Here is a 57,671-nt window from a genome sequence, read left to right on the forward strand (position 1 = left end):
TGCAATACAGCGTGAGTCTGTTCAGCAATCGTGCCTCGAACAATATTCCCGGTCAGCGGATCGAGTGGCGGCAGGCCACAGGTATAAAGCATCGAACCCGAGCGAATCAGCAAAGAGGTCGGTGTATTCAAACGCCTGAGCGCGTCAGATAAAAACGGTACTTCGATTATTTCTTTCATGGAGGCATCCATTATTGATACAGGCGGGCCCTACGCTCACGTTCAATCGACGCGACGTAGTGTTGGATATACATGCAGATAACGAAGTAGATGACACCGACAAACAGATAGAGCTCCTTGTAGAACCCTTGCCAGTTTTCGTCATAAAGGCTTGATCTTGCCGATCCAAGCAAATCGAAAAGTCCGATGATCATCAACAGCGAGCTGTTCTTCACAAACGCGATGGCGATGTTGGCAATCGGTTGCAGCGAATAGGCGATGACTTGCGGCAAGATCACGTAGGCATGACTGCCCCAATAGCCGAACCCCAAACTTGCCGACGCTTGGCGCTGACCGACTGGAAGTGCTTGCAGGGCACCGCGCAAGGCTTCGGAAAAGTAAGCGGCGGTAAACAGCGAGAGACCGATACCTGCCCGAAAAAGCTTGTCGAAAATAAGCTCGTCCGGAAGTATCAACGGAATGATGGCAAAGGTCATGAAGACAATGGTGATCGCCGGAACACTGCGAATCAGATCCACATAAAGCCGGCATGGAACAGAGACAAGCGGCATCTGCGACCGACAACCCAACGCCAGCAGTACACCCAGAGGGAACGCGCAAACAAGGCCGGCAATGCTGATCAGCAGGGTGATCGGCAGTCCACCCCAACGCGCACGATCCACTGACTCAAGACCGAACAGTCCGCCACTCATCAATAGATAGCCAATCAACGCGGCCAGTACCCACAGCACAATGGCTGTTGTGTGATGACGGACCCGAAACAAACACCAGAGCGCAACCGCCGCGATCAGTGCAACGAAGGTGATCGGACGCCAAAGCGACTCGGGAGGATAGGCCCCGAACAGGATGAGATTGAGCTTGGTGCCGATGAACGCCCAGCAAGCGCCTCCGTTCTGGTGGCATTGCGCGGCATCGCCGCTGAAGGTTGCATCAAGCAACAACCATTTGAAGATACCAGGGCCAACCAAAACGACGCCCCAAAGAAAAAGTGCGCCGAGCACAATCCGGGTTGGCATGCCCGAACCCAGGCCTTTCAGGCGCTGGATTAGCGTCAAGGGTGCGGGAATCGACACTTGGGCACCATTATTCAGATCACCAGACATAATGTTTCTCCCAAAGACCGATTACCCGCGTCGTAATAATGTTTACCGTGACGTAAACCAGCATGAAAATGCTGATCAATTCGATGGCCTGCCCCGTTTGATTCATGGCGGTATTTCCCGCCGAGACCAGTTCCGGGTATCCCACGGCAACACCGAGCGAACTGTTTTTCATCAGGTTCAGTAGTTCACTGACTACCGCTGGCATCGCGATCCGGAACGCTTGTGGCATCACGATGTAACGCAGCACGCCAAAGTGCGTCAGGCCCAGCGCATAACCTGCTGCAATCTGTCCCTGGGCAATGGACTGCACGGCCCCACGGATCGCTTCGGCTATATAAGTGCCCGTGTACACCGAGAGCCCGATGAACATACTCATGAACTCGGGAGAAAAGTGCCCGCCACCGCCGATTGAAAACTTGCTTGCCGTGGGCCACTCAAATGTCATTTGCCCGGACCACAGGGCATAGGCCGTGGACACAAAAGCAATCAGGCTCAGGAGTATCAGTAAGGCACCCGGATTTCTCAGTGCGCTGCCACCGGTCCCCACGCTTCTCAAGAGAAATGCCACGAGGGTGCAAAAGATCGCGACAATCGCCGTCAATGCAAAGGGGGTCGGCCACGGGAAATTGATCCCGCGATTGCTGATGAATAGGCCCGGTACCGGTTCCAGAGCCTCCCGGACTACCGGTAACCCGTAAGTGAAAACAGCGAACCAGAAGAACAACTGCAGCAGCAGCGGCGTATTGCGGATCGTCGAGACATACACTTTGGCAATTCGTCTGGCCAGGCCAAATTTGGACAACTGGGCCAGCGCCGCCAATACCCCGATCAGCACGGAGAACACAATGGCGCAGAGCGCCACTTTCAACGTGTTTGAAAACCCCGCGAGCAAGGCGTACGCATATGACTTGTCACCGCTGAAAGCAATCATGCTTTCACTGAGGTCGAAGCCGGCGCGAGTCCACAGAAAGCCGAACCCGGTATTGATCCCTTTCTGTGTAAGGCGCTCGTTGATCACGTGCCCGAAATACCAAACCGCAATCACGACAGCCGTGAGTACTACAAGCTGGACCAACACCGTGACAGCCCGGTGTTGGTGTTTAACTGCGCCATCTCTTGCCGACATGACCTTCACCTCTCGTTTCTGATTCGCCATCTATGCGGCGTTTGAGCCATTCACATCACGGATCAGAAAAGCGGGGCGTACAGCAGACCACCGTCCGACCACAGCGAATTCTGGCCACGCTTCATCTGCAAAGGTGTGTTTGCACCCACGTTGCGCTCGAAGATTTCTTTGTAGTTGCCTACCGCGGAGATGACATTGATCACCCAGTCATCCTTGAGACCCAGCCCTGCCCCCACGCCAGGCGTTACACCCAAGAGGCGCCGGATGTCTTCGTTGTTACTGGTGAGCATTTGTTTAACGTTTTCTTTGGTGATGCCCAGTTCTTCTGCAGTAAAGGTTGCGAAGACTGTCCACTTGACGAGGTCCGCAAAGTGCTTGTCATCGCCTCGGACGACGGGCCCCATTGGCGATTTCGAGATCACATCAGGAAGGATGGCGTAGTTTTCAGGGTTGCCCGAGTTGAGCCGGATAACCGCCAACTGCGACACATCGCTGGTGATTACATCGCAGCGGCTTGCGAAAAAGGCCGAGAAAAACTCAGTCCCGCTTTCGATCACCACAGGTTTGAATGTGATCTTCAACTTGTCGAAGAAGTTGCGAACCACATATTCGCTGGTTGTGCCCTGCTGAATGCAGACCGTAGCGCCATCGAGTTCTGCCGCTTTGGTGACGCCCAGTTTTTTGTTGATCAGAAAGCCTTGGCCGTCGAAGAAATCCACCACCGGAAATTGCAGCCCCATCGTGGTATCGCGCGTCAGGGTCCAGGTGCTGTTCCGGGAGAGGACATCCACTTCGCCATTCTGCAGCGCCGTGAAACGTGCCTGATCGGACAGCGGGACAAACTTGACTTTCGGTTTCTCGAAAATCGCCGCGGCAAATGCTTTGCAGAAATCCGCATCGAACCCCTGCCAATCACCCGCGCTGTTGGGCGCACCAAAGCCGACCAGGCCAGGGTGCACACCACAGACAAGCACCCCCCGCTCTCGAATTTTCGACAAGGTATCGGCCTGTACCGGTGCAGAAACTGCCAATGAAAGCCCTAGGGCTGCTGCGGTAGATGCGAAAAGAACTCTTAGACGTGTCATCAGCTTCTCCACTCGGTAGAAAGTATACGATTTCAAGCTATATGACTTTAAGAGCGGCTGTCAAGCCACAAGAATGGCCACACCGGTAATTTGTTTTGAGTTTAGATCTGGTGCGTTGCGAGGTGACTGATCATCGGCGCATGTCGCAATGGCTCAAGCAGCCTATCGGCATTGCGCCGACACCAAACACCGATGATGCCAATCAAAATTCAGTCTTCCAGGTCGGCTTTCTGATCAACGGATTGTTCTGCAACTGCGATGGCATGCTGGAAACTTTCAAGAAATACAGTTTCTGCATGAGTCATTTTTTGCTCACGGTTCCACAACAAGTGAATGTCTACGTCGGAGACACCGTCCCTGGGTGGCAGGCGCCAGAGCATGCCGTTGTAGAGGTCAACATCGAGCAAGTGTTCCGGTAAACAGCCGATACCAAATCCTGCAATCACCAATCTGCGAATTTCTTCAAAGTTTGATGACGAAGCAACGATCCTGCCGGTGAAGCCCTGCTGGTCTCGAAACACGGTAAGTGGCGAAAGATTGCCGCCAATCTGGTCGCTCGTGAAGCTGACAAAATTTTCTCCCTGCAGCTCAGACAGATCGAGGCCCCGCTTTCCGAAAAAACGGTGCCGCTTTCCGCAGAAGAAGGCGTATCGCTGGCGTATCAGGCAACGCTGTTCCAGCTTGGGTTGAGCAATGCGGCATAAACCGACACCGGCAGTGGCGGTCTTCTGCATTAGCGAACTGAGAATGTCGGAGCTGCGTAGAACCTCAATTTCCAACTCCACGCGCGGATGGTTGAGATGAAAAGTCGCGAGAAAATCATCATAGACCGTTGACTGCACCCGGCTGATCGAGAGCAGACGAACCTTTCCCACCACATCATCCTGTGGGCCTTCGATGGCCGAGCCGATGCGCGATACATTGCCATACATCTCTTCGGCAATTCGCAGCACTTCTTCTCCCGCCTCGGTGAGATCGAAGCGTGGTCCCTTACGCGAAATCAAGGCGCACTCCAACTGCTCTTCCAGGCGCTTGAGCGATTGACTGACGGCCGACTGGGTGATGAACAGCCGCGCCGCGGCTCGGCTGATGCTTCCTTCCTGACCAATAGCCAGATAGGTGCGCAACAAGTTCCAGTCCAGACGATCGTTGAGGAAGCGCCGCCCCCCCCATCTCGCTTGCACCAGCTCTTCATTTGAATTTTTGCTGCTCATCTTGATGTCCATTATTAGCACTGCTTAATCAGTGATTAAGAATTAGCAAATTGCTTAATTATTGAGGCTACGAGATAAAGCACACAAGCGCCAGAGGGACAGAGCGTTACTGTGATCCGATGGATCCTTGTCGGAATAATAATTACAGAAGGGCCTTGCATGCGTACTCACTCGAACCAGCCGCGTCGCGCAGCGGCTGCAGCCTTCATCGGCACGACCATCGAATTCTACGACTTCTACATCTATGCCACCGCGGCGGCCCTGATCCTGGGGCAAGTGTTTTTTCCCAGTTCGGACTCCATGCTGAGTACGCTGGCCGCATTCGGTACTTTTGCGGTGGGCTTTATTGCCAGACCCATGGCCGGCATGGTCTTCGGCCATCTGGGCGACCGTCTTGGACGCAAAAAGATGCTGCTGTTCACCATGCTGCTGATGGGGCTGGCAACCACCGCTATCGGTTTGCTGCCCGGCTACGCCAGTATCGGCCTCTGGGCGCCTGTCGGCTTGATCGCGCTACGCATCATCCAAGGCATTTCGGTGGGTGGTGAATGGGGCGGTGCCGTACTGATGGCCAGCGAACACGCCCCGGCCAAGCGCAAGACCTTCTATGCATCCTTCGCCCAATTGGGCAGCCCGGCAGGTTTGCTGATGGCGTTGATCGCCTTCCGTCTGGTGACCTCGCTTTCACCCGAGCAATTTGCCGAGTGGGGCTGGCGTCTGCCCTTCCTGTTCAGTGGCGTGCTGATGATGATTGGCCTGGCGATTCGTTTTGGTGTGCAAGAGTCTCCAGAGTTCAAGGCAATCGCCGACAAGGGCGAAACTGTCCAGTATCCGGTGCTTGAGGTGATTCGTACCTGTTGGCGGCAGATTCTGTTCGCGGCGGCTGCAGTGACCATAGGCTCGGCCGGATTCTTTTTCACCAACACGTTCATGATCACGTATGTCACGCAGTATCAGGGTATTGCGCGTTCGACGATTCTCGACTGCCTGTTCCTGGTCACGGTGATCCAGTTCATCTCCCAACCCTTCAGCGCACTGCTGGCCGAGCGCATCGGTGAGGGTCGCTTCCTGAAGTTGGCCGCCCTGCTGTCAATGCTGGCCCCCTACCCCATGTTCCTGCTGGTCGGCACTCAAAACATCGTGTTGATGACCCTCGGTATTGCCATGGCGGTGGTTGTTCTGTCTGGACTCTATGCGGTGATCGCCGGTTACATGGCCCAGGCGTTTCCAGCGCATTTGCGCTACTCGGGAATTTCCATCGCGTATCAACTGATCTGCGCCATTGCCGGCGGATCCACGCCCATTATCGGCACCCTGTTGGCCAGTCACTATGCCGGCCAGTGGATGCCACTGGCGATCTTCTTCAGTTTGCTGGCTGCCCTGTCGTTGATCGGCGTCTGTGGCCTGGCACGTCTGCGCGGAGAATCCACCGCCACCGCCCCCCAATTTTCGCTTTAACAAGGAGCCCACATGTACACACCTGACAACATTACCCCCACCGAGTGGAAGGCACGTTGCGAGCTGGCGGCACTGTATCGGCTGGTTGCGTATTTTCGCATGACTGACCTGATCGACACGCATATCACCCTACGCATCCCGGGCCCTGAGCACCACTTTCTGATCAACCGCTACGGCGTGATTTTCGATCGCATGAAAGCCAGCGACCTGGTGCGCATCGACCAGCATGGCCAGGTAGTGGGCGGTGCGAACGAGCGTACCCGGGTCAATGCCGCAGGCTTCGTGATCCATTCGGCGATCCACATGGCGCGCCCGGATCTCAATTGCGTGGTGCATACCCACACTGCGGCCGGTATGGCCGTCGCCGCCCAGGAACAAGGTCTGCTGCCGATCAGTCAGCATGCATTGAAGTTCTACGGCAAGTTGGCTTACCACACCTATGAAGGCATCGCGCTGTCGCTGGCCGAGCGCGAACGACTGATCGCCGACCTGGGGCCACACAAGGCCATGATCCTGCGTAACCATGGCCTGCTGGCAGCCGGAGGCAACGTGGCTGAAGCCTTCCACGAAATTCACTTCCTGGAGCGCGCCTGCCAGGCGCAGGTCGCGGCACTGGCCGGTGGCAGCCAGTTGGTCTACCCCAGCGAAGAGGTCTGCCAACATACCGCAGAACAGTTCGGCCGCGACGAAGCCGAGGAAATCATGGGCCTGAGCTGGAACGCTGCCTTGACCCTGATTGAAGATCAGCGCGAGTCCTATTGCTCATGAACACTATCGTATTGCTGTCACGCGACAGCATCTTGCTCGGCCAGCTGCAGGCGGCCTTTGCCCGCCAGGCACCGGATATCCGGGTGGTGCTGGCCGACGACCCGGCCGCCAGCCAGGCGCAAGTCGCGGCGTGCTGGTTTCCGCCGGCCAACAGCTTGGGCGCGCTGCCCAATTTGCAACTGGTGCATTCGGTCGCCGCGGGCGTCGACCACTTGCACACCGATCCAAGCTGCCCGAACTTGCCCGTGTGCCGAGTAGTCGATCCCGCGCACCGCCAAGGCATGACCGAGTATGTACGCTGGGCAGTGATTCACTATCACCGACGATTCGATCAGGTCTTGCAGCAACAGCCTGACCAGCTCTGGCGGCGCCCGGTACAGATTCAGGCCAAGGACTTCAAGGTCGGTGTGATGGGCCTGGGCTCGCTGGGCGCAGCCATTGCCGAAGACCTGGCCAGTGCCGGCTACAGCGTTCGCGGCTGGGCGCGCAGTGTCAAACACATACCCAACGTGGTGTGCCACAGTGGCGATTTGGCGTTCAGCAGCTTTCTAGAAGGTCTCGATCTGCTGATCAACCTACTGCCGTTGACCTCGGCGACCCGAGGCATTCTCTGCACTGAAACCTTCCAGGCACTGGCGCCGGGGGCAGTGATCGTCAACTGCGGTCGCGGCCAGCACGTGCGCATCGACGATCTACAACAGGCCTTGGGTAGCGGTCAGCTACGCGGCGCTGTGCTGGACGTCTTCGAGCATGAACCCCTGCCGGTCGATGATCGCCTGTGGTGCATGCCCGGGGTGATCGTTACCCCGCACATGGCCTCGGCGGCGTCCCACGACTGCATTGCCAGCCAGATCGCCGAAAACACGCGGCGGCTGGCGCGAGGCGCCCCCCTGAACAACCCGGTCGATACGTCCCTGGGCTATTAAGACACGCGACAAGAGGTGAATGATGAAAGTATCCAAGGTCAACGGTGAGCGCCTGTGGGGCAGCCTGATGGACATGGCCAAAGTTGGCGCCACCGAGAGCGGTGGCAACTGTCGCCTGGCCCTTTCCAGGGAAGACCTGGCCGGTCGCGAGTTGTTCATGGGCTGGTGCCGTGAGGCTGGCCTGAGTATCGGGTTCGACGCCATTGGCAACCTTTTCGCCCGCCGTGAAGGCCAGGACAACAGCCTGCCGCCGATCGTCATGGGCAGCCATTTGGACACCCAGCCAAAAGGTGGCCGCTTCGATGGTATCTACGGCGTGCTGAGCGGACTGGAAGTGGTGCGTTGCCTGAATGAACAAGGCATCGAAACCCGCCAGCCCATCGAAATCGCCGTGTGGACCAACGAGGAAGGTGCGCGCTTTACTCCGGCCATGTTCGGCTCGGCGGTGTTCACTGGTATTCTGCCGTTGCAAACGGCATTGGATGCCCGTGATGCCAATGGTATCAGCGTCGCTGAGGCCCTGACCGATATAGGCCAGAGTGGTGAACTTCCTCTGCAGCGTGCCTTCGATTCTTACTTCGAAGCCCATATCGAACAAGGCCCAATCCTGGAAGACAACGGCCTGCCGGTGGGTGTCGTCACTGGCGGCCAGGCAATCTGCTGGCTGGATGTGCAGGTTGGCGGTATCAGTGCCCACGCCGGCACCACACCCATGCCGTTGCGCAAGGATGCCCTGTTCGGCGTCGCGGAAATGGCCAGCGTGCTGGAATCCATCGCTAGAGACTTCGCGCCCAAGGGGCTGGTCACAGTGGGTCAGCTGGAGATAGCCAAGTCATCGCGCAATACCATCCCTGGCCGGATCAACTTTACTGTGGACCTGCGTCACCACGAAGACCAGCAGATTGCCGCAATGGAGCAAGCCGTATACGAGCGCTTGCAAATTGTTGCCGACAAGCGCGGTTTGAGTCTGGCGATCAGTCGTCACTGGCTCAGCCCGGCAACACCTTTCGATGCCGATTGCGTTGCCGCTGTGCGTTCGGCGGTCCAGCTGCTGGGTTACCCCCATCAAGACATCGTCAGCGGTGCCGGGCATGACGCCATCCACCTCGCCGGACATTGCCCGACCACGATGGTCTTCATTCCCTGTGTCGGTGGCCTGAGCCACAACGAAGCCGAAGACGCCTTGCCTGACGATGTCCGCATGGGCTGCGACGTGCTGCTCAATGCGGTACTGCAGCGAGCTCAGCACCTGAGCGACTGATGATGCAAGTAACACCGAACCTCTGAGGTCGCGTCATCCACACGACCTCGGAGGCAGGGCCCGCTTGCGCCTGAAAAACAATAAAACCGATCTCGAGCTACAGCACCACCGTTACTCACACTGCCAACCAATAAATCAATCCACTGAGCCCGACGCTCAACTTGGAGAAAAAAGGCATGAACAGCTCCGCGTGCATCCAGACCGCTACCCCGACGGTCGAACCCAGCGTCAACATGAAAAAAGTCGCCGTCGCCAGTGTCATTGGCACCACGGTGGAATGGTACGACCTGTTTGTTTTCGCCACCGCTTCGGCCCTGGTGTTCAACAAGATTTTCTTCCCGGCGTTCGATGCCTTGATCGGCACCCTCCTGGCGTTCGGCACCTTTGCTTCGGCTTATGGTGCACGCATCGTCGGGGCTGCCTTGTTCGGCCACTATGGCGACAAGCTTGGGCGCAAATCGATGCTGCTGATTTCGCTATTGACCATGGGCGCGGCAACCTTTGCCATCGGTCTGTTACCGGATTACGCCAGCATTGGCATCTGGGCACCGATCCTGCTGTTGACCCTGCGGATCATTCAAGGCCTGGCCCTGGGCGGTGAATGGGGTGGTGCGGTGTTGATGGCCGTCGAGCATGCCCCCGCCAATCAGCGTGGCTTGTATGGCTCATGGGTACAGATCGGCGTGCCGGCCGGTACCATGATTGCCAACCTGGCCTTCCTCGCGATCGCCTGGCTGCTGCCCGCTGAAGACATGCTTGCCTGGGGCTGGCGCATCCCGTTCCTGGCCAGCGCACTGCTGATTGCCGTGGGCCTGTACATCCGCCTCAACATCACCGAGACACCTGCGTTCCACAAGGCTCAAACCAGCGAGCCGCAAATCAAGCTGCCGCTGGCCGAAGTCTTCAGCAAATACTGGAAGCAAGTCCTGCTCGGCGGCGTGGCAACCATGTCGACCGGCGCATCGTTCAACATCATTGTCGCCTTCGGCCTGACCTATGGAACCCAGACCCTGGGCTTCAGCCGCACCATCATGCTCAGCGTGGTACTGGCCTCCTGTGCGCTGTGCATCGTGCTCTTGCCTGCCTTCGGCGCATTGTCTGACCGTTTCGGTCGCAAGCCAGTGATCATCGCCGGCATCGTCGGTGAAGCGCTGGTCGCCTTCCCGATGTTCTGGCTGATGGATACTCGCGAGCTGCCGCTGGTGTTTCTCGGCTATGGCCTGTTGATGACCGCGTTCGCCGCCAACTACGGGCCCATCGCAACCTTCCTCGCCGAACTGTTCGGCACCCGTGTGCGTTACTCCGGCCTATCGGTGGCTTACATGCTTTCCGGGCTGCTGGGCAGCGCGGCCACGCCTATCGTGACCACAGCCCTGCTGGCGATGACCGGCAAAGGCTCGTCAGTGGCCTGGTACCTGATCGGCTCTGCGGTCATCTCCCTGATTGCCCTGTTGCTGCTGACCGAAACCTTCAAGCGCGACTTGAGCGCTGGGCGGGCTGAATAGCACCAAGTGACCCACAACAAAAATAAATCCACCTGCACTTGATCCTGCTGCCATTCACGCACCCTCTGGATTCGTACACCATGGAAAAAACCCTGCACCTTTTTGGCATGAGCGCCGGCGCTTGCCTTTTGACCCTGAGCCAGGTCGCTTCAGCTGATTTCATTAGCGACAGCAAGGCCACACTGGGCCTGCGTAACTTCTACTTCAACAACGACTACCGCGACCGGCCCGGCAGTGCCGGTCAGAGCAAGACCGAGGAATGGGCGCAGGGGCTCATGCTCAATTACACCTCCGGTTTCACCGACGGCACCCTCGGGTTCGGCGTCGATGCGCTGGGGCTGGTGGGGCTGACACTGGACAGCGGCCAAGGCCGCCATCGCGGCAGCTCGATGATCCCGACTGATGGTGATGGCGCTGCCGATGAATGGAGCCGCCTGGGCATGACCGCCAAAGCCCGCTTGAACAAGACCGAAATGCGTTACGGCACGCTGACGCCCAAGCTGCCGATCCTGATAGCGAACGACGGTCGCCTGTTGCCACAGACCTTTGAAGGCGGCCAGATTACCAGCAGCGATCTCGACAAGCTGACCTTGACCGCCGGCCGTCTGGAGCACGCTACCGGGCGTGGCTCCAGTGATAGCACCGGGTTGGCGGTCAGCGGTGGGAGTCAGGAGAGCAACGAGTTTCTCTTCGCCGGTGCCGATTACAAAGCCACCAAAGATCTGACCGCCCAGTATTACCTGGCCAATCTCGAGGATTACTACATCCAGCATTTTTTCGGCCTGCAGCATGTATTGGCAGTGGGCGAAGGCCAGTCGTTGAAGACCGACCTACGCTACTTCGATACATCTTCCGACGGTGCCAACAGCTCAGCCAGCGGACGGGCTGAAGGTTACCGGGTCGGCGGCTATAGCCGAAACGGTGCCGGTGAAATCGACAACCGCACCTGGAGCGCCCTCTTCACCTACAGCCTTGGTGGCCACGCGTTGACCGGCGGTTACCAGAGCGTTTCCGACGGCAGCAACTTCGTCCAGCTCAACCAGGGCTCCCTGGTGGACAAAGGGGCCGGTGGCGCAAGCCTGTATCTGTTCACCGACCGCATGCTCACCAGCTTCAACCGGGCCGGCGAACGTACCTGGTTCGGCCAATACGCCTATGACTTCGTCGCCTCGGGCGTACCGGGTCTTCGCGCGTCGATGGTTTATCTCAAAGGCAGCCAGATCAAGACCACTTCTGGTAGCGATCAGCAGGAATGGGAGCGTGACCTGGCCCTGGATTACGTTATCCAGGACGGCACGTTCGCAGGTCTGGGTTTCGGTTGGCGCTATGGCGTTCTGCACTCCGAAGCCGACGCCAATCAGGACCAGAACCGCTTGTTCGTGAGCTACACCCTGGCATTGTTCTGATGCCACCGGCTCGCCGCCCATGCCGGGTCGGCGGGCCCCTATTCTCAGCGAGGTTCATTCATGAAGCGTATCCAGGCAGCACCCGGCACAATCGGCCCGGTCGGTCCTTACTCCCAGGCGGTGGTCAGCGGCCATCTGGTGTTCACTGCCGGTCAAATACCCGCCACAGGCGGACTGGACCAGCAACCCGAAGGCTTCGAAGAGCAAGTGCGCCAGACCTTGCGCAACCTGGAAGCCATTTTGATCGCGGCAGGCTCGGACTTCGATCACGTGATCAAGGTTAACGGCTATCTCACCGATCCTGCTCAACTGGAACCCTTCAATCGGGCCTATACCGAGGTGCTCGGCCATGCGCCGCCGGCACGCACCACAGTCTGCGTGGCACTCTGGGGGGTGGCACTGGAAATAGATTGCGTGGCCGAACTCATTGATTGCGCGCCGCAGAGGTAAGCCATGAACGCCACTACTCAATTGCTTGAAAAACTCCATCAGGTCAGCTTCGCCACCCTCGGGCATTTGCTCGAAGACGGCTTTGTCAGCACCGAGATTCGCTCCATGCTGAGCGCCGTCAAAGTGGTAGGTCGTGCCGTGACGCTGAGCGTGATCGATGCCGATGCCATTGCCGTCAACCGAGCCTTGGCAAGCCTTCAAGACGGCGACGTGCTGGTGATTGACATGAACGGTGATCGACGTCACGCCTGCGTCGGTACAGTCACCGCCTGTGCGGCTCGAGCGCGAGGCGCCAGAGCCATCGTGGTCGATGGCCTGGTGACCGATATCCTTGAACTGCGCGAAGCCGGACTGCCCGTTTTTGCCCGTGGCACCAACCTGCTGACCACCAAGCTGCACGGCAACGCCGAGAGCCAGTTGAATGTGCCGGTGCAGTGCGGCGGGGTTCAGGTGCACCCGGGTGATCTGGTGCTCGGCGACGATAACGGTTTACTGATTCTTGGTAGTCAGGCACTCGCCGCAGTCATCGACCAGGCACTGGCCAGTGATCGTGCAGAACCCGGTCTGCTGGATCGCCTTGAAGCCGGAGAGTCAATAGCATCCGTACTGCGTGTTCAGTGATTGGTTGCTTGTAATGTAGCCGACGATTCTGGTGCCGCGAGTCAACATGGAGTGGGCACCTGGATCGGTCAGTGAGACCTGTTTATCCAGCGATTTGGTTCTCCGGCCCGGCTGCTAGTTCTGTGTAACGTAGAAGCAGCGTACGACGGCTAAGGAGCGACGCGTATCTTCACGAACAAATTGACACCCCCCCCTGAACGATTTAGCCAATCTGTTGCGTCGACCGGTTCAACGATAACGAGGCCATCATCCCAGAGGTCTCGATTTCAAGCAGGCGGCGTATCATCCGCCCCTGACGGTAGGCGTTCAGGCGCCGGTTGACGAACAACATGTGGTTGTTGCTATCCTCGCTCAGGCGACAATCACTCCAGACCATTGCATCGCCACCACCTACGCAAGAACCGCTCGGATCCTTGAAGCCATAACGGGACAGATCCAGGCCGGCTTCACCACGCACTACGATCTGCACAGAGTTGATCCGCGCCGGCAAATTCACTTCAACCTTTGACGCCAGCACCTCGGGCAGCGTTGTCCAGGACAAGTCATCACAAGATGAAGTGACCACCAGCGTCAGGGTGAAAAACTCGGCATGGCGCTCCCACTTCAGTGCATGGCCATCGAGTTGGATAATGCCTTGGGCGGCATTCAGGTCCAGGGCGCCAGGGCAGCATTGTTCAAGGAATGCATTGCACGCCTGATCGCTGCCGAGGAAGGCCAGATGAAACACATGGGTCGGCTCATCGAAATACAGTGACGGGCGCGCGTGTACCGATGCCGTTGCCGTTGCCGGCGCTGTCACTCACAAGCTCCGGTTCAGCTATGCAGATGAAATCTGCTCGGGATAGTAGCGCCGGGCTTGTTCGACCGAGATGTATTGTTTTTTACATCATCCTGGATAGCCTCCAGGCTCCGCGCTTTTGCCGGCTCCCAACCACCGCCGCTGGCAGTGACCAGACGCAGCAAATCGCCTTTTTCAAGCCCCACACGATTGGCTCGACTGATGCGCTCGGTTGGCCCCTGTGCGCGAATGACCTTGAGCATCAACGTCGCGAACACGCACCAAGGCCTCGACAGCTGCGCAAGCTAAAGACCATCATCACCACCTGACAAGGGTGGGGATGATGGTCGCCTCGTTGAGGTTACTTTCGAGGAGACAGGTGGATACCTGCGATCATGCAACGAACAGAGCCTCCGGCCATTTCAATGGTCGGAACGTCCAACGGCACCAACCTGGCCGACCGCTCGATACGTTGACGCTGCTCTGCCGTGAGGCTGTTGAAGGCTCTGCGCGAGAGGGCCAGGATTCGACCGTCTCGACCAGAGAGCTCGATTGCGTTGCCGGCAAACTCGTTGATCTGCTGGTTGGTCAGATCGATGACATCTCGACCTGACTCCATCAAACGCATTCGAACCTCTTCAGCACGAGCCTTTTTCGTGAAGGTGCCGAAACCCACCAGGGCGAATTCAGTCGCGACACACATCAAGACGTTGGTGTGATAGACCGGCGCCCCTTTCTCGTCCGCCGTGTCGAACACCATGGGCTCGAAGTTGAAGTGGGTGCTGAACCGCTCCAGTGCAATCGGATCGGCTCGGTTCGAGCGAGCCGTGTACGCCACCCTGGACATGTGATCGAACACCATGGCTCCGGTGCCCTCAAGGAACAGCTCATCCTGTTCCAGGCCCGAGTAGTCGATCACGTCCTGAACCCGGTACTCCTGCTTGAGCATCTCGATGACATCGGCACGCCTCTCCCGACGGCGGTTCGGGGAGTACATCGAGTAGACCGCGATGTGACCACCTGGGTGGGTCGAGAACCAGTTGTTCGGGAAGACGGAGTCCGGGGTGTTTTTCTCGCCGAAGTCATCAAAGAGATGAACCCGCACACCCTCAGCTTCCAGCCGCTCTGCGGCCTGAGTGACCTCATCACGCGCAACCTCGGAAAGGGTTTGAGCGGCGATGTCAGGATTTGAGCTTTGGAACGAGTTATCTGCAGCCGTTTCCGGATTAGGAGTAAAGGCGTGCGGCCTGACCATCACCACAGCCGCAGGCGCTTGAATCGAACGCGTTGGAAATGCCATCAAGAAATACCGATATAGGAGACTGATCGTAGAGTTATGCAACGCGTCGGATGCGTTTTTTGGCAGCGCGGCCACGGGTGTGGCTGAACAGGTCTTTCGGGTCGTCCTCTACCCATGGAACGAGATCAATCTTCGTACCCATCCCACGTTTTTCAGCCTGTTGAAGCACGTAACGCAGAACCGAATAGTCTTCGAGAGCGAAGCCCACGGAGTCGAACACCGTGACCTGTTCTGCGCTCTGACGGCCTTCCTGATCACCCGTGAGCACACGCCACAGGTCGACGACGGGCGAGTCAGCTTCAAGCTGCTGGATATCGCCTTCAATACGGGTCTGCGGCTCGTACTCCACAAAGACCCTGGACTGGCGAAGGACGTCGGCATGGAGCTCGGTTTTACCCGGGCAGTCACCGCCAACGGCGTTCAGGTGCATCCCCGGCTCGAGCATCTCAGGCGTGATGATGGTCGCGTAGGCCTTATCTGCGGTGACGGTGGTGATGATGTCCGCACCCCGTACCGCCTCGGCAACACTCTGCGCACGGGTGATTTTAAGCTCGGGGTACTCCTGGAGATTCCTGATCAGCTTCGCAGTCGCGAGCGGATCGGTGTCGTATGCAACGATCTCCTGGATGCCGAGGTGCTTGTGGAAGGCCAGTGCCTGGAACTCACTTTGAGCACCGTTGCCGATCAACGCCATCTTTCGAGCGTCTGGACGGGCAAGTGCTTTGGCGGCCATCAGCGAGGTAGCGGCGGTACGCAAAGCCGTCGCAATCGTCAGCTCAGAAAGCAGCACGGGGTAGCCCGTGTTGACATCAGCCAGCACCCCGAATGCCATCACGGTATGAAGGTCTTTGAAGGTGTTGGAGGGATGGCCGTTTACATACTTGAACGCATATTGGCTGTGATCCGCCACGGGCATTAACTCAATCACCCCGACATCTGAATGGCTTGCCACGCGGGCAGACTTGTCGAACTCCGGCCAGCGCTTGAAGTCTTCGCGAATAACCTCGGAAAGCTCACCCAAGAACTGAACTACGCCAATGTCATGAACCAGGTCAGACATCGTGGGGACGTCGATGAAATGCGTCATTGCTAAGCACCTAAATAAGTGCGCCCGCCTTGAAGTAGTGCTTAGCGGGCGCCAAGTAAGAGTTCTTGCCACCTCCAAGATTCTGATGAAAGGCTGATACAAAATGAAGCGTACAGGTTGCCATATTTTGCAGTTTTCTAGACACTTTGCTCACTAAAAATAGCAATCTGGATAGCGTGCGTATGATGGACAACATTGATCGGGAGCTCATCGCTCTACTGCGGGACAATGCCCGCACCCCTGTTATGACGTTGGCCAAGAAGCTCAGGGTCGCTCGGGCCACTGTGCAGAATCGCCTCACCAAGCTCGAAGAGAGCGGCGTCATCATGGGCTACACGATCCGCCTTCAGTCCGATGCGATAGAGCGAGGGGTCAGGGCAATCACCAGTATTGCTATCAGTGGCCATCATGCCGCCGAGGTCAAACACGCACTACGTGGGCATCCCGCCGTAGTCGCCATCCATACCACCAACGGCCGATGGGACCTGATGGCAGAGCTTCGGGCCGAAACACTTGAGGCCTTTGACAAGGCGCTCAACACCATTCGCTCCATTCAGTACATCGACAACACTGAAACCAGCATCCTGCTGTCGACCTTCAAGATGTAGTCCGAATTGGGCCACTCGTACCTTGATTTGCGCGACTTATCAAAATGCAACAAAGGTTATGCAAAGTGATAAGTCAGACCTTCGCGCATAACATTTTGTAGCGTTCCGGTTGACAACTATGGCTGGCAAAATGGGCACTTCTAGGCGACCGGGGCAGGATCCAACAACGGCAACAAGCACACCGCGTCTCTAGAGTTCAATCACCTGACAGTTTGGTCAGGCCCTTGCGCTGGAATTTGCTTTTCTCGTCTGCGTATTAACCAAACCCTCCGTTTTATGAGGTGCAACATTACTTATGCCCACATAAATCACCTTCCATAAGGAAGGAGGTAGAGGTTTTCTCAGAAAAAAATAAGAGGTCAGTTATGCATCAAACCTGCAACTCGCAAGACGCGACTCACGGCGACGGACGAACACTTAAAAGGCGGCTGGAAAATCGTCATATTCAGCTGATTGCCATCAGCGGCGCCATCGGCACGGGTCTCTTCATGGGATCAGGGAAGATGATTGCGCTCTCCGGATCCTCAATCATCCTGGTCTACGCGATCATTGGGTTCTTCGTCTTTTGCATCATGCGGGCGATGGGAGAAATGCTTCTCGCCAACCTTGAAATGGGCTCTTTTGCAGAGCTTGTCCACCATTACCTCGGGCCACGCGCAGGATTCATACTGGCCTGGTCGTACTGGCTCAGTTGGGTGGTAGTCGCCGTCGGTGACGTGGTGGTAGTCGCAGGGTTCCTTCAATACTGGTATCCGAACCTACCCACATGGATTCCAGCGTTCAGCACCATGTTCCTGCTCCTGGTACTCAACATGCTGGCCGTGAAGGCTTTCGGTGAGGTGGAGTTCTGGTTCGGCCTGATCAAAATCATCGCCATCGTCGCCCTGGTCGTCACCGGGCTGGTGATGGTGGCCACGTCCTACACGTCCCCTGCCGGGGTAACCGCGTCCTTTAGCCACCTGGTAGCGCCCGGCGTCGTGATGCCGCATGGCATCTTGGGTTTCCTTGCTGGTTTCCAGATCGCCATCTTCTCGTTCGTTGGCACAGAGCTTCTCGGCACCGCCGCAGCTGAAGCCCACAATCCGGAGAAAACGCTGCCCAAGGCCATCAACACCATCCCTCTGCGCATCCTGCTGTTCTACGTCACTGCGCTTGCATGCATCATCAGCGTGATCTCCTGGGCCAACGTGCCCGCAAACCGCAGCCCCTTCGTCGAGCTGTTCCTGCTGGGCGGCCTGCCGGCTGCCGCTGGGATGATCAACTTCGTAGTGATGACGTCGGCGGCCTCCTCGGCCAACAGCGGCGTGTACTCGGGCTCCCGCATGCTCTACGGCCTGTCTCACAACAAGCAGGCACCGCAGGCCTTCGGACGCCTATCGGGCTCCGGCACACCGGCCCGCGCACTGGTGTTCTCGGGCCTTTGCATGGCGATCGCGCTGACGCTGCTATTCGCCATCCCGGACATCATGGTGATCTTCACCCTGGTTTCGACGATTTCGGCTGTCATGGTTATCGTCACCTGGTCGTTGATTCTGCTGTCGTACTTCGCCTACCGCCGCAGCAACCCCGAAGCCCACGTGCGCTCAACCTTCAAGCTCCCTGGTGGCAAGTTCACGGCAGGGATTTCCCTGGCGTTCCTGATGTTCGTCCTGTGCCTTCTTGCACTGGAACCGGATACCCGCACCGCCCTGTACGTGATGCCCATCTGGTACATCGGCTTGCTGCTTGCCTATCGCTACAACGCGAAAGCAACTGTGTACCCGATAGCCACCATAGCCTCTTGAGATATTGAGAAAGGAAGATGCGAGTGAGCTCATCGACGTCAGGCATCAAGCTCGACCCTGCAACCAGAAAGAGGATCAAGCAGGCCGCTGCAGTTCTGGATCGAACACCGCATTGGTTCATGAAGAAGGCAGTGCTGTATTGGCTACACCGGATCGAGGACGGCTCAAGCGCATCAGACCTGCTGAACGAGGTGGACATCGACGCTGATAACAGCCACCTCAGTCAACAGAAACTGTTGAACGTTGACCAGCCAATGAAAAAGACCGTGGAATAGGCACCTCGTAAATGACCAGCGACGACCAGGATCAGCAAGCCCCAAATCAATCTTGCGGACCGACCATCAAGGATTAAGACAATTTGCTCAATGGAGATGGGGGTTAGGTTTCTTGAACGAGTCATTTAACCCTCCAATCTCTATGCGAGTCACATTTAGCTCCCCAGAGCCTTGGACTCCCTCAGTGACCACACATTCGTTTAGATGCCGGAACTGAACGGCCGGATTGGGTTAGCTGCCGTTCACAGCGCACAGCTGAGTGAAGCGGCGATTGGCCTTCTCGCATATGAGTCGTTCCTACGCGGTAGCATATGAACGGTAAGCGTTCGGCCAAGTCACCCTCTTGATATCAGCGTTGGGGCTCCAATCGACCATCAGTGATATCCACGGCCTCGTCGGAGAACTCTCAGGTCAGCTTCTCAATCAATTTTTCAACAATCTCTCGGTCGGCTTTCTCGCGCCAATCGGGGTCTTCCATATCGAATTTAAAACGGACGCCAATGATGTCCGCGGGGATTCCCACAAACTTGGTGTCGCCTACCTTCAGGGATTGGACATTGACGCCGCAGGTTTTCGGGATCTTGGCTTACGCTTGGGCGCGGGAGCCTGACGTAGTTGCGTCAGTTGCTGCTCCAGCGTTTCGGAGCGAGCCTGCTGTGCTGCAGCACGTTGCTGGGTCTGACTGAGCTCGTTTTGAGTCGACTCCAACCGTCGTTGCATCTGCTCGACATGCCGCCCGGACTCCTTGAATTAGGCCGTCACGGCTTTGCCCTCCTCCCGGGCGCGGTCGACCTCGCGGTGCGCACGATCCTCCACGCCGCGGACGTAGCTCTCCTGCACCACGCGTTCCTGCTCGGCCTTGAGCCGCAGCGCCTGCAGCTCCTGCTGTAACGTCTGATGCTGCCGCTGGACTTCACGGCGCTCGAGCAGCAAATCTTCACGCTGCTGCAGCAGGTCCTCGATCTGCGTCTGGCGCTGAGTCAGCAATAGTTCCAGGTCGGCCAGGCGCAACTCGACCGCCTGGCGCCCGGTCACCGCCTCCGCCGCCTGCTGGCGAAACTGCGCCGCATCCTGACGCGCCTGGTCTTCGACGGCCGCCACCCGCTCGCGTTCGGCATCCAGCACCAGACGTTGCTCATCCATAGCCTGTTCGACTACGCCTTGCGCCAGATGGATGGCTTGCTGCCACACCGCGACAAAGGCCTGCGACACCTCGGGCGGCAAGGCCTTGCCGGCCGACTGGCGACACTGACCGGCGGGGGTGGCAAGGGCCCGGTCTTGCTGCACAACTGCATGGTGACCAACGTCCCCGGCCCCAACACTGAACTCTACCTGCTCGGGGCGAAGCTTGTGCACTGGGGCGGCATGGGCCCGCTGGCCGATGGCATGTCACTGATCTGGAACCCGACCAGCTACTGCGGGAAGATGTTCATCTCGTTGACCAGCTCGCCGAACATCGTTTCCGATCCGGACTTTCTCGCGCGCTGCCTGCTGGACTCCTACGAAGAAATGAGTGAGGCGGCCAGGCAGATGCCCCCACCGATCCCGGCGAGCAAAGTGGTGAGCAAGCGTCGCAAACAGGGGGCAGGCAAGCCAGGGCAAGTCCGGACTGCAGCCTCCAGGGAGACAAACAACGAGCACTGAGCCCCTCCCCCCCCCTGCGTTGGGGGGGGCCGCAAAACCCCGGCTGCATTATTTTCAACACATGACAATCCGTTGCGCCCTTCACGTTCGCGAACAGGTGAGCCTATGAAAATAATAATAATGCTGTGTGTCATTGCATCGCTGACCGCGATGCTGGTAACCATCACCCCGATCAAGGAAGTCTGGTTGCAATCGCATTATCTGCCCGACGATCCGTGCAAATCCCATCCATACACCTGCTTCCGGCCTGCGGTGAGTTTCGCCTCGCTGCACTGACCCGCTCTCAGCCGCGACCGACGCCGGACCGGGCGCGAAACTGGGCCGGCGTGGTTCCGTGGGCCGTCTTGAAGGCGGCTGTCAGGTGGCTTTGTGAACTGAACCCGCACGCCAGCGCTACATGCAGGATGGGCAGGTCGGTTTGCATGAGCAGTTCTCGCGCGTGCTCGAGCCGCAGGTTCATCACATACCGGTGAGGTGCGATGCCCATGGCATTGTCGAACAGCCGGCGAAAATGCGCCGGGCTGACCCCGGCCCGGGTCGCCAGCTGGTTGATCGACAAGTCTTCGGCCAGGTGTTCGCGCATGTAAGCCACCACCGATTGCAGACGCGCCAGTTGAATATGCGGCGGGTTGATCGAACCCGGGGTCTGCAGGCGCAGCGCACGGCACACCTGTTCGAGCATCACCGCCGCCAGCCGCGCCATGAACCCCTGGTCGGCCTGTTTTCCCATATTCAGCTCATCGAGCAGCTGCCGGGCCGCCGCACTGACCAGTGCGTCGCTGAAGGCCAGCGGTGCCTGGGTCCTGGCACAGCACTCCAGCAACTGGCCAAACACACCGTCACTGCGCTCGGGAATGTAGAACACCGCGAAGTCCACGCTGCCCGAGTAGCGCCAATGGGTTGCGCAGTGGGCCGGCATCAGCATCGACATGCTGGGCAAGGTGCTCAGACGCGACGTCTCGTCCGTGCCCTCTTCCACCCGCGAACCACCGAATTGAGTGAGCAGGGTCATGACCCCCACCGGGGGCATGTCGAGGTCTGTCTCGTGCAGAAAATAGCGCTCGGCATACAGCGGCATCTGGTTGCACACCAGGCCACCGACCATGGGCAGTCCCAACACTTCATGGACTTTCTGTTGCGGCGTCACCGGCGCTCCCTGATGAGCAGATTTTGACAAATATGCCCCCTTTTCCAGTGAGTTGTCGATCCCGGGAAGAACCATCATGGCGTCCATGTTCCAGCCCCCACGCGGTCGATTGCGTGGGTTCGTTCCTTCCCCGGATGAGCAAGCGCCAATGATCACATTACATGACACCTTGCAGTTACCCGCCGTTGGCCTGACGGGTTTTGAAACGCCATTGAGCGAAGAAGAAGCGGCCATCCAGCAATCGGTGCATCAGTTCGCCAGGAACGTGCTGCGCCCGGTCGGCCAGGCCCTCGACAAGATGCAAGCGGCCGATGTCTGCGCACCCGGCTCGCCTTTCTGGTCGGTGTTCGCCCAAGCGGCACAGCTGGGTCTGGACCCGGAACTGCTGACGCAGTTTCCCGCCGAAACCGCCGTGCGCCTGGAGTCGCTGATTGGCGAGGAAATGGGCTGGGGCGATGCCGGCCTGGCCGTTTCCCTGGCGGTCGCCGGTTTCCCGCTGCGCATGGCAAAGGCCGTGGGCAATCAGGAGCTGGTGGAACTGTGCCAGGGCAAGATCGGCTGCTGGATGATCACTCATCCGGACAAGGGCAGCGACATCATGGTCTATGACATGAAGCGCGAATGGCCCCAGGGTCAGTCCGGCAACAAGGGCACCCTCACGGCCAGAGTCGGCAAGGACGAGATCGTCCTCAACGGCCAGTGCTCGGCCTGGGTCTCCAACGGGGCCGTGGCGCAGGTAGCGCTGGCCTACATCACCGCCGACTATGGCGACGGCTTTTTCGACGCCGACGGCCGCCCCAACGGCGTCGCCGTGATCGTGCCCCTGGACCTGCCCGGCGTATCGCGCGGCAAGCCGCTGGACAAGATCGGCCAGCGCTCGCTGCCCCAGGGCGAAGTCTATTTCGACAACGTGAAAATACCGACGCGCTTCGCCATCGCCGGCAAGGATCAATACTACGGCAATCAGTCCTCGGCCTGGTCCTACGCCGGCACGCACATGTCCCAGGTGTTCACCGGGGTAGCGCGCGCGGCGTTCGAAATGGCCTTGCAGTACTGCCATGAACGCAAACAGGGCGGCCAGTTGCTGATCGACCATCAGCTCACCCGCTATCGACTGGGCGACATGCTGCGTCAGGTCGAACTGGCACGCGCGGTGGCCCGACGCTCCCTGGCGTTCGCCCGCCTGTCACCGCAGAGCCATCCCTACGCCACGGCGTCGGCCAAGGTGACCGTCACTGAAGCCTGCATGAAGGTCGCCCATGAAGCGCTGCAGCTGTTCGGCGGTGCCGGTACGTCCCGTGAATACCCGATCGAGAAGATTTTCCGCGATGCCCGCGCCGCCCTGATCGAAGACGGCGAGAACGCCATCATCACCATGCGTGTTGGCCTGCTGTGCCAACAGCTTTATGCCGAAGGCTGGTCGCAGTACTGACTCCGGCCCTGCTCCTCCCCCCAAAAACAAGCTTCTAAAAACAAGAGAGATACGAAAATGGCTAAATATCCCGTCGTCGTTTATGGCGCCAGCGGCTACACCGGCATGCTCACCATGGACTGGCTGATCGACCAGAACATCCCCTTCACCGCCGTGGCACGCAATGCCGGACGCGTGCACGAGATGATGGCCCAGCGCGTGGTGCGCCTGGAGTCGGCTACCTATGAAGTCATCGAAGCCGAACACACGGTCGAGGCGCTGACCGAGGCGTTCCGTGGCGCCAAGGTGGTCTGCAACACCGTCGGCCCGTTCGTCAAATTCGGCCTGACCACCGTCGAGGCCGCGCTCAAGGCCGGCTGCCATCACCTGGATACCACCGGCGAGCAAAGCTACATGCGCGAAGTGCGGGAGAAGTTCGGCCATCTCTATGCCCAGGCCGGCCTGCTGGTCTCCCCGTCGCTGTCCTACATGTTCACCTACGCGGAAATCGCCGCCGAACTGGCCCTGGAAACGCCGGGCATCGACGCCCTGGAAACCTCGACCCTGTGCCGTGGCCCGCGCGGCGTCGGTGCCGGTGTGACCGTGGGCTCGACCGCCTCCATCTTCGAGATGTATCGCGCCGAGCAATGCTACCTGTGGGAGAAGAAACTGGTCCCGCACGCCGTCGGCACCTCCTTCAGCATTCCTTCACCCGAGTTCCTGCAACCGGTCTTCGCCCTGCCATGGGGCGGCACCTCATTGCCGGTGTATTTCGAGAACGACCCGCGCGTGCGCTCCTGTGTTTCCTGCGTCGGCTTCTACGACAACGACGTGATGAAGATGGTGCATGGTCTGGGTCAGAAGTGGGACGCCGAATACAAGCACCTGCCGGTAGAGCATCAGGATGAAGTGCTCAAGCAGATCGTTCAGTCGACCACGCCGAGCATGCCACCGCGCGAGCGCACCACCACCGTGCGCATGGTCGACACCGCCATCGGCCGCGGCCAGCTGTCGGCCGTGCGTGCCACCGTGCATGGCACCACCGCCTACATCGCCACCGGGGCCTTGCAGGTTGCCGCCGCGATCAAGCTGATCGATGGCGAAACCTCCAGGGTCGGCTTTGCTTCCGGCTCCAAGGCATTCGGGCATCGCTACCTGCTGGGCTTCCTGCAAGAGCGTGGCCTGGCACGGGCCACGGTCACCCAGCTCTGATCGACGGCACGGGAGTCCTTCATGGCCATCATTGATTTCTACGACCGCGGCTGGGGTTTGAACCCGGACGGTATCGCCTATATCCAGGGCGCGCGGTCCTACACCTTCGAGGAAGTCGGTGCGTTGTCCTGTCGCATCGCCAACACCCTGCTGGCCCTGGGCTTGCCCAAGGAAACCAAGGGCGCGGTGTGGTCGGCCAACGACGTCACCGCCTGGGCCTGCACCCTGGGCCTGTGGCGCGCCAACATGACCTGGATACCGGTCAATGCGCGCAATTCGGCGCAAGAGAACCACTACATCCTCGATGCCTTCGATTGCGAGGTGATGTTCTACCAGGACGAGTTCGCCGCGATCATCGACGACCTGCGTCCGTCGTTGCCGAAGATCCGGCACTGGGTCTGCATCGATGCCGAAGGTCGCGATGCGCCGTCGCTGGAACGCTGGAGCGCGCAGCAGCCCTCGACCCGTCCTGAAGTCGGCTACGACATGGACGACGTGATCATGCTCTCGCCCACGGGCGGCACCACCGGCATGCCCAAGGGGGTGATGAATACGCACCGCAGCACGCAGACCTTCATCGCCCACTTCATGCTGGCCTGCGCCTACCGCAATGGCGAGACGCCGGTGAACCTGGCCGCCGCGCCCATGACCCACACGGCAGGTCTGCTGGCCGTGCCGTGCACCGCCCAGGGCGGCACGGTGGTCGTGGTGACCAGGCCCGACCCGGCGGTGATGCTCGGCGCGATCATGCAGCACAAGGTCACCGAGTTCTTCCTGCCGCCGACGGTGATCTACAAGCTGCTGGAAATGCCCGGCATCGAGACGCTCGACCTGTCCTCGGTCAAGTACCTGATGTACGGCGCGGCCCCGATGTCGGTGCAGAAACTGAAAAAGGCCATCGAGGTGTTCGGCCCGATCATGGCCGGCGGTTACGGCCAGACCGAAGCCCCAGCCAGCATCGCCTTCCTGCGCCCCGACGAGCACCTGGTCGACGGCCAGCTGGCCAGCGACGAGCGCCTGTCATCGGTTGGCCGTCCCTACCCGCTGATCCGCGTGGAGGTCATGGACGATGACCAGCGGATCCTGCCACGCGGTGCCACCGGCGAGATCTGCGTGCGCGGCGACCTGGTCATGAAGGGCTACTACAAGCAGCCGGACAAGACCGCCGAAACCCTCATCGACGGCTGGCTGCACACCGGCGACATCGGCCACATCGACGCCGAAGGCTACCTGCACCTGACCGACCGCAAGAAGGACATGATCATTTCCGGCGGCTTCAACGTGTACCCCAGCGAAGTCGAGCAAGTGCTGTGGAGCCATCCGGCGGTACAGGACTGCGCGGTGATCGGTGTACCGGACGAGAAATGGGGCGAAGCGGTCAAGGCCGTGGTCGAGCTCAACCCCGGCCTGAGCGTCAGCGCCCAGGCACTGATCGATTTGTGCAAGGAACGGCTGGGGCACGTCATGGCGCCCAAGTCGGTCGATTTCGTCGACAGCCTGCCGCGCAGCCCGGTGGGCAAGGTGTTGAAGAAAGACCTGCGCCAGCCCTATTGGCAAAACCTGGATCGAAACATCTGACGCCTGTAACCGGCCCTGGCCTGCATCGGCGACTGCGTCCGGTGCAGGGCCCGGGCCTCCAGCTTGCTTCCCTGACTCATCACAAGGAATTTTCATGAGCACCGTCTATATCGCCGGCATCGCCATGACCGTCTTCGGCCGACACCTCGAACGCAGCCTCGATGACCTGGCGCGCGAAGCGCTCAATGGCGCATTGCAGGATGCCGGGTGCCGCACCGAAGACCTGGGCATCGCCTTTTATGCCGGCATGACCAATGGCCCGCTGCAAGGCCAGATCGCCATCCCCGGCCAGGTGGTACTGAGCAAGGTCGGCATCGAAGGCATCCCCATCTACAACATCGAAAACGCCTGCGCCTCGGGCAGTGCCGCCTTCAACCTGGCCGTGCAGAGCCTCAAGGCCGGCACCACCGACGTGGCGCTGGCGATCGGCGCCGAGAAGATGAACATCGCCGACAAGCTCAAGGCCCTCTCGATTTTCGAAGCCGGCTGGGACATCTCCCGCGCCGAGCAGAACTACCAGACCCTGGTGCAAATGGGCGAAGGGGTCGAAGTGCCCGAAGGCAGCGAGTCGGACAAACCCTACAGCAAGTTCATGGCCATCTACGCTGCGATGTGCCGGCACCACATGAGCACCTATGGCACCACGCAACGGCAGATTGCCGCGGTGTCGGCGAAGAACCATACCCACTCGGTGCACAACCCTTACTCGCAGTTCCGTCGGCCTTTCAGCATCGAAGAGATCCTGGCGGCGCCGCCCATCACGTACCCGATCACCCTGCCGATGTGCGCCCCTCTGTCCGACGGCGCTGCCGCCGCCATTCTCTGCACCGAGGAAGGCCTCAAGCGCATCGGTGCCGACAAGAGCCGTTGCATCAAGGTCGCGGCCAGCGTGATCCGCAGTTTCAGCAACCGTCGCCTCGATCAGCCCGAGCTCCACGTCGGGCGCCTGGCCGCCAAAATGGCCTATGAACAGGCCGGCCTCGGCCCCCGCGACATGCACGTGGCCGAAGTGCACGACGCCTCGGCCATGGGCGAAATCATCCAGGTGGAGAACCTCGGCTTCGTCGCCCCCGGCGAAGGCGGCCCGGCCGCCGAACGTGGCGAGTTCACCCTGGGCGGGCGCGTTCCGGTCAACACCTCCGGCGGTCTCGAATCCAAGGGCCATCCGCTGGGCGCCACCGGTATCGGCCAGCTCTATGAACTGGTGACCCAGTTACGCGGCGAAGCCGGCAAGCGCCAGGTCGAAGGCGCGCGGCATGCCATACAGGAAAACGGCGGCGGCCTGCAGGGCGTCGAAGAAGCGGCGGTGGCGATTCACATCCTGAGCAAGTAACCGCCCCCCCCTGCCATGAAAGAGGTAGCCAAGATGTTCAACAACAAAGTGGTGGTGATCAGCGGCGCCGGCTCCGGTATCGGTCGCGAACTGGCTGTGCAACTGGCCCGGGAGGGAGCGCTGCTGGCGCTCTCGGACATCGACCGTTCGAGCCTCGATGCCACCCTGGGCTTGCTCCCTGAAGCGAGCCAGGCCCGGGGCTACACGCTGGATGTTTCGTCCTGGTCGGCATTCCAGGAGCATGCCGAAGAGGTCATGCGCGATTTCGGCACGGTGCACTACGTCATCAACAATGCCGGCGCCACGGTGATCGGCACCGTGGCCAACACCAGCATCGAAGAGTTCGAGTGGCAACTGGGCATCAACCTGTGGGGCGTGCTGTACGGCACCAAGGCCTTTCTGCCGACGATGCTGGCCCAGCGTGAAGGTTGCATCGTCAACATCTCCAGCGTGTTCGGCCTGCTCAGCTACCCCACGCAAAGCGCCTACAACATGTCGAAGTTCGCCGTGCGCGGCCTGACCGAATGCCTCTGGGCCGAACTCAAGGGCAGCGGCGTGCGCGCCATCAGCGTCCATCCCGGCGGCATCAGGACCAACATCGAGCGGGCCGGCCGGCGCTGCAAGGCCGCAGGCGAGGAGGAAGCGAAGTTCGCCCGCCTGGCCGACAAGATGCTGCTGACCCCGCCCGCCGACTGCGCCGCCGACATCATCCACGGCATGCGCCACGGCAGCCGCCGGGTCATCACCGGCAACAAGTCCAGCACCCTGTTCTGGCTGAGCCGATTGTTCCCCAACCGCTACCCCACCCTGCTCAGGCTGCTGGGCTGAGCCTTGTCCGACCCTATCGAGGAGTACTCCATGTCCAACGCTTACGCCCGCACCCTGTTCAGTATCGCCGCCGGCTTCAACATCCTGGCGGGCCTGCCCTTGCTGGTGGCCACGCAGCCGGTCGCCCAACTGATGGGCTTGCAGATGACCCCGGCCACCGGCCTGTTCATCCAGATCACCATGATCGTGGTGCTGATGTTCGGCTGGGCCTACTGGATGATCAGCCGCGACCCGGTGCGCTATCGCCCCTACATCGTGTTGGGGATTGCGCTGAAGATCCTCGTGGTCGCGGTCATCACCAGCCACTGGCTGGCGGGCACCATTGCCTGGCCGCTGCCGGCACTGGCGGCGAGCGACATCGTCTTTGCCCTGCTGTTCTGGCGCTACCTGAGCAGCACCCGTTCGGCGCAAGCCCTCTCGCCATTGCACTGATTGAAGACCGCGCGCATCGCCCCCCCTGCCGCCGGGGGGGTAATTTCTGCCCGCTCCCGCACGATGCCACTCAGAACATCCACCTGCCGCCAACGGCCCATCCGAGGAGCTCCACCATGCTGTATGAAAGCATCGATACCGCCGCCATCAACGCCGACGACCTGCCCTGGGTGCCTTTCGCGCCTTACAACGACGACGTGCTCATCAAGTACATCAAGTGCGATCCGGTGCGTGGCGAGGTCATTACCCTGCTCAAGGCACCCGCCAGCATGACCCTGCCCAAGCACCACCACTCCGGCACCGTGATCGTCTACACCATCAAGGGTGGCTGGAAGTACCTCGAACACGACTGGATCTCCACCGAAGGTGGCGTGGTGTTCGAGACGGCCGCCACCAGCCATACGCCCATCGGCCTGCCCGAGCACGGCGACGAGGTGATCACGTTCAACGTCACCCTGGGCGATCTCATGTACATGGACGAAAACGACAACATCGTTGCCATCGAGAACTGGAAGACCAGCGTGCAGCGCTACCTGGCCTACTGCGAGGCCAACGACATCCAGCCCAAGGACATCACCAGTTTTTCGGTGTGACCGATACCCGGCGCCCCTCCCCGAGGGGGGCGCCCCACTCACTCCGCCAACAACAAGAACAGGAGTCTTCCATGATTCAGAAGTTTGCGCGCACCGGGCATTTCACACTGAAGGTGAGCATGCTGCTGGCGAGCTCCGTCGCCTGCGCCCAGGACACCCTGCCTTTCGCGCCGACGCCTTCGGCCAGCACCGCCGGGCCGACCCTGCAGGATTCCCATCACCAGAAGCGCCAGGCCCAGTCCCATGTGCCGGCCGGTGCACCGAACATCCTGGTGATCATGCTCGATGACGCCGGTTTCGCCCAGGCCGACACGGTTGGCGGCGCCATCCACACCCCGACCCTGAGCCGGGTGGCCGACAGCGGTGTGCGTTACAACGCCTTCCATACCACCGCCATCAGCTCGGCCACCCGTGCCGCCCTGTTGACCGGACGCAATCACCACCGGGTCGGCAATGGCGTGATCGCCGAGCTGGCCACCGATTGGGACGGCTACACCGGCAAGATTCCCAAGAGTTCGGCGACCATGGCCGAAGTGCTCAAGCAATACGGCTACAGCACCGCCGCCTTCGGCAAATGGCACAACACACCGACGTCGGAAACCACCGCCGCCGGACCGTTCGACAGCTGGCCGACCGGCTATGGCTTTGAACACTTCTATGGCTTCATGGCCGGGGAAACCTCCCAGTACGAGCCGCGCCTGTACCGCAACACCACGCCGATCGAACCGCCTCGCGATCCCAAGTACCATCTCAGCGAAGACCTGGCCAACCGCGCGGTGAACTGGCTGCAGGACCACAAGACCTACGCCCCGGACAAACCCTTCTTCATGTATTGGGCCCCCGGTGCCGTGCACGGCCCGCACCAGGTCAACGCCCAATGGGCCGACAAGTACAAGGGCAAGTTCGACGCTGGCTGGGATGTGTATCGCGAGCAGACCTTCGCCCGCCAGAAAGCCATGGGCTTCATTCCCAAGGACGCCAGGCTGACCCCGCGCCCCGCCGAACTGCCTGCCTGGGACAGCCTCGACGCCGGGCAAAAGCAATACCAGGCGCGCCTGATGGAGGTTTACGCAGGCTTCCTCGAGCATGCCGATACCCAGGCCGGGAAGATCCTCGACGAGCTGGAACTGCAGGGTAAACGCGACAACACCCTGATTTTCTATGTGCTCGGCGACAACGGGGCCTCGGCCGAAGGCATGGAAGGCACCATCAACGAACTGCTGGCGCAGAACGGCATTCCGGTGCCCAAGGAGCAGCAGCTCAAGGTGCTCAACGGCAGCTACGGTGGCCTGTCGGCCCTCGGCGGCCCGAAACTCGAGAGCATGTACAACGCCGCCTGGGCCTGGGCGGGTTCGGGCCCGTTTATCGGGACCAAGCTGGTGGCGGGCTACTTCGGCGGCACGCGCACGCCAATGGCGGTCTCCTGGCCCAAGCAGATCAAGGCCGATGCCAAGGTCCGCGGGCAGTTTCACCACGTCAACGACATTGTCCCGACCGTCTACGACCTCCTCGACATCAGCGCGCCCAAGGTGGTCAACGGCGTCGAGCAGGACCCGATGGACGGCGTCAGCCTGCGCTACACCTTTGCCGAGGCCGATGCAAAGTCGCGCAAGCCCCCGCAGTACTTCGAAGTGCTCGGCAGCCGTGGCATCTACAAGGACGGCTGGATCGCCTCGGTATTCGGCCCGCGCAAACCCTGGGTGCAAGGGTTTGCCCAGTTCATGGGCTGGAACCCGGACAACGACCAGTGGGCGCTGTATGACCTTGGCAACGACTACTCGCAAGCCACGGACGTGGCGGCCAGCCACCCGGAAAAACTGGCTGAGCTGAAGGCCGAGTTCGATACCCAGGCCAAGGCCAACCACGTCTACCCGATCGGCGCCGGTCTGTTTCCCTTCATGAACCCGGATGTACGCCCGGGTACCGACAAACACGAATGGAATTTCAGCGATCGCACCCAGCGCTTCCCGGAGTTCACCGCCCCCAACCTGCGCAGCCGCAACAACCGGGTACTGGTGACGGCCGACGTGCCGGCCAAGGCCAGTGGCGTGTTGTATGCCATGGGCGGGATCGGTGGCGGTGTCAGCCTGTACCTGGACGATGGTTATCTGGTCTACGAGTACAACGCCCTGGCCATTGCCCGGGTCAAGCTGCGCTCGACCGAACGCGTGCCGGCCGGTAAAGCCAACATCGAAGTGTTGACCCAAATGAGCACGACCAAACTGGGCGCGCCGGCCAATCTGAGCCTGCGCCTGGGGGGGCAGGAAGTCGCCAGCGGCGTGACGCCGTTCACCCCGGCATTCACCTTCACCGCCAGCGAAACCTTTGACGTGGCCCAGGACCTCGGCTCGCCGGTCGCCCTGGATTACTTCGACCGCGCGCCGTTCGCTTTCAACGGCAAGGTCGACGACGTGCATGTCGCTTACTTGCCCTGAACCCTTGCCCTGCCCAGGAGATTCCCATGGCCACCACCGAACTTAAAAACAAGAACGTCCTGATCACTGGCGCCGCTTCCGGCATCGGTCGCGCCGCCGCGCTGGCATTCGCCCGCCGGGGCGCCCTGATCATTGCCACCGACATCAATCTCGTTGCGCTCAGGCAGGTGCAAATGGACGTCGAGGCCCTCGGTTCCCGCTGCACCATCCATCAGCTCGATGTCTCCAGCAGCGAAGCCGTGCGGGAACTGGCCGAGAAGCTCCATGCCTCGCTCGGGGCGCTCGACGTGCTGATCAACAACGCCGGCATCGGCTACCTGGGCCAGTTCCTGCAAAGCGACCTGGCCCACTGGCAGCGGGTGCTGGACATCAACGTGATGGGGGTGGTGCATGGCTGCTATCACTTCATCCCGCAGATGCTCAAGGCCGGCGGGCCGCGCCATGTGCTCAACGTGGCGTCGGCGGCCGGTCTGTACCCGTCGCCGACGATGGCGGCTTATGCCGCCTCCAAGCATGCGGTGTTCGGGTTCAACGAAGTGCTCAAGATGGAGCTGGCCGACAGCGATATCTGCGTGACCACGGTCTGTCCCGGCATCATCAATACGCCGATCACCCATGCCCGCAACAACGTCTCGCCCTCGGTCGACGAAGCCCAGCTCACGCGACTGCACAAGTACTATCAGACCAAGGGCTGCGGGCCCGAGGTGGTCGCCGAAGGCATGGTCCGCGCGGTGCAAAAGAGCCAGGACCTGTTGCTGGTCGGGCCCTTTGCGAAGGTGCTGTACCACCTGCGTCGGCTGTCCCTGGGCCTGTTGCGTCGCTTCGTGCTGAGCGATGCGCGCAAGGTCGGGTTTCTCTGATGGCGAGCGCTTCTCCCGCGGTGCAGGGGTTGCACTTGATGGCCAAGCCGGTCGGTCCGATCTGCAACCTCGATTGCAGCTACTGCTTCTACCTGGAAAAGGAGCAGTTGTACCCGCCCAGAGAGCGCTTTCGCATGTCCGACGAGGTGTTGCGCGCGTACATCCAGGGTTACATCGCCGCGCAACCCAGCCCCGAAGTGGAGTTCACCTGGCAAGGCGGCGAGCCGACCTTGCTGGGCCTGGATTTTTTCCAGCGGGCGGTGGCCTGTCAGCGCGAGTTTGGCGCTGGCAAGGTCATCCGCAATACCCTGCAAACCAACGGCACCCTGCTCGATGACCAGTGGTGTGCCTTCCTCGCCCGCGAGGGTTTCATGGTCGGCCTGAGCCTTGACGGGCCGCGTGAGGTCCACGACCTCTACCGACCGGACAAGCGTGGCCGCTCCAGTTTCGATGCGGTCATGGCTGGCCTGGGCCTGCTGAAGAAACACGGGGTGCCGTTCAACGTGCTGGTCACCGTGGCCCGCGACGTGGCGAACCATCCGCTGGAAATCTATGGTTTTCTCAAGGCCCAGGGCGTGCGGCATATCCAGTTCAACCCGGTGGTCGAACGCCTTCCAGGCGCAGCGGACGTCAAGCAGGGCCTGAGTTTCGCCACGCCGCCGGAGCTGCGACTGCATGCCGTGGACGAACCCGGGGTGGTCACGGCGCAGAGTGTCGAACCCGAGCGTTATGGCGACTTTCTCATCGCCATCTTCAACGAATGGGTGCGCCATGACGTCGGCGACATCCATGTGATGAACTTCGAATGGGCCCTGGCGGCCTGGTGCCAGCTGGCGCCTTCGGTGTGCCTGTTCAGCCCGCGCTGCGGCAAGGCAGCGATCGTCGAACATGACGGCAGCGTCTACTCCTGCGACCACTTCATGTACCCGGAGTATCGCCTGGGCAATCTCCAGGAAGATGACCCGGCCACCCTGCTCGCCTCCCCGGCCCAGAAGGCGTTCGGCGCGGCCAAGGAAACCACGTTGCCGACCGTGTGCCAGCAATGCGACTACCGCTTCGCCTGCCACGGCGAATGCCCGAAGAACCGGTTCATGACCGCGCCCAACGGCGAGCCGGGACTGAACTACCTGTGCCCCGCCTACAAGAAATACTTCCGCCACCTGACGCCCTACATGAACGCCATGGCCCAGTTGATCAGCCATGACCAGCCCGCTTCGCTGATCATGCAGGCCTTCGACGGCCCGCTGATCGTACCGCTCAAGCCAGCGCGATAATGGGTTGGGGGACTGTGGGAGCGGGCTTGCCCGCGAAGGCGGCCTGACAGGCGTCCCGGGATTCATTCTCTGAGTACATATCCATTTCAGCGGTAATAGCCACCGGCGGTTACCGCAGGAATGGATATGTACACCACCCTCAAAACATACATCGCCTGACGCTAGTCATCGCAGGCAAGCCAGCTCCCACAGGGTCCTGGTACATCCGCCAACATCAGTCCGACTGGCAGGCCGCCTTCGCGAGCAAGCCCGCTCCCACATGGGATCAGGGGTACTCACGAAATAACGTCAACCGCTAAATCGTATTCGCGAGCAGGCTCGCTCACACAACGGGATCGCAGAAAGACCCGTAACCAGATCGCCTCGTTTTGACTTTGGCTTTTGATCTTCCTGCTCCCTCGTGAGGCTTCGTTCCGGTTCTGCGTAGTGGGCAACCCGGCATGGATGCCGGGTTAGCCGCGTACGGCGATGGATGGCGGCGGGCTCTGTAGGAGCGAGCTTGCTCCGGGCGGCGTTCCGACGAAAAGCCCGAGAGCACCTCGGGGTGTCAGGCTCCCCGCATCATCGTTGACCTCCATCGCGAGCAAGCTCGCAGTAAGGGCGGAACCATTAGCGGTCGTTACCGCAGGAATGGATATGTGCGCGAACAGAGAGCCTGGTCGGCCCGAAGGCCGCCAAGATCAAGATCAAAAGATCGCCGACAGATTAGCGAGCCTTCCTGAGCAAGAAATGCGACAACGCCGGGATCAGCACCAGCGCACCGATCATGTTCCAGATGAACATGAAGGTCAGCAGGATCCCCATATCCGCCTGGAACTTGATCGGCGACCAGGCCCAGGTGATGACGCCCGCCGCCAGGGTGATGCCCACCAGAGCGACCACCTTGCCGGTGAACGCCACCGAGTTCTTGTAAGCCTCGGTCAACGACAGGCCGGCACGCTGCTGGGCCAGCTGCACGCTGAGCAGGTACAGCGCGTAATCCACGCCGATCCCCACGCCCAGGGCGATCACCGGCAGGGTGGCCACTTTCACGCCCATGCCAAGACACACCATCAACGCCTCGCAGAGCACTGACGTCAGCATCAAGGGCACCACCGCCACCACGACCGCGCGCCAGCTGCGAAAGGTGATGAAGCACAGCACGATCACCGCGCCATACACGTACACCAGCATGGTGCGGTTGGCCTCGCGGACCACGATGTTGGTCGCCGCTTCGATCCCCGCGCTGCCGGCCGCGAGCATGAACTGGCGTTCACCGTTGCTGTGCTCGCGAGCGAAGGCCCCGGCGACACTGACCACATGTTCGAGGGTCTGTGCCTTGTGGTCGGCCAGGTAGGCCACCACCGGCATCATCGAGCAGTCGCTGTTGAACAGTTCCGGGTTGTTCACCGAGGCCTGTTGCGCGCCATAGTTGAGTACGTCCTGATTGCGCGCGATGGTCAGCATCTTCGGGTTGCCTTCATAGGAACCCGCGGTGATCTGCCGTACGGCGTTGACCAGCGACACGGTGGTCTGCACCCCCGGCTGCTGTTGCAACAGCCAGCCGAGACGGTCGGCCTCGACCAGGGTCTCGTACTTCAGGCAACCCTCGCTCGCGGTCTTGACCATCACGGCGAACTGGTCGCTGGACAGCGAGTAGTTGTCGGTGATGTAGGCATTGTCGCGATTGTAGCGGGAGTCTGCGCGCAGCTCGGGCGCACCCGGGTCAAGGTCGCCGATCTGCAGCTGGGTACTGACCATGAACCCGCCCGCCGCCAGCAACCCGGCGACGATCACGGCGACTGTGGCCCAGCGGCGCTCGGTGAAGCGGTCGAGCAGGCTCCACAGATTGCCCAGGCCCTTGCCGTGCAGTTCCTTGTCTTCCTGACGCAGGCTGCGCGCCGCCGCCTTGCGACTGACACCGCAATACGACAGCAGCACCGGCAACAGCACCAGGTTGGTGAAGATCAACACCGCCACACCGATGCTGGCGGTGACGGCCAGGTCCTGGATCACCGGGATGTCGATCAGCATCAGCACGGCAAAGCCGACCGCATCGGCGAGCAAGGCCGTCAGCCCCGCCAGGAACAGGCGGCGGAAGGTGTAGCGCGCCGCGACCAGTTGGTGTGTGCCGCGCCCCACATCCTGCATGATGCCGTTCATTTTCTGCGCGCCGTGGGACACGCCGATGGCGAACACCAGGAACGGCACCAGGATCGAGAACGGGTCGAGCGCATAGCCCATCAGCGCGACCAGCCCCAGCTGCCAGGCCACGGCGATCACCGAGCAGAGAATCACCAGCGTCGTGCTGCGCACACAGCGGGTGAAGAAATAGATGATCGACGTGGCGATCAGCGCAGCAGCGCCAAAGTACATCATCACCAGCACCAGGCCGTCGATCAGGTCGCCGACCAGCTTGGCGAAGCCGATCACGCGGACTTTGATCGGCCCCTTGCCCTCCTCGCCCCGGGCATGGGTTTCATTGCCGCCGGCGAACTCGTACTTGTTACGCAATTGCTCTTCGAGAACCCGCGAGAAAGCGTGGTAGTCGATGGCCTGGCCGGTGACCGGATCTTTCTCCAGCAGGGGCACGAAAATCATGCTCGACTTGAAGTTGTTGCCCACCAGGCTGCCGACGATGCCAGATCGGGCAATGTTCAAGCGCAGCTGCTCGACGCCCTTGGCCGAGCCGTCGTAGGCATCGGGCATCACCGGCCCGCCGCGAAACCCCTCTTCGGTCACTTCGGTCCAGCGCACCGCCGGTGTCCACAGCGACTTGACCCAGGCACGGTCCACACCCGGGGTCACGAACAGGGTGTCGTTGATCTGCTTGAGCACATCGAGGTATTGCGGGTCGAAGATATCGCCCTCGGTGTTTTCCACCACCACCCGCACCGCATTGCCGAGCCCGCGCAGGGACTGGCGGTTTTCCAGGTAGTTCTGAATGAACGGCTGGCTTTGCGGCAGCATTTTTTCGAAGCTGGCAGTCAGGCTCAGGCGAGTGGCCGCAAAGTAACCGAGCAGCACGGTGATCACCAGGCAACTCAGCACCACCAGCAGGCGGTTGTTGAAGATCAAGCGTTCGAGCAGGTTGCCGGAACGGGCGTCGAAGCCCTTGAGCTCCCGCACCACCGGCATCGTATCGAGTTCGTAGGTACCCATATCGTGTCTTGTCTCTTTTGTTGTACGCAGGTGGGCTTATTCGAGAGGTAGCTGGCGAAGACCGCGGGCGCCGGCCAATACCAGTGCACCGGCCGTTGTCACTTGCGCCGCGGCCACCGGCGCCAGGCCGTTTTTCGCCTGCAGCTTGAAACTTGCGCCGTCGTCGTTGCTGACCAGTACATGGCCGGCCTGGCTCAACAGGATGATCCGGCCGTCTGCAGTGACCGTGCCGGCGGTGATGCTCAGGGGCAGGCCAAGCTCGACCTTGTTCCAGTGGGCGCCGCCATCGACGCTGCGGTAGGCGTTGCCGCGCAGGCCGAACACCAGCACCGCGCCGGGCTTGCCGACAATGCCGAAAAAACTGCCGTTGTAGGGCGTGGGGGTGGCCTTGAAACGCTCGCTGGCCGGGTCGAACTTGAGCACCAGGCCCTGCTCGCCGACAACGAACAGTGCGTTGCCGGCCGGGCGCAAGGCGTACAGGTTCAAGGCACTGGGGTTGTCGCTCCGGTCGAGCCATGGCGTCCAGCTGCGACCACCGTTGTCGGTACGGAAAATCAGGTTGAAGGCGCCGACGATGTAACCGACCTGGTCATTCTCGAACCACACATCGAGGAACGGCTTGTCGGCGCCCTCCTCGAACATGCGCTGGGCATCGGCCAACAAGCTTGCGACCGCCTCGTCGTCCGGCCGAGCCGCGGCCTGCTTGCGGTAATACGCGAGCAGGGTCGAGCCGACGTCGCGGCCATCGAATTGACGGCTCCAGCTTTCACCCGCGTCGCTGCTGTGCAACACCACACCGTCATGGCCGACGGCCCAGCCCTGGGACGGACTGGGGAAATGCACGGCCACCAGGTCAGAGCTGACCGGTACCCTGGCTTGACGCCATTGCAGGCCTGCATCGTCCGAATAGAAAATGTGGCCACGCTGGCCGACCGCGACCAGGCGCCCGCCGGCACTGGCCAGTCCCGTGAAAATGCCATGCAGCGCCTTGTCGGTCTGCATCGCCGGCCGGTCGAGGGTATCGGCGAAATCCGCCGCCACCACGGCACGGGTGAAAGGCAAGGCCAACGCGGCACCCAGTGCAATGAGCACTGTCCATCTGAATTTGTTCATCGCTGTTTCCCGGATAAAAAAAGCCACCGGAAGAGGTGTGGCCTCTCCCCGATGGCAAATACCACATGGAGCTCTGTCAGCGGATTCCGGCACCGGCCAGGGATTCCGGAGCCCACTGGGCCTTGGAGAGTGGCTCGATGTACTTCACACCACCGTACGGCCCGTACATCCCGGTAATGTTGTAGCTACCGGTGACGAAGTCGTAGAACATATGGTTGTCCGAGTTCGGCGCCTGCACGTCGTAGCTGTAGGCCATGTGTGCAAAGGCGCCGCGGTACAACTTGCCGCTGGCGTCGTATTCGTCCGAAGCCAGGGCAATCCAGCTGTCCTCATCGAGGTAGAAGGTGCGCTTGCTGTAGATGTGGCGCTTGCCCGGCTTCAGGGTCGCTTCCACGACCCACACGCGGTGCAGTTCCCAGCGCATCAGGTCGGGGTTGACGTGGTTGGGGGTGGTCACGTCTGCGGCCACCTTGTGGTAGTTCAACTTGTAGGTGTTGTAGGGGACGTACATTTCCTTCTTGCCCACCAGCTTGAAGTCGTAACGGTCCAGGGCACCGTTGAACACCCAGGAATCGTCATAGGTCGAACTGCCGGCCGACCCCGGGTTCGGCGTGTCGTAGGCGATGTCCGGCGCCAGCTTCACCCGGCGTTGTCCCGGCAGATACTGCCAGCCACGGCGGCCTTGCTTGAGCGGGTTGACCGCATCGACCACCAGGATGGCTTCACCGGCGCGGCGTGCCGGGCCCTGGTAATACAGCTTGGTCTTGAAGAACACGTCGCTCTCGTTGGCCGCCGTGGTACGGGCCGGGTCGTACAGCGGGTACTCGATGTAGGCGTTGCCGGTGGTGGCCAGGGTCGCCCTGCCCGAAGAATCGACGTTCCAGGAATCGTACTTGGAGTTCAGCGCAAAGCCCTGATAGCGCAGCAAGTGGTTCCACATGGCTTCATAGCCATCGGCAGGGATCGGGAACGGCACGCCGGGCAACGCATTGTCCAGGGCGACTCCACCCTCGGTGGTTTTGGTCCCGACCGCGTTTTTCGCCGTGTTATCCAGCAATCGCTGAGGCATGGCCACGGTACGGTGGGTCGGGTAGACATCGACGCGGAACGACGGGAAGCGCTTGAGCAGTTCCTGGGTCGAGGCTGTCATCTTGCCGGCATACTGGGCAGCATTACCGGCGTTGATCACCGTCAGCGGCTTTTCACTTTCGAAGGGGTCGGGGCGAAACGAGCTGCCCGCCTGGTAGCTGGCCGGCGCCTGGGTCAGGCCACCGGTATAGGCCGGGATGCTGCCGTCGGCATTGCCGGCCTTCTCGGCGCCGACGCCGGTCAATGTGCTGCCAAGCCGGGTGGCCTGGTCGGAAGATACGGCCGCGTCGGCGGCACCGGTCACCGCCAGCGCAAGGGCTGCGGCCAATACGGATTGGGCAAGTTTCATGGGGTCTCTCCTGTTGCCTGGCAACGTTCGATCAGATAGTCGTTTTGAAGGTGAAGGTGACCATGCCGCGATCCTTGAGCTGGGCCGATGTACCGCCAAAGGCTGTGGCCTGCCCCGGGGTGCAGTTGTACTGGCCATTGGCGCCGGGGGCGGCACCCTCTCCCTGGCTGCCGGCATTGCCGGCGCGGTCGCAGGTATCGAACGGACCGAAGTTGTCCACGTACTTCAGGTCGAAGCGATACTGGTTGTGCACGTCCATGCCAACGCCGATCGAATAGCTTCCGGAGTCTTCGTTGCCCCCCATCTGGACGGCGGAGTTGCCATTGAGGCCAACGTTGTAGGTGGCCGGCATGTAGAAATCGATGCCGGGAAAAACCTGATACCAGGTCGGGTTGAAATTGACGCCGATGACGTAGTTGTCCTTGCTGACCTTGTCCACGCCGCGGTACCAGTCCTCACCCTTGAACAGCTGCTTGTTGTCGGTCACGTCCAGCCAGCGGCTGTAGCCCAGTTCCACCAGCAGCGAGGCGCTGTCCCACACCGGTGTGTCGGCGAAGGTGGTCAGGCCATTGAGCACCGCATGCACGGTGTTGCCTCGGGCCACGCCGTTGTTGCCATCGAAACTGCCGATGAATCCGGGCAGACCGGCGGCGGCCGCGGCCGGGCTGACGGTGGCGGCGACACTGGCCAGCGGCATGTTCTCGCGGTAGTTGAGGTCGAAACCGACGCTGACCCCGGCGATGCTCTTGGACAGGCTGATGCCGTAGATATCGATATCATCGACGTAGAACTGGTTGTAGCTGCCGATGTTGCCCGAGATCAGCTGCGCCGGGCCGACAGCGGTCGGCTGCAGGACCAGGTTGGGCAGGATGTCCGAGGTGTTGCGGTAGTAGAAGCCCAGGGTCCCGTCCAGCCATTGCGGGCTCCACTTGGCCATCAGGCCGAAGTCGCCGTGATTGTCCGGGGTGAAGGTGTGGCCGTTGGTCAGCCGCAGGAACTCATTGGCGCCGATGGGGCCGGGAGCACCGAAGAGTGGGTTGCGGCCACCGATCAGCGACAGGTTGTGCCCGCCACTCTGGATGCCGTCGTTGAACCCCAGGTAGGTACCCGATTCCGGCAGGCGCGAGGCGTCCCAACCGAGGAAGTACTGGGCGCTCAGGGTCAGTTCCGGGCCAAAGGTCAGGCTGCTGGACAACTGGTTGCGCGGGATGAACAGTTCCTTGGCCTCGGTGCCCGGCACTGTCAGCCCCTTGGTGATGTCCAGGCCCGACTGGCCATAACTGTTGCCGTGGGCGAAGGCCAGGATACTTTCGCCCCAGTACTGGGTATGGCTGCCCAGCTTGGCGCTGAGCAGGGTTTCGTCACCGACCTCGGTGCTGCCAAACACGAAAGCATCGAGGATTTCCGCAGACGGTCCGTTGTAGTAACGGTCGGCATAACCGCTGATATGGCGTGAGTCCGGTACGCCGTTGTTCAGCTGGTTGGTCGAGGCGTTGGCACTGCCGACATTGTCATAGGCATGGTCGTACCAGCTGTTGGCACTGACGCGAAAGCCGGCCTTCTGCTTGTAGACCACGTCCAGTTCCGAGAGCACGTCCAGGCGCTGGGACACCGCACTGCCCGACGAGAAGTTGCGGTTGCCGTCATTGTTGTTCCAGCTGTTGGCCAGCTTGCTGTTGGCACTTTCCACGCGCTGGCCGTAGTTGAGCTTGAAGGTGTTGTCGAAACGCACCGACAGGTCTTCGTTGCCCGTATCGATTTCCAGGGCTTGCGCGGGCGCGATGCCCATCCCGGCCAGGATTGCGGTAGCCAAAAGCCCTCGACGCAGGTTTGCATGGCAGATCTTATTGTTGTTGTTCATCTAACGGGCTCACCTTCTCTGTGGTTCATGAAAACGCATTGAAACGGCACTGCGACGCTGTCCTTAGGTGCGCTGCAGGATGGTTACCGATACCGAACGACCCAGCGCCGTGTTGTGCGCAAGTGCCGTCCGGACTTCGTTGTCGTGCCTGGACGGCGCCGTGCCGCGCAACTGCCAGACCAATTCAGTGATTTGCGCCAGCCCCGTTGCTCCCGGGGCATGGCCGCGACCGAGCAATCCACCGGAGGCACAGACATCGACCGGGGTGCCGCGGCTGTTGCGCCGTTCGCGCACGAAGCCGTCGATACCTTCCTCCCGGCACAAACCCAGGGCGGCGCTGTACACCATGAAGTCGCCGACGCTCTGGTCATGCAGCTCCACGGCCTCGATCTCGTCGGCACCGATACCGGCGTGCTCATACGCCAGTTGTGCAACCCGCCGGGTCGTGGCGCGCCCCAGCACATCGAGCACGCAGCCGGACTCCTGCTCGGAGGCCAGGTCGCTACCGCGCACACAGGCCCTGACTGCCACACCACCGCGGGCGCCGTAGCGGACCAGAAAACCCGGGGTACACAGCAGCACCGCCGCCGCCCCGCTCGCTGGCGGGCAAAGGTAGCGAGCCCGCCAGCCATCGAGTGCCGTACAGCGGTTGAGCACGGCCATGGGGTTGAGCATGGCCTTGTTCCGGGCCTGGCTGAGGACCTGCTCGAAGCTGCTCTGGGCCACGCCCATGCGGGTCAGCAACCAACTGGTCTGGGCCGCGAACAGCGCGGCCGGATGCTCGCGCCGGGCAAAATGAGCCTGGCAGGCATCGGGCTGGCCAAGGCCGTCCCAGGCCTGCGGCGCGCTGTCGTCCAGACCAAAGAAGGCGCGATGGGTAACGTTCGACGGCATGCATTCAAAGCCCAGTGCCAATGCGCATTCGGCCTGACCGGACAACACGCTGTGACGCGCCAGCTGCAAGGCACTGCTGGCTGCCGAGCAGCCGTCCGCGAGGGAAAACACCGGGACACCGGTCAGGCCGATCTGGGCCAGGACCTGCTCAGTGCAACCGACTGCGCTGCTGACGCAGGCACTGAACACCTGGTCGACCAGGTCATAGTCAATGCGCGCATCGTCGAGCGCCCGGCGAATCGCCCTGCCCGCCAACGCAGCGACACTGTCGCCAGCGCCCAGCGGGACGAACGCAGACATGCCCACCCCCGCAATCAGCACGCTTTGACTCATACGCCTTACCTCGATAGTCGGCTGATGCCGATCCTCTCTTGTCTTCGAGCAACGCTCGGCAAGCGGCAATCCGCCGGGCCGGGTTGGTTCAAGTGAGGTCCAGACTATCGGTCAGGCGCGATCCAACCCCCCCATCGTCAGGGGGGGTGGAAGAACAAGGGGGGGAAGGTTCTTCAAGCATTTCCGGAGAACTGTAGGAGCCAGCCTGCTGGCGATGGACTCCAGTGCGCCGCGTTCATCCAGTTCACACGCGTTATCGTTAACGACCATCGCTGCGATGCGGCGACCCGACAAGCCAGCTCCCACAGGGGACCCTGCCCACGCTGAAAAACTGTAGGAGCCAGCCTGCTGGCGATGGACTCAAGCGCACCGCGTTCATCCAGTTCACACGCGTTATCGTTAACGACCATCGCAGGCAAGCCAGCTCCCACAGGGGACCCTGCCCACGCTGAAAAACTGTAGGAGCCAGCCTGCTGGCGATGGACTCCAGTGCGCCGCGTTCATCCAGATCCCACGCGTCATCGTTAACGACCATCGCTGGCAAGCCAGCTCCCACAGGGGAGCGTGTCCACGCTGAAGCTGTAGGAGCCAGCTTGCTGGCGATGGACTCCAGTGCGCCGCGTTCATCCAGGTCACACGCGTTATCGTTAACGACCATCGCAGGCAAGCCAGCTCCCACAGGGGACCCTGCCCACGCTGAAAAACTGTAGGAGCCAGCCTGCTGGCGATGGACTCAAATGCGCCGCGTTCATCCAGCTCACACGCGTTATCGTTAACGACCATCGCTGGCAAGCCAGCTCCCACAGGGGACCCTGCCCAGGCTGAAAAACTGTAGGAGCCAGCCTGCTGGCGATGGACTCAAGCGCACCGCGTTCCTCCAGTTCACGCGCGTTATCGTTAACGACCATCGCTGGCAAGCCAGCTCCCACAAGGGAACGTGCCCACGCTGAAGCTGTAGGAGCCAGCTTGCTGGCGATGGACTCAAGCGCGCCGCGTTCATCCAGCTCACATTGGCCGTGGCGGACCGGAAATAATGCGCGAGCAGAAGGACCAGGTTTCAGCTGGCTGGATCGAGGATGCCAAGCATGTAGGCACGATCCACCACATGCTTGCGGGTGCCGGCCTGGAACTTGCCGAACAGGTTCTTCAAATGCCATTTCACGGTTTCTTCACCGACATTCAGCGCCAGGGCGATCTGCTTGTTCGACAGGTTACGTGCGAGCAATTGCAAGACTTCGCGTTCCTTGGGTGTCAGCAACCGGCTGGGCGACACCGTGCTGGTCGCCAGTGGCGCCGGCGCGGGGGGTGGTGTGCCTTGCGCAGCGGCCGGGGGTACCTCGTGCCGGATCTGGCGCAACCATTTGAGCAATTGCGGGTGGGTGTCTTCGACAATCCTCCGCAGGCCGTTTTCCTCGGCCAGGCTGATCGCTTCACGCAGGCAGGCCAGGCCGTTGCCGCCCGACTCGTGGAGCGCCAATGCCTTGAGCAGTTTGATCTGCACGATTTCACGGCCGCGACGAATGCGCTCGGCTGTTTCACCGGCACGCTCCAACAGTTCCAGCATCCCTTGCCAGTCACGTTGCACATGGGCGATATAGGCCTTGGCCAGCATCACCATCAAGGCCAGTTCCGGCCCGAGCAAGCCTGTTTGTTCATGCGCGACCTGCGGCACCTGGGCATCGAGCCGGCGCCCCAATGCCAGGCAGGTATCGGCCCGGCCTTGCAGCGCGTGCAGGCGAATCTGCTCGGCCAGGGCGGCAATGCAGAAACGCGCAATGCCGCGCTCTTCACCGAGCACGAACAGCGCCTCGAGCAGGTCATAACCACGATGGCCCTGGCCCTGCAGGACCGCCAGGCGAGAGGCGGTGACAAAACCCAATACAATCGCATCCGGAGAAGCCAGGCGCTCGACCACGTCCAGACGGTTGGCCAGGACCGTGGCGGCTTCTTGCAACTGATCGCGCTCGAGCAACACTGTAGCCAGTCCGCTGGCCAACATCACCGCCACCGGACTGCGTCGGCCAATGTCCTGTTCGGCGCGAGCCAGGCTGTCGCGCAGCGCTCTTTCGGCCGGCACGAGGCGACCTTCGCTGACATAGCTGAGGCCCACCACCCATTCGCCAAAACCGCGGATGGCGTCCAGGCCTGAGCTCCAGGCATACAAGGGTGCCCGCTGAAAGATCCGTCGAGCTTTTTCCGGTTGGCCCTGAAACAGGGTCAGGCGCGCGATCTGGTTGGCGAAGACTGCCTGTAACTTGATCTCGCCAGTCGGCAAGGCGTCCACCCAAGGGGTCACCAGCGCCAGCGATTCGTCCGGCCGGTCGGCAAAATAGGCGGCGGTGGCAACAATCATCGCTGCTTCGCAACGCGTGCTGTCATCGATCGCCGGGTCCTGACGCAGACCGGCGACCAGGCGCACTGCTTCCTCATGCCGATCGCTCATGGCCAGGGACCAGGCGGCCGCCAGGCACATGCGCGAGCGCGATTCGACCTCCTGCGCCGGCAGCTCCTCCACCCATTCCAGAACCCGGCTGAACTGCCCGCGCAACATGATTTCGTACAGGCATTGCTCGATCATCTGATAGGCCTGGCGGGTGCGCCCGGCCAACAGATAATGACGAGCCGCCTGCTCCAGGAATTCATGGGCCTCGAGCCAACTGGCCGCCCGCTCATGCAGGTCCAGGCGTCGGGTCTCGGGCAGACTGGCAAAGCGCCCCAGCAGGAACTCCCGGGCCAGCGGGTGGATACGCACCCATTCACTGTCCACGCTTTCGACAAAAATCGGCGTTGCCACGCACAGCTCCTGCAAGCGCAAACCGGCCTGCTCGTCGCCGCTCAAGGCGATGCACAGGGACGGATGCAACACCTCCAGCAGCGCAATGCTGATCAGAAATTCAATCTGTTCGGCAGGCAGGTGGGCGATCAGGGTGTCGACAAAATAGCGTCGTATATCACCGGTCCCTGCCGACAGCTCTTCGACCGCCGCGACCACGCTCGGGCTTTTTTCGATGGAAGCGATCGCCAGTTGCAGGCCCAGTGACCAGCCCTCGGTGGCTTCGTGCAAGCGCACGCACAGGTCCGGATCGATACGATGGCCGAAGCGGCTGCTGAGGATCGCCACGGTTTCCTCCACCCGCAGGCGCAAGGCGTCCGCGCCGATGACGACATAGAAGCCGCGGGCCTGCAGGTCGGCCACCTGCAGGTTCAGGCGCCCACGGGAGGCCATGATGATGCGCAGGTTGGCCGGGGCATTGTGCAGCAGGTAGGCCAGGCAATGACGCACAGTGGTTTCGGGTAGCCGGTCGGCTTCGTCGAGCATCAGCACGATTTCGCCCCCCAGGTCCGCGACCTCGGCCAACCAGTCGGTCAGCCCTTCCATCTCGTCGCGGCCGGGTCCGGGCATGCGCTCCAGGAAACCGGCAAAGGTTGCCCGTCCACTGCCTATGGCCATGGCCGCGGACAGTCCCCCGGCGAATCGAACGCCATCGTCATGTTCATCGAGCGTCAACCAGGCCACCACCGCCCCACGGGAAAGAAACTCCCGGCGCCACTGGGCCAGCAGAAACGTCTTGCCGAACCCCGCCGGGCCTTGCACGGCAACGGCCATTTTGTCCGCCAGGGCCGCGGAGTCGATGCTCAGCCGCTCACGCATGTGAGCGGTTTTCTGACTTCGCGGTGGCGTGGTCTTGAGGACCAGTTCCGGTGCAATGCGATCCATGGGGGGCCCTTTGGACTGGGGTACAAAGTATCGCTGGTTATAAACGATAGTCCCGGAACTGTTCGCGCAATTTCATTTTTTGCACTTTACCCGTTGCGGTATAGGGCAGTGCCTCGACGAAAGCCACCGCGTCGGGCAGCCACCACTTGGCCACGTGGTTCTGTAAAAAGCCGAGCAACTCGTCCCGCGTCGCCAACATGCCCTGCTTGAGCACCACCACCAGCAACGGCCGTTCCTGCCATTTGGGGTGGGGCACGCCGATGACTGCTGCTTCGGCCACCGCCGGGTGGCCGCAGGCGGCGTTTTCCAGGTCTATGGAGGAAATCCATTCACCGCCGGACTTGATCACATCCTTGGCCCGATCGGTGATCTGCATGTAGCCATCCGGATCGATGGTTGCGATATCGCCAGTGACCAGCCAACCCTGTTCATCGAGCAGGTCCCCGCCCTCGCCCCGGTAATACTGGCTGGCGATCCACGGCCCCTTGACCCGCAAATGGCCGGACGCCTGGCCGTCACGGGGCAGCTCGGCACCGTCTGCATCGACGATTTTGATCCTTACCCCGAACAACACCCGGCCCTGCTTGGCTTGCAGGTCGATGCGCTCGTCGAGCGAGGCGTCGCGGTGCTTGGGCAAGGCATTGCACACCGTGCCCAAAGGCGACATCTCGGTCATCCCCCAGGCTTGCAGCACCCGGGCGGCAAAACGAGTCTCGAAGGTTTCCACCAGACTGCGCGGCGCTGCGGCCCCACCCATCACGACCCGGTTCAGGCACAGGTCCGCGGTCGGCATCAGCCCGGCGTTATGCACATGCTGCTGCAGGCTCATCCACACCGTGGGCACGCCCAGGGCCAGGGTGACTCTTTCGCGCTGCATCAGGTCATACAGGCTGGCCCCGTCGAGGTCCGCGCCGGGCAGGACCAGGCGCGCGCCGCACATCGCCGCCGAATAGGGCATGCCCCAGGCGTTGACGTGGAACATGGGCACCACCAGCAGCGCCGTATCGGCCGAGGACAGGTTGAACCCGTCCGACGTGCAGGTGGCCATCGAATGCAGCAAGGTCGAGCGATGGGAGTACAACACCCCTTTCGGATTTCCGGTGGTGCCCGAGGTGTAGCACAGGGAGGCCGCCACGCGTTCATCCAGGCAGGGCCAGGCGAAGGTCTCGGGTTCATCGCCGATCAGGTCTTCGTAACACAGCAGGTTGGGCACGACGATGGGCGGCATCTGGCTGCGCTCGGCCAGCGCGACGAACGCCTTGACCGTGGTCAGTCGCGGCGCAAGCTGCTCGATCAGGGCCGCGAACGACAGGTCGAAAAACAGGTACTGGTCTTCGGCATGGTTGGCGATGAACTCGATCTGCTCGGCAAACAGCCGCGGGTTGATGGTGTGCAATACCGCGCCCATGCCCGAGACGCCATAGAACATTTCCATGTGCCGGTAGCCGTTCCAGGCCAGGGTGCCGACCCGCTCGCCGGGCTGCACGCCGAGGTTTGTCAGGGCATTGGCCAGTTGTCTGGCACGCCGGCCGATGTCGGCGTACGTGCAGTGATGCAGCGTGCCGTCCTGCAGGCGCGAGGCTATCTCGACCTGGGGGTGCGAGCACACCGCGTGCTCCAGTACCGAAGAAATGAGTAAGGGGTGATCCTGCATCAGACCCAGCATGGCAATCGCTCCGTTGTGGTTTTTGTAAGGTTCGGGCGGTTGTATTCTGCGCAGGCGCCGGGCATTTATTTGATAAAACACGCCAATCATTTGATACTTCGCGCCATTCATCCTCAAAGGCGTGCGCCATGGATACTCATCTCATTCGCAGCATGTGCCTGTACGGTGCCCGCGAACTGATCGCCGATCTGCACGGCGACCCTTGGCGAGTGGCCCATGGGGCATCGATTGCCCCGCAGTCGCTGGACCAGCTGGACGTCCTCCTGCCGGTGCCAAAGGTGGTGCATTTTCTCGACCTGGCCGCCCGGGAAACCGGTCGCGAGGACTTCGGGTTGCTGCTGGCACAGAAGCAAGGGATGGGCGTATTGGGCAGTGCGCTGCTCGACATCGTCAGCGAAGCGACCACGGTGGGCGACTGGCTCGAACGCCTGTCACGCTACTTCCACGTGCTGATGTCCGGTGCCCTGGTGCACCTGGAGCAACACGCACTGGGGATGACCGTGCACTACGAAGTGACCGCGACGGCCGGAATCGACGAAACCCAGTCCGTCCACCTGGGCCTGGCCCTGCTCGCGCGCAAACTGCGCGGCGCGCTGTATCCGCAGTGGTCGCCCGAACGCGTGATGCTGCGTTGCCGGGAACCCCATAGCCGCGCCAGCTACACACGGGTGTTCGGCCAGAACCTGTTCTTCAATCAGGAGTGCAACGGCATGCTGCTCAGCCACCAGGTGCTGGCACATCCACTGAGCGAGCAACAGCCCTTCTCCCGCCCCGCCCTGCTTGACTACCAGCGGGAAAACCAACAGCGACGCAACCGTAGCCCGGCCTCGGCAACCGAAGACTCGGTGCGCAAACTGCTGTCCAGCAGTGGCGCGCCCCTGGACGCCGTCGCCCTTAATCAGCTGCAGAGCCGCCGCACCCTGCAACGCAGGCTGGCCGGTAGCGGCACCACCTTCCAGGCCATCAAGCAGCAGACCAAGCTGGACCTGGCCCGCAAATACCTGAGCCAGACCGACTTGAAGCTTTCACAGATCGCCGAGGTGCTGGGTTTTTCCAGTCTGAGTGCGTTCAGCCGTTTTTTCCACAACGCCCAGGGCTGCGCGCCCAAAGCCTACCGGGCGCAGGCTGCGGGCACGAACCCGCGGTTCATTTCGCCTTAGACTCGATGATCGCCAGCAGTCCTTTCATGACAGGAACGCTCCGTCCCGGGCTATATCGGCGCAAGACTGCACGGCCCCGGGAAACGGGTTAATTCGATTGCGACTAATGCTTAGTGCTTATCGTGATTAACCTCGCTGGAAAGTTCCGGCCCAGCAGCAATACTCCACTCTGTTTCGAAAACCATTCGAGAATAGCGTGGGGCAATGAGTCATGAACTTGAGCGTCTGCGAAGCGAAAGAATCTCGACTTTCGTTAATCAAGCGATGCCTGCGCCAGCCGTTACTGCACTTTTTAGTTGCCGGTTTTGCACTCTTCGTCCTGTACGGAGGTTTGCACCGTTCAACGGTCAATCAAGATCCGCAACGCATCGAAATTACCCCTGAAGTTGTTCAGCGGATCGCGATTTCCTGGCTGGCACGATGGCAACGCCCCGCCTCGGAGCAACAGTTGCAGGCCCTGATCGATGACTATGTGAAAGAGGAAATCCTCTATCGCGAAGCACTGAAACTTGGCCTGGACAAAGACGACACCATCATTCGCCGCCGACTGGCGCAAAAAATGGATTTCCTCGCCGAAGATGTCGCCTCACTTCGCGAACCGGCCCCCGGTGTACTGGAGGCCTGGTACAACCAGCATCAGGACCAATATGCCCCGCCCCCCCTGGCGACCTTCCATCATGTGTTCTTCGCCCTGGACAAACGCGGCGTGCAGGCGCAGGCCCAGGCTCAAGCCGCGCTGAGGGGGCTGACTGACAGCAACAGCGCTGAAGGCGATGCGTTCATGTTTAAAAGCGCCTACACAGAGCAATCACAGGATCAAGTGGCGCGGGTCTTTGGTTCTAAGTTCGCACTTTCGTTGTTCCAGCAAACGCCGGGACGTTGGGTGGGGCCTGTGGAGTCAGGTTTTGGCTGGCATCTGGTGTGGATCGATACGCTGGCCAAACCACCGGCACCGGCTTTCGAAACCGTGGCCCAGCAGGTCAAGTCCGATTGGTTGTCCGAGCAACGCAGCGAATCGAAACGCGCGAATTTCGATGCACTCAAAGCACGCTATGAAGTCGTGGTGGTGATGCCGGCTGCCGCCGCTGACGTTGCCGCTATCCAGACGGAGCAGCCGTGATGAGGCACAGGGTCTGGCTGTTGTTGCTGCTCGGGTGCATGGGGCTGAGCGCCATGGCCCATGAGTCGCGCCCCGCGTACCTGGAACTCAACGAAACGGCTGCCGGGCGCTATGACGTACTGTGGCGCACGCCGGTGCTGTCAGGCATGCGCTTGCCGATTGCGCTGCGGTTCGCCGAAGGTGTGCGCACTGTCGTTGATCCGGTGGAAAGCCAACTGAACGACTCGTTGATCGAGCGCCGGGTCATTGAAGCCGGTCCCGCCGGCCTGGTCGGGCAGCGCATCGAGTTTGTCGGTCTGCAAGCGAGCATCACCGATGTGCTGGTGCGTGTCGCGCGCCTGGACGGCAGCCTGACCACCACCCTCGTCCACCCCGCGCAACCCTGGATGGAAATCGCTGCCACGCCGGGAATGTTCTCGGTGGCCGGTGCGTTTCTGGTCCATGGCATCCAGCACATCCTGGGGGGCTTCGATCACTTGCTGTTCGTCTTCGGTCTCCTGCTGCTGGTGGGTAATGGCTGGATGCTGGTGAAGACCATCACCGCGTTCACCCTCGCCCACTCCATTACCCTGGCGCTCGCAGCATTGGGGGCGGTGCAGCTTCCCGGCCCGCCTGTGGAGGCGACGATTGCCCTGAGCATCCTGTTGCTGGCGGTGGAAATCGTCCGCAAGAACCGTGGCGACGTCAGCTTCACCATCCAATGGCCATGGGTGGTGGCGTTCTGTTTTGGCCTGTTGCACGGCTTTGGTTTTGCCGGTGCGCTGGCGCAGATCGGCTTGCCCCAGCGCGACCTGCCGCTGGCGCTGTTCACCTTCAATGTCGGCGTCGAGATCGGCCAGTTGCTGTTCGTCGCCGCCGTGCTGAGCCTGCGAGCGCTGTTGCTGCGTTGTCGGCTGCCACGGTCCGCGCTGCTGTATGCCAGACCGGTTGCGGCTTACGGCTTGGGAACCCTGGCGGCCTTCTGGTTTTTCGAACGAGTCTCGAGTTTCTGGGCCTGAACTTCACCCTGTCACTGCCGTATTCCGGAGACGTGGAATATGAAAATCCCTACACACCTCACCGCGCCGTCACTGCTCGGTTATGCCGTGCTCACTGTCAGCTCATTGGCATTGGCAGAGGGCAATCCGGACCGCGAGGTTTACTTTGGCCAGACGCACTCGCACAGCTCCTGGTCGATCGATGCCTACCTGATCGGCAACCATCAGGTCGATCCCGAGCAAGCCTACCAATACTCGCTTGGCATGCCGGTCAAGCACCCGATGGGGTTTGAAGTGCAGCTCAAAGGCCGACCGCTGGATTTCCATGGCGTGACCGATCACTCGGAATACGTGGGCGTGATCGCCCTGGCCAACGATCCGAAGTCTGACTTCAGCAAACTGCCCATCGCGCAAAAACTGATGGTCAAGACTCCGGAAGATTTCAACCGGGTGTTCAAATGGATCGCCGGCAGCTTGAACAATCCCATCAAGGAACTGATTGATCCGAAGGTGGCCGGCAACATCTGGCAGCAGAACATCGCCATCGCCGACAAGTACTACAAGCCCGGCAAGTTCACCACCTTCGTCGCCTATGAATGGACCTCGGCACCGAACAATCAGAACATGCACCGCAACGTGTTTTTCCGCGACTCGAAGAAGGTGCCGGACCTGCCCTTCACGGCCCTCGACTCGAACAAACCCGAGGACTTGTGGAGCTGGATGGACGATCAACGGAAAAAGGGCAATGAAATACTGGCGATCTCCCACAATGCCAACCTCAGCAACGGCCTGATGTTTCCGGTGGACGTCGATGACCGTGGCCGGCCCATTGATGCCGCCTGGGCGCAAGCGCGGATGCGCAATGAATCCCTCACCGAAATTCACCAGGTCAAGGGCACTTCCGAAACCCACCCCGAACTGTCGCCAACCGACGAATTTGCCAACTACGAAATCATGAGTTTCCTGCTTGGCATCGACAACAGTACGTCGAAAATCAATGGCAGCTACATCAGGCAGGCTTGGCAAAATGGCATGGCCATGCAGGAAACCCGTGGGTACAACCCCTATAAAATGGGCGTAGTCGGTGCCAGCGACTCGCACAACGGAGTGATTCCCTATTTGCAGAGCAACAACTTCGGCTCCCACGGATTTACCGACAGCACCCCGGCCGCGCGCCTCTCTGGCAAAGACAACTCGGGCATGGTCGCTTTGCAAACCAGCACCTCCGGCCTGGCCGGCGTCTGGGCCGAAGAAAACACCCGTGAATCGATCTTCGATGCCATGAAGCGTAAAGAGGTCTACGGCACCAGCGGCGTGCGCATCCCCGTGCGCATGTTTGGTGGCTGGGGCTTCGACAACAGTCTGTGGAACGAAAAAGACTGGGTGCATGCCGCCTACGCCAAGGGCGTTCCCATGGGCGGCGACTTGCCGGCAAAACCGGGTAAGCAGGCACCGTCCTTCGTCGTATGGGCAGTCAAGGATGCCGACGATGGCAACCTCGACCGAATCCAGATCATCAAGGGCTGGACCAAAAACGGCCAGACCTTCGAGAAGGTCTACGACGTCGCCTGGGCCGGTGATCGCCAACCGGATCCGGTCACCGGCAAAGTCCCTGCGGTGGGCTCAACCGTCGATGTTTCCAAGGCGACCTACACCAATACCATTGGTGCCACCGAGCTGAAAAAAGTCTGGGTCGATCCGGACTTCGATCCGGCCCAGCACGCGTTCTACTACGCCCGCGCGCTACAGATCCCGACCCCGCGCTGGAGCACCTATGACGCGGCCAAGCTGCAAGTACCGCCACCGGCCGACGTCTCGCCCACCGTCCAGGAGCGCGCGTGGACCTCACCGATCTGGTACACGCCGACAGCCGAGGACAGCAAGACTGTCGCTGGCGGCAAAACCATCGATCAACTGAAAACCGAAGGCGCCAAAGCGCTGACCAACGAGCAGTTGCAAACCTTCGTGGTGGGCAAAACCATCAAGGTGCGCAATACCGTCACCGGCCAGACATTCGAAATCGTCTATGGCACCGACGGCCAACGCCTGGTCGCCAGCGTCGATGGCAAGGCGCCCGCCGAGGGGGAATACCTGAACATGCTGCACGGCGGTCAGTTCGGCGTACCGGCCAAGTATGAAATCAAGGACGGGCATCTAGTGACAACACTCGGCGGCACACCTTTCGAGGCCACGGTGTTCGAGCAGAACGGCAAGTACGTGGCGGCTCGCAGCAACGAGTTCGGTTATGTGAATTATGAGGTTGAAACGGTCAAGTAGCGCGCAGGCCGGCACCGATGTTCTGCATCCATCGGTGCCGGCAGATTGACGCGAAAGGACCGCAGACCCAAAAGGCCACTCGATGACTCTTTACATCTCAACCTGTGTGCCCAGTTCAATTACCCGATTCAATGGCAATTTGAAGTACTTCAGATTGCTATTGGCGTTTTTCAGCAAAAATGCGAACAGGCTTTCTCGCCAACGGACCATACCGATGCGCTTGGTCGGGATCACCGTTTCCCGGCTGAGGAAATAGGTCGTGCGCATCGGACTGAAGTCCAGTTCGGTCAAGTGACAGAGACTCAACGCCAAGGGCACATCGGGCTCCTCGATAAAACCAAAGTGCAGACTGACCCGGAAGAACCCTTCACCATAGGCCTCAACCTCGAACCGCCGATCAGCACTCACGCGAGGGCTGTCTTCAGACACGACTGTCAGCAATACCACTTGCTCATGCAAAACCTGGTTATGCAGCAGGTTGTGCAGCAGCGCATGAGGAACAGCATCGGTTCTGGCCGTCAAAAACACCGCCGTGCCTTGTACGCGATGGGGCGGTTGCGTACGGATGCTGCTGATGAACAGCGGTAGTGGCAGCGCCGTTTCATCCAGCCGCTCGACGATAATCTTTCTGCCGCGCTTCCAGGTCGTCATCAAAATGAACAGACCAATACCGGCAATCACCGGGAACGCACCGCCCTGGAAAATCTTCGGCGCATTGGCCGCGAAATACAGACTGTCTACGAGCAAGAAGCCGAGCAGCATGGGAATGGCCAGCCAGCGCGGGGTTTTCCATAGGAGCAGGACGACTGCCGAAGACAGGATCGTTGTGATCAGCATGGTCCCGGTCACTGCGACGCCATAGGCTGCGGCCAATGCACTGGACGACTCGAAACCGATGACCAGCAGGACAACACCGACCATCAATGCCCAGTTAACCGTGCCGATGTAAATCTGCCCCTGCTCCTGACTGGAGGTGTGCTGGATAAACATGCGCGGGATATATCCCAACTGAATGGCCTGGCGAGTCAGGGAGAAAGCGCCGGAAATCACGGCTTGTGAAGCGATGATGGTGGCCAGGGTGGAGAGCGCGACCATCGGCAGCAGTGCCCAGTCAGGCGCCAGCAAATAGAACGGGTTACGCACAGCCTCCGGGTTTCCCAGGATCAACGCGCCCTGGCCAAAGTAATTGAGCGCCAAACCGGGCAGTACGAGCATGAACCATGCACGGGAAATCGGCTTTCGACCAAAGTGCCCCATGTCGGCATACAGTGCTTCAGCACCGGTCAATGCCAACACGACAGCCCCCAGAATCGCCACACCGATGCCCGGATGAACCACGAAGAACTGCACTGCCCAGGCAGGGTTGAGCGCTTGCAACACTTCCGGGCGCTGCAAGATCCCGTAGATTCCCAGCGCACCCAACACCACAAACCACAGCACCATGACCGGACCAAACAGGATGCCGATTCGAGCCGTGCCATGTTTTTGTATCAAGAACAGCGCCACCAGCACGATCACTGACAAGGGCACAACCCAGTGCTCGATCCCGTCAAACGCCAGCTGTAGTCCTTCAACCGCAGAGAGCACCGAAATAGCCGGGGTAATCATGCTGTCCCCGTAAAAAAGTGCCGCACCAAACAGGCCGAGCAGTACCAGTACCTTGCTCATGTACGGATAAGGTGCTGCCGCGCGGCGGGCTAACGCCGTCAACGCCATGATGCCGCCTTCGCCCTGATTGTCGGCTCGCAGGATGAACAACACGTACTTGATCGAGACCACCCAGATCAGCGACCAGAAGATCAACGACAGAATGCCAAGCACCCCGTCGTGATTGACCTGAACCCCATAGTGGCCGGAAAAGACTTCTTTGAGCGTGTAGAGGGGGCTCGTGCCGATGTCCCCGTAAACCACACCAACGGCGGCGACGAGCAAGCCCGCGCCAGACGTTTTGGATTGGGAATCTGTTTGCGCGCTGATTACATTTTCACTCAAGGGTCGCTTCTCTCAAATTGCGGGGGAGACAGTGCACGCCATCCTTGGGCAATCCGGTGCCAGCGTCATTGGAAATGCAGGCGCATGGATGGTCTGAAAAATCGCGGCCAGTATCGTTGGGGGCAAAACCGCCTACCGTAAAAAAAGCGTAAAAATTTATACGGCAGCCTCCAAACGTTCTGATAAACCTCACCCGTCCAGGCCTTCTCGAACCATGTCGAGAAAGGTCGTCAAGATACGCCGCGAGCTCTGCGCGCGCAGGCACACCAGTGTCTCGGTGAAGTGCCGCTGACAGTCAATGATCGGCAAGCCGCGAACCCGTGAATCCGAGCCCAGTTCGGCTGCCGAGACGACCCCGACGCCCATGCCGATTGCCACCGCCTCGCGCGCGGCTTCACGCCCCTCCACTTCGATGGCCTTGCGGATATGCAGGCCCGCCGCTGCCATCTCCTCCTCCAGGGATAAGCGCGTGACCGAGCCCTGCTCGCGCAGGACCATGGGCGTGTCGTGCAGGTCGGCCAGGCAGATGGACGCTCGTTGCGCCCAGGGGTGGTCATGGGCGACGAAGGCCAGCATGGGATCGCTGCGCAGATGCAGCGACATCAAGCGGTCATCTTCGACGCTGCGCCCCAGCAGGGCAATGTCGGCCTGGTGACTGAACAACCGCTGCAGGACCTCATCGGTATTGGCGGTTTCGATCTTCACATCGATACCGGGGTAACGGCTGCAGAAGCGTGAGACATAGGGCAGGACGTGCACCGGCGCATCCACGGCAAGGTTCAGGGTCCCGGTCGACAGGGTGCGGTAGTCCGTGAGCATGTCGTGGGCATCGACACTGATATCGAACAGGCGCTGGGTCAGGCCGAACAGCCGCTCGCCCACCTCCGTCAGGCGCACCAGGCGCTTGTCGCGGTAGAACACCATCACCCCGTAATAATCCTCGAGCTTGCGCACCTGGTCGGATACCGCAGGTTGCGACAGGCAGAGTTGCTCGGCCGCCCGGGTGAAGCTGCCATTCATGGCGACGGCGTGAAACGCCTTGAGTTGGGTATGGGAAATCGTCATTGGCGCACCTTGCTATAGGTTCAACTTATTCATTCATACGATAAATCGATTTTATTTATGAACAGTGAACTGCAAGCATGATTTTCACAAGTGCCGTCCCTCGTATCCCTCCAGGAATGCCCTATGGAAATTGAACGTTTCGCTGTGACAAAACGCCGTTCGGACATGGTCCGGTATGACAACCATCTCTATATCGGTGGCCAGGTCGCCACGGACCTGCAGGGTGATATCCAGGCGCAGACCCGCGAGGTGTTGGCCGCTGTCGAGCAGCTTTTGCTCAGTGCCGGCAGCTGCCGCGAGCGGGTGCTTTCGGTGCGCATCCTGCTCGCCCATCGCGAAGACTATGAAGGGCTGAACCGGGTCTGGGACGAGTTTTTCCCTGAAGGCCATGCCCCCACACGCGCTTGCACCCTGGCGCAGCTGATCGACCCCGGTTGGCGCGTGGAAATGATCGTGGTCGCCGCGTGCGGCTGATTGCGTCCAAAACCCTGCCTCGAACCGATCCAACGGAGATGACCCCATGCGCCCCTACTGGCTGGACCAGGCCCTGAAAAATCAACCCGCCGCGCCCTGCCCTGCGCTGCAACAGAACACCCGCGCCGACGTCTGCATCGTCGGCGGTGGCTATACCGGTCTGTGGACCGCCATCATGCTCAAGGAACAGAATCCCGAGCTGGACGTGGTGATCGTCGAAGCCGACATCTGCGGTGCCGGTGCCAGTGGGCGCAATGGCGGCTGTGCGCTGTCATGGTCGGCCAAGTACTTCACCCTCGAGCGCTTGTTCGGCGTCAAGGAGGCGATACGCCTGGTCAAGGAGTCGGAGCAGAGCATCTACGCCATCGGCACCTTTTGCGAAAAGTACGCGGTGGATGCCGATTACCGTCTCGACGGCACGCTCTACACGGCGACCAACCGCGCCCAGGTCGGCTCGACCGACGGGGTGATCGCGGCACTGGAGCGCCATGGCATCAACTCTTTCGCCAAATGTGCGCTACCTGACGTGCAACGCATGGCCGGCTCCGCCCGGCACATCGAGGGCTGGTTCTCGCCGGCGGCTGCCAGTGTGCAGCCGGGCAAGCTGGTCCGTGGGCTGCGCCGGGTGGCACTGGAACTGGGCGTACGGATTTTCGAGGGCACGCCGATGACCGGCCTGGAAGAAGGCATGCCCGCCAGCGTCAATACGCCGAACGGCAAAGTGACCTGCGACCGGGTCGTGCTGGCGATGAACGCCTGGA

Annotated in this window: 47 protein-coding genes and 2 pseudogenes (2 of these 49 running past the window's edge); 29 read left to right on the forward strand and 20 right to left on the reverse strand. The window is 60.8% G+C overall.

Annotated elements, in window-relative coordinates:
* The 5 genes from BSF40_RS18500 to BSF40_RS18520 form a co-directional block, all read right to left on the reverse strand.
* On the reverse strand, positions 1 to 179 hold the start of the coding sequence (locus tag BSF40_RS18500; protein WP_007991048.1) for a RidA family protein. 211 nt of this gene lie to the left of the window's left edge; only the first 179 of its 390 coding nucleotides appear in the window; the start codon lies at positions 177 to 179; its stop codon lies off the left edge, out of view.
* A gap of 11 nt (positions 180 to 190) precedes the next feature.
* Positions 191 to 1,282 (reverse strand): amino acid ABC transporter permease, encoded by a 1,092-nt coding sequence (locus tag BSF40_RS18505; RefSeq protein ID WP_095966164.1) that lies wholly within the window; start codon positions 1,280 to 1,282, stop codon positions 191 to 193.
* Positions 1,272 to 2,408: an ABC transporter permease subunit gene (locus BSF40_RS18510; RefSeq protein ID WP_095966221.1), complete on the reverse strand. Its 1,137-nt coding sequence runs from the start codon at positions 2,406 to 2,408 to the stop codon at positions 1,272 to 1,274. The genes BSF40_RS18505 and BSF40_RS18510 overlap by 11 nt, the downstream gene beginning before the upstream one ends.
* Positions 2,409 to 2,470: 62 nt before the next feature.
* The gene (locus tag BSF40_RS18515) at positions 2,471 to 3,493 is read right to left on the reverse strand and encodes an amino acid ABC transporter substrate-binding protein (protein WP_007991054.1); all 1,023 of its coding nucleotides are present in this window, start codon (positions 3,491 to 3,493) and stop codon (positions 2,471 to 2,473) included.
* Between the two features lie 209 nt (positions 3,494 to 3,702).
* Entirely contained in the window at positions 3,703 to 4,707 is a 1,005-nt protein-coding gene (locus BSF40_RS18520) for a LysR family transcriptional regulator (RefSeq protein WP_095966222.1), read from the reverse strand.
* 159 nt (positions 4,708 to 4,866) lie between these two features.
* Between BSF40_RS18520 and BSF40_RS18525 the strand changes: the two genes are divergently transcribed.
* The 8 genes from BSF40_RS18525 (at position 4,867) to BSF40_RS18560 (ending at position 13,102) form a co-directional block, all read left to right on the forward strand.
* Entirely contained in the window at positions 4,867 to 6,165 is a 1,299-nt protein-coding gene (locus BSF40_RS18525; RefSeq protein WP_095966165.1) for an MFS transporter, read from the forward strand.
* A gap of 12 nt (positions 6,166 to 6,177) precedes the next feature.
* Positions 6,178 to 6,933 carry a class II aldolase/adducin family protein gene (locus BSF40_RS18530; RefSeq protein ID WP_095966166.1) on the forward strand — a complete coding sequence of 252 codons (756 nt, stop codon included), beginning with the start codon at positions 6,178 to 6,180 and terminating at the stop codon, positions 6,931 to 6,933.
* The gene (locus BSF40_RS18535) at positions 6,930 to 7,859 is read left to right on the forward strand and encodes a glyoxylate/hydroxypyruvate reductase A (RefSeq protein ID WP_095966167.1); all 930 of its coding nucleotides are present in this window, start codon (positions 6,930 to 6,932) and stop codon (positions 7,857 to 7,859) included. The genes BSF40_RS18530 and BSF40_RS18535 overlap by 4 nt, the downstream gene beginning before the upstream one ends.
* A 22-nt stretch (positions 7,860 to 7,881) precedes the next feature.
* Positions 7,882 to 9,120, forward strand: a complete 1,239-nt coding sequence (locus tag BSF40_RS18540) for a Zn-dependent hydrolase (RefSeq protein ID WP_095966168.1) — start codon at positions 7,882 to 7,884, stop codon at positions 9,118 to 9,120.
* Positions 9,121 to 9,296: 176 nt separating this feature from the next.
* Positions 9,297 to 10,625 carry an MFS transporter gene (locus BSF40_RS18545; RefSeq protein WP_095966169.1) on the forward strand — a complete coding sequence of 443 codons (1,329 nt, stop codon included), beginning with the start codon at positions 9,297 to 9,299 and terminating at the stop codon, positions 10,623 to 10,625.
* Between the two features lie 80 nt (positions 10,626 to 10,705).
* The gene (locus BSF40_RS18550; protein WP_095966170.1) at positions 10,706 to 12,031 is read left to right on the forward strand and encodes an OprD family porin; all 1,326 of its coding nucleotides are present in this window, start codon (positions 10,706 to 10,708) and stop codon (positions 12,029 to 12,031) included.
* Positions 12,032 to 12,091: 60 nt separating this feature from the next.
* A complete protein-coding gene (locus BSF40_RS18555; protein WP_095966171.1) occupies positions 12,092 to 12,481 on the forward strand; it encodes a RidA family protein in 390 nt (129 codons plus the stop codon).
* 3 nt (positions 12,482 to 12,484) lie between these two features.
* Complete coding sequence (locus BSF40_RS18560) at positions 12,485 to 13,102, forward strand: RraA family protein (protein ID WP_095966172.1); 618 nt, start codon at positions 12,485 to 12,487, stop codon at positions 13,100 to 13,102.
* A gap of 229 nt (positions 13,103 to 13,331) precedes the next feature.
* On the opposite strand, the pseudogene BSF40_RS18565 reads toward BSF40_RS18560, so the two are convergent.
* The 4 genes and pseudogenes from BSF40_RS18565 to BSF40_RS18575 all read right to left on the reverse strand — a co-directional run.
* A pseudogene (locus BSF40_RS18565) lies at positions 13,332 to 13,901 on the reverse strand (DUF3422 family protein); the annotation flags it as partial.
* 14 nt (positions 13,902 to 13,915) lie between these two features.
* Positions 13,916 to 14,158: a hypothetical protein gene (locus BSF40_RS32045; RefSeq protein ID WP_141249760.1), complete on the reverse strand. Its 243-nt coding sequence runs from the start codon at positions 14,156 to 14,158 to the stop codon at positions 13,916 to 13,918.
* Between the two features lie 83 nt (positions 14,159 to 14,241).
* A complete protein-coding gene (gene ctlX, locus BSF40_RS18570; protein WP_172435725.1) occupies positions 14,242 to 15,180 on the reverse strand; it encodes a citrulline utilization hydrolase CtlX in 939 nt (312 codons plus the stop codon).
* A 34-nt stretch (positions 15,181 to 15,214) separates the two neighbouring features.
* Positions 15,215 to 16,267: an ornithine cyclodeaminase gene (locus tag BSF40_RS18575; protein ID WP_095966174.1), complete on the reverse strand. Its 1,053-nt coding sequence runs from the start codon at positions 16,265 to 16,267 to the stop codon at positions 15,215 to 15,217.
* A 185-nt stretch (positions 16,268 to 16,452) separates the two neighbouring features.
* On the opposite strand from BSF40_RS18575, the gene BSF40_RS18580 reads away from it, so the two are divergent.
* From BSF40_RS18580 to BSF40_RS18590, 3 genes are all read left to right on the forward strand, one after another.
* Entirely contained in the window at positions 16,453 to 16,875 is a 423-nt protein-coding gene (locus BSF40_RS18580) for an Lrp/AsnC family transcriptional regulator (RefSeq protein ID WP_095966223.1), read from the forward strand.
* A 365-nt stretch (positions 16,876 to 17,240) separates the two neighbouring features.
* Positions 17,241 to 18,659 carry an amino acid permease gene (locus tag BSF40_RS18585; protein ID WP_095966175.1) on the forward strand — a complete coding sequence of 473 codons (1,419 nt, stop codon included), beginning with the start codon at positions 17,241 to 17,243 and terminating at the stop codon, positions 18,657 to 18,659.
* 23 nt (positions 18,660 to 18,682) lie between these two features.
* Positions 18,683 to 18,934, forward strand: a complete 252-nt coding sequence (locus BSF40_RS18590; RefSeq protein ID WP_095966224.1) for a transcriptional regulator — start codon at positions 18,683 to 18,685, stop codon at positions 18,932 to 18,934.
* A gap of 543 nt (positions 18,935 to 19,477) precedes the next feature.
* On the opposite strand, the pseudogene BSF40_RS18595 reads toward BSF40_RS18590, so the two are convergent.
* Positions 19,478 to 20,161, reverse strand: a pseudogene (locus BSF40_RS18595) (plasmid replication region); the annotation flags it as partial.
* A gap of 66 nt (positions 20,162 to 20,227) precedes the next feature.
* Here BSF40_RS18595 and BSF40_RS18600 point away from each other — a divergent pair.
* Entirely contained in the window at positions 20,228 to 20,578 is a 351-nt protein-coding gene (locus BSF40_RS18600; RefSeq protein ID WP_256585660.1) for a WS/DGAT domain-containing protein, read from the forward strand.
* A gap of 105 nt (positions 20,579 to 20,683) precedes the next feature.
* Positions 20,684 to 20,854 (forward strand): hypothetical protein, encoded by a 171-nt coding sequence (locus BSF40_RS32735; RefSeq protein ID WP_158247834.1) that lies wholly within the window; start codon positions 20,684 to 20,686, stop codon positions 20,852 to 20,854.
* Positions 20,855 to 20,861: 7 nt separating this feature from the next.
* Here the strand turns inward: BSF40_RS32735 and BSF40_RS18605 are convergent, their stop codons facing one another.
* Entirely contained in the window at positions 20,862 to 21,725 is an 864-nt protein-coding gene (locus tag BSF40_RS18605) for a helix-turn-helix domain-containing protein (RefSeq protein ID WP_095966176.1), read from the reverse strand.
* 148 nt (positions 21,726 to 21,873) lie between these two features.
* On the opposite strand from BSF40_RS18605, the gene BSF40_RS18610 reads away from it, so the two are divergent.
* The 10 genes from BSF40_RS18610 (at position 21,874) to BSF40_RS18655 (ending at position 33,681) form a co-directional block, all read left to right on the forward strand.
* Complete coding sequence (locus BSF40_RS18610; protein ID WP_095966177.1) at positions 21,874 to 23,157, forward strand: acyl-CoA dehydrogenase family protein; 1,284 nt, start codon at positions 21,874 to 21,876, stop codon at positions 23,155 to 23,157.
* Between the two features lie 57 nt (positions 23,158 to 23,214).
* Entirely contained in the window at positions 23,215 to 24,348 is a 1,134-nt protein-coding gene (locus BSF40_RS18615) for a trans-acting enoyl reductase family protein (RefSeq protein WP_095966178.1), read from the forward strand.
* 21 nt (positions 24,349 to 24,369) lie between these two features.
* Positions 24,370 to 25,926, forward strand: a complete 1,557-nt coding sequence (locus tag BSF40_RS18620; RefSeq protein ID WP_095966179.1) for an AMP-binding protein — start codon at positions 24,370 to 24,372, stop codon at positions 25,924 to 25,926.
* A 94-nt stretch (positions 25,927 to 26,020) separates the two neighbouring features.
* The gene (locus BSF40_RS18625; protein ID WP_095966180.1) at positions 26,021 to 27,259 is read left to right on the forward strand and encodes a thiolase family protein; all 1,239 of its coding nucleotides are present in this window, start codon (positions 26,021 to 26,023) and stop codon (positions 27,257 to 27,259) included.
* A gap of 33 nt (positions 27,260 to 27,292) precedes the next feature.
* A complete protein-coding gene (locus tag BSF40_RS18630; protein ID WP_095966181.1) occupies positions 27,293 to 28,087 on the forward strand; it encodes an SDR family oxidoreductase in 795 nt (264 codons plus the stop codon).
* Between the two features lie 30 nt (positions 28,088 to 28,117).
* Positions 28,118 to 28,519 (forward strand): hypothetical protein, encoded by a 402-nt coding sequence (locus BSF40_RS18635; RefSeq protein WP_095966182.1) that lies wholly within the window; start codon positions 28,118 to 28,120, stop codon positions 28,517 to 28,519.
* A 116-nt stretch (positions 28,520 to 28,635) separates the two neighbouring features.
* Positions 28,636 to 29,112 carry a 2,4'-dihydroxyacetophenone dioxygenase family protein gene (locus BSF40_RS18640; RefSeq protein ID WP_095966183.1) on the forward strand — a complete coding sequence of 159 codons (477 nt, stop codon included), beginning with the start codon at positions 28,636 to 28,638 and terminating at the stop codon, positions 29,110 to 29,112.
* A 71-nt stretch (positions 29,113 to 29,183) separates the two neighbouring features.
* Positions 29,184 to 31,547 (forward strand): arylsulfatase, encoded by a 2,364-nt coding sequence (locus BSF40_RS18645; RefSeq protein WP_095966184.1) that lies wholly within the window; start codon positions 29,184 to 29,186, stop codon positions 31,545 to 31,547.
* 26 nt (positions 31,548 to 31,573) lie between these two features.
* Positions 31,574 to 32,407: an SDR family NAD(P)-dependent oxidoreductase gene (locus BSF40_RS18650; protein ID WP_095966185.1), complete on the forward strand. Its 834-nt coding sequence runs from the start codon at positions 31,574 to 31,576 to the stop codon at positions 32,405 to 32,407.
* Complete coding sequence (locus tag BSF40_RS18655; RefSeq protein ID WP_095966186.1) at positions 32,407 to 33,681, forward strand: anaerobic sulfatase maturase; 1,275 nt, start codon at positions 32,407 to 32,409, stop codon at positions 33,679 to 33,681. Before BSF40_RS18650 ends, BSF40_RS18655 begins: the two co-directional genes overlap by 1 nt.
* 705 nt (positions 33,682 to 34,386) lie before the next feature.
* On the opposite strand, the gene BSF40_RS18665 is transcribed toward BSF40_RS18655, so the two are convergent.
* From BSF40_RS18665 to BSF40_RS18705, 7 genes are all read right to left on the reverse strand, one after another.
* Entirely contained in the window at positions 34,387 to 36,822 is a 2,436-nt protein-coding gene (locus BSF40_RS18665; RefSeq protein WP_095966188.1) for an RND family transporter, read from the reverse strand.
* Between the two features lie 36 nt (positions 36,823 to 36,858).
* A complete protein-coding gene (locus tag BSF40_RS18670) occupies positions 36,859 to 37,935 on the reverse strand; it encodes a YCF48-related protein (protein ID WP_095966189.1) in 1,077 nt (358 codons plus the stop codon).
* Positions 37,936 to 38,011: 76 nt separating this feature from the next.
* On the reverse strand, positions 38,012 to 39,373 hold the full coding sequence (locus BSF40_RS18675) for a DUF1329 domain-containing protein (RefSeq protein WP_095966190.1): 1,362 nt from the start codon (positions 39,371 to 39,373) through the stop codon (positions 38,012 to 38,014).
* Positions 39,374 to 39,404: 31 nt separating this feature from the next.
* Positions 39,405 to 41,234 (reverse strand): DUF1302 domain-containing protein, encoded by a 1,830-nt coding sequence (locus BSF40_RS18680; protein ID WP_095966191.1) that lies wholly within the window; start codon positions 41,232 to 41,234, stop codon positions 39,405 to 39,407.
* A gap of 63 nt (positions 41,235 to 41,297) precedes the next feature.
* A complete protein-coding gene (locus BSF40_RS18685) occupies positions 41,298 to 42,461 on the reverse strand; it encodes an acetyl-CoA acetyltransferase (protein ID WP_095966192.1) in 1,164 nt (387 codons plus the stop codon).
* Between the two features lie 1,057 nt (positions 42,462 to 43,518).
* Positions 43,519 to 46,179, reverse strand: coding sequence for a LuxR C-terminal-related transcriptional regulator (locus BSF40_RS18700; protein ID WP_095966195.1), 2,661 nt, complete (start codon positions 46,177 to 46,179; stop codon positions 43,519 to 43,521).
* Between the two features lie 37 nt (positions 46,180 to 46,216).
* Complete coding sequence (locus BSF40_RS18705; RefSeq protein WP_095966225.1) at positions 46,217 to 47,845, reverse strand: 3-(methylthio)propionyl-CoA ligase; 1,629 nt, start codon at positions 47,843 to 47,845, stop codon at positions 46,217 to 46,219.
* Between the two features lie 128 nt (positions 47,846 to 47,973).
* Between BSF40_RS18705 and BSF40_RS18710 the strand changes: the two genes are divergently transcribed.
* The 4 genes from BSF40_RS18710 to BSF40_RS18725 all read left to right on the forward strand — a co-directional run bounded on the left by BSF40_RS18710 (position 47,974) and on the right by BSF40_RS18725 (position 53,379).
* Positions 47,974 to 49,005, forward strand: coding sequence for an AraC family transcriptional regulator (locus BSF40_RS18710; protein WP_095966196.1), 1,032 nt, complete (start codon positions 47,974 to 47,976; stop codon positions 49,003 to 49,005).
* Positions 49,006 to 49,216: 211 nt separating this feature from the next.
* Positions 49,217 to 50,125, forward strand: a complete 909-nt coding sequence (locus BSF40_RS18715; RefSeq protein ID WP_095966197.1) for a peptidyl-prolyl cis-trans isomerase — start codon at positions 49,217 to 49,219, stop codon at positions 50,123 to 50,125.
* Complete coding sequence (locus tag BSF40_RS18720; RefSeq protein WP_095966198.1) at positions 50,125 to 51,123, forward strand: HupE/UreJ family protein; 999 nt, start codon at positions 50,125 to 50,127, stop codon at positions 51,121 to 51,123. Before BSF40_RS18715 ends, BSF40_RS18720 begins: the two co-directional genes overlap by 1 nt.
* A gap of 39 nt (positions 51,124 to 51,162) precedes the next feature.
* Positions 51,163 to 53,379 (forward strand): DUF3604 domain-containing protein, encoded by a 2,217-nt coding sequence (locus tag BSF40_RS18725; RefSeq protein ID WP_095966199.1) that lies wholly within the window; start codon positions 51,163 to 51,165, stop codon positions 53,377 to 53,379.
* A gap of 90 nt (positions 53,380 to 53,469) precedes the next feature.
* Here BSF40_RS18725 and BSF40_RS18730 read toward each other — a convergent pair whose 3' ends face one another.
* Both BSF40_RS18730 and BSF40_RS18735 read right to left on the reverse strand, forming a co-directional pair.
* Entirely contained in the window at positions 53,470 to 55,371 is a 1,902-nt protein-coding gene (locus BSF40_RS18730) for a potassium transporter Kup (protein ID WP_095966200.1), read from the reverse strand.
* A gap of 189 nt (positions 55,372 to 55,560) precedes the next feature.
* Entirely contained in the window at positions 55,561 to 56,436 is an 876-nt protein-coding gene (locus BSF40_RS18735; RefSeq protein WP_095966201.1) for a LysR substrate-binding domain-containing protein, read from the reverse strand.
* 123 nt (positions 56,437 to 56,559) lie between these two features.
* Between BSF40_RS18735 and BSF40_RS18740 the strand changes: the two genes are divergently transcribed.
* Both BSF40_RS18740 and BSF40_RS18745 read left to right on the forward strand, forming a co-directional pair.
* On the forward strand, positions 56,560 to 56,910 hold the full coding sequence (locus BSF40_RS18740) for a RidA family protein (protein ID WP_095966202.1): 351 nt from the start codon (positions 56,560 to 56,562) through the stop codon (positions 56,908 to 56,910).
* Between the two features lie 46 nt (positions 56,911 to 56,956).
* Positions 56,957 to 57,671, forward strand: partial view of an FAD-dependent oxidoreductase gene (locus tag BSF40_RS18745; protein WP_095966203.1) — the 5' portion only. The gene runs 677 nt beyond the window's last position; only the first 715 of its 1,392 coding nucleotides appear in the window; the start codon lies at positions 56,957 to 56,959; the stop codon falls past the right edge of the window.

It is taken from the genome of Pseudomonas sp. ACN5, assembly GCF_002303975.1.
Classification (GTDB): domain Bacteria; phylum Pseudomonadota; class Gammaproteobacteria; order Pseudomonadales; family Pseudomonadaceae; genus Aquipseudomonas; species Aquipseudomonas laurylsulfatiphila.

Excerpts from the sequence above, each read along its gene's own strand:
- BSF40_RS18505 (WP_095966164.1), bottom strand. The coding sequence starts at position 1,282 with ATGTCTGGTGATCTGAATAATGGTGCCCAAGTGTCGATTCCCGCACCC.
- BSF40_RS18510 (WP_095966221.1), bottom strand. The coding sequence starts at position 2,408 with ATGTCGGCAAGAGATGGCGCAGTTAAACACCAACACCGGGCTGTCACG.
- BSF40_RS18515 (WP_007991054.1), bottom strand. The coding sequence starts at position 3,493 with ATGACACGTCTAAGAGTTCTTTTCGCATCTACCGCAGCAGCCCTAGGG.
- BSF40_RS18520 (WP_095966222.1), bottom strand. The coding sequence starts at position 4,707 with ATGAGCAGCAAAAATTCAAATGAAGAGCTGGTGCAAGCGAGATGGGGG.
- BSF40_RS18525 (WP_095966165.1), top strand. The coding sequence starts at position 4,867 with ATGCGTACTCACTCGAACCAGCCGCGTCGCGCAGCGGCTGCAGCCTTC.
- BSF40_RS18530 (WP_095966166.1), top strand. The coding sequence starts at position 6,178 with ATGTACACACCTGACAACATTACCCCCACCGAGTGGAAGGCACGTTGC.
- BSF40_RS18535 (WP_095966167.1), top strand. The coding sequence starts at position 6,930 with ATGAACACTATCGTATTGCTGTCACGCGACAGCATCTTGCTCGGCCAG.
- BSF40_RS18540 (WP_095966168.1), top strand. The coding sequence starts at position 7,882 with ATGAAAGTATCCAAGGTCAACGGTGAGCGCCTGTGGGGCAGCCTGATG.
- BSF40_RS18545 (WP_095966169.1), top strand. The coding sequence starts at position 9,297 with ATGAACAGCTCCGCGTGCATCCAGACCGCTACCCCGACGGTCGAACCC.
- BSF40_RS18550 (WP_095966170.1), top strand. The coding sequence starts at position 10,706 with ATGGAAAAAACCCTGCACCTTTTTGGCATGAGCGCCGGCGCTTGCCTT.
- BSF40_RS18555 (WP_095966171.1), top strand. The coding sequence starts at position 12,092 with ATGAAGCGTATCCAGGCAGCACCCGGCACAATCGGCCCGGTCGGTCCT.
- BSF40_RS18560 (WP_095966172.1), top strand. The coding sequence starts at position 12,485 with ATGAACGCCACTACTCAATTGCTTGAAAAACTCCATCAGGTCAGCTTC.
- ctlX (WP_172435725.1), bottom strand. The coding sequence starts at position 15,180 with ATGGCATTTCCAACGCGTTCGATTCAAGCGCCTGCGGCTGTGGTGATG.
- BSF40_RS18575 (WP_095966174.1), bottom strand. The coding sequence starts at position 16,267 with ATGACGCATTTCATCGACGTCCCCACGATGTCTGACCTGGTTCATGAC.
- BSF40_RS18580 (WP_095966223.1), top strand. The coding sequence starts at position 16,453 with ATGGACAACATTGATCGGGAGCTCATCGCTCTACTGCGGGACAATGCC.
- BSF40_RS18585 (WP_095966175.1), top strand. The coding sequence starts at position 17,241 with ATGCATCAAACCTGCAACTCGCAAGACGCGACTCACGGCGACGGACGA.
- BSF40_RS18600 (WP_256585660.1), top strand. The coding sequence starts at position 20,228 with ATGGTGACCAACGTCCCCGGCCCCAACACTGAACTCTACCTGCTCGGG.
- BSF40_RS32735 (WP_158247834.1), top strand. The coding sequence starts at position 20,684 with ATGAAAATAATAATAATGCTGTGTGTCATTGCATCGCTGACCGCGATG.
- BSF40_RS18610 (WP_095966177.1), top strand. The coding sequence starts at position 21,874 with ATGATCACATTACATGACACCTTGCAGTTACCCGCCGTTGGCCTGACG.
- BSF40_RS18615 (WP_095966178.1), top strand. The coding sequence starts at position 23,215 with ATGGCTAAATATCCCGTCGTCGTTTATGGCGCCAGCGGCTACACCGGC.
- BSF40_RS18620 (WP_095966179.1), top strand. The coding sequence starts at position 24,370 with ATGGCCATCATTGATTTCTACGACCGCGGCTGGGGTTTGAACCCGGAC.
- BSF40_RS18625 (WP_095966180.1), top strand. The coding sequence starts at position 26,021 with ATGAGCACCGTCTATATCGCCGGCATCGCCATGACCGTCTTCGGCCGA.
- BSF40_RS18630 (WP_095966181.1), top strand. The coding sequence starts at position 27,293 with ATGTTCAACAACAAAGTGGTGGTGATCAGCGGCGCCGGCTCCGGTATC.
- BSF40_RS18635 (WP_095966182.1), top strand. The coding sequence starts at position 28,118 with ATGTCCAACGCTTACGCCCGCACCCTGTTCAGTATCGCCGCCGGCTTC.
- BSF40_RS18640 (WP_095966183.1), top strand. The coding sequence starts at position 28,636 with ATGCTGTATGAAAGCATCGATACCGCCGCCATCAACGCCGACGACCTG.
- BSF40_RS18645 (WP_095966184.1), top strand. The coding sequence starts at position 29,184 with ATGATTCAGAAGTTTGCGCGCACCGGGCATTTCACACTGAAGGTGAGC.
- BSF40_RS18650 (WP_095966185.1), top strand. The coding sequence starts at position 31,574 with ATGGCCACCACCGAACTTAAAAACAAGAACGTCCTGATCACTGGCGCC.
- BSF40_RS18655 (WP_095966186.1), top strand. The coding sequence starts at position 32,407 with ATGGCGAGCGCTTCTCCCGCGGTGCAGGGGTTGCACTTGATGGCCAAG.
- BSF40_RS18665 (WP_095966188.1), bottom strand. The coding sequence starts at position 36,822 with ATGGGTACCTACGAACTCGATACGATGCCGGTGGTGCGGGAGCTCAAG.
- BSF40_RS18670 (WP_095966189.1), bottom strand. The coding sequence starts at position 37,935 with ATGAACAAATTCAGATGGACAGTGCTCATTGCACTGGGTGCCGCGTTG.
- BSF40_RS18675 (WP_095966190.1), bottom strand. The coding sequence starts at position 39,373 with ATGAAACTTGCCCAATCCGTATTGGCCGCAGCCCTTGCGCTGGCGGTG.
- BSF40_RS18680 (WP_095966191.1), bottom strand. The coding sequence starts at position 41,234 with ATGAACAACAACAATAAGATCTGCCATGCAAACCTGCGTCGAGGGCTT.
- BSF40_RS18685 (WP_095966192.1), bottom strand. The coding sequence starts at position 42,461 with ATGAGTCAAAGCGTGCTGATTGCGGGGGTGGGCATGTCTGCGTTCGTC.
- BSF40_RS18700 (WP_095966195.1), bottom strand. The coding sequence starts at position 46,179 with ATGGATCGCATTGCACCGGAACTGGTCCTCAAGACCACGCCACCGCGA.
- BSF40_RS18705 (WP_095966225.1), bottom strand. The coding sequence starts at position 47,845 with ATGCTGGGTCTGATGCAGGATCACCCCTTACTCATTTCTTCGGTACTG.
- BSF40_RS18710 (WP_095966196.1), top strand. The coding sequence starts at position 47,974 with ATGGATACTCATCTCATTCGCAGCATGTGCCTGTACGGTGCCCGCGAA.
- BSF40_RS18715 (WP_095966197.1), top strand. The coding sequence starts at position 49,217 with ATGAACTTGAGCGTCTGCGAAGCGAAAGAATCTCGACTTTCGTTAATC.
- BSF40_RS18720 (WP_095966198.1), top strand. The coding sequence starts at position 50,125 with ATGAGGCACAGGGTCTGGCTGTTGTTGCTGCTCGGGTGCATGGGGCTG.
- BSF40_RS18725 (WP_095966199.1), top strand. The coding sequence starts at position 51,163 with ATGAAAATCCCTACACACCTCACCGCGCCGTCACTGCTCGGTTATGCC.
- BSF40_RS18735 (WP_095966201.1), bottom strand. The coding sequence starts at position 56,436 with ATGACGATTTCCCATACCCAACTCAAGGCGTTTCACGCCGTCGCCATG.
- BSF40_RS18740 (WP_095966202.1), top strand. The coding sequence starts at position 56,560 with ATGGAAATTGAACGTTTCGCTGTGACAAAACGCCGTTCGGACATGGTC.